This window comes from Cellulophaga baltica (genome assembly GCF_018861125.1).
In the GTDB taxonomy this organism is placed as follows: Bacteria; Bacteroidota; Bacteroidia; order Flavobacteriales; family Flavobacteriaceae; genus Cellulophaga; species Cellulophaga baltica_A.
The window spans coordinates 170,820-228,490 of the sequence record NZ_JAHKQN010000029.1 but is presented as its reverse complement, the minus strand read 5'-3'; the positions used below and the strand labels follow the sequence as shown (position 1 = coordinate 228,490).

The window sequence follows — 57,671 nt, the reverse complement described above, 5'->3', positions numbered from 1 at the left end:
CTCAGATGCTGTATATGAAGTAACACCTTTACCTACTAATGCTGGTAAATTAGGCATGGTTCTAACTATTTTTTTTACGCCCAATTTTTGCTGAATGGTATCAATCGTAACACCCGCCATTAAAGACACAAAAATTTGACTATCATTTACCATAGCCTTCATTTGCTCAAACAAATTATCGCTATGATAAGGTTTTACAGCAATAAATACGATATCTGCCTTAGGTAAGCAATCATCTAAAGTGTCAAAAACATTGAATCTTGAATCTGCACGAAGGGTTTCATTTTTTTTAGGATCGGTATCAAATATTCTTAATTTGTGTTTACTAAGAAGAGGAGATGTGGCCATACCTTCAGAATATGTTAAGCCCATATTACCTGCTCCAATAACTAATACTTTCATTTTTAATTTATTTTTCCCAATTAACCACAAGAACTGATCAGAAGAGGGTATAAAAATTAATAGTCTTGAAAGTTTATTACATCTTAACCATATCTGCCATATGATTTAAATATTCAAATTATTTAAAACTAATCGTTTAGAATCTAACAATTAGAAAAAAATATTCCCGACAATATGTCGGTGTCAAAATGTAATAATTAACACGAAAAATGCTTTAAAACGAAAATTTGAATCTCAAAAATTTCAACATTTTTACTATAAAAAATATATAAAATGAATAAAAATCTTTAAAAACATCACAAAACCCACCAAATTTTGAAATAAAACATCAAAGTAAAATATGTAAATTTGAGCTTATAAATTTCACTAAATATTATGCTTCTACAAAAACGTTTACTTTCTTTATTTTCCATCTTAGTTTTTATAGGAAGCATTCAGGCAAAAGACTATGAACCTCATAAAAAAGTATTATATAAAGTAATAAACGGAGATAGCCTTTACCTACATATATACCAACCTAAATTACAAACAAAGCCTACTGCAGCAATTGTTTTTTTCTTTGGTGGTGGCTGGGCAGTTGGTAATCCTAACCAATTTTACCAACAAAGTGAATATTTAGCCTCAAGAGGAATGCTAGCAATTAGTGCTGAATACCGAATTAAAAAGAAGCATGGCACTACTCCATTCGACTGTGTTGAAGATGGTAAATCCGCCATAAGATGGGTGCGCGAGCATGCTGACGAATTGAATGTTGACCCTGAAAAAATTGTAGCAAGTGGAGGTTCTGCAGGAGGACATATTGCTATTTGTACTGCTTTAATTGAGGGACATGAAAATAGCAATGAAAACTTAAAAATTAGCTCTAAACCCAATGCAGTAATTGGTTACAATCCTGTTTTTGATACTACTGAAAAAGGTTATGGAAGCAAAAAAGTAGCGGGTCGTGAAAAGGAAATTTCACCTTGTCACCAAATTAAAGCTAAGTTACCGCCAATGCTCAACTTTCATGGTGAAGCAGATAAAACGGTCCCTTTTGAAAATGCACAACGTTTTACCAGGTTAATGAACGAGGCTGATAATAAATGTGAATTGGTTTCGTTTAAAAATGTTGGTCATGGTTTTTTTAATGGTGATTATTTTACCGAAGGAAAAGGTGATAAATATTTTAACTTAACCATGTATGAAACCGATATCTTTTTATCAGAATTAGGATATTTAAAAGGAAAACCTACATTAGAAAAAAATATAGATTAAATATAAAAACATGCGAGTATTACATTTAGATGTAAATCATCCACTTATTATTGAACAATTTAATGAGTTAGGATATATAAATGATGAAGATTACACGTCATCAAAAGAAGAAATTGAAGCTAAAATTCATGAATACGATGGTATTATCATCAGAAGTAGATTTACGCTTGACGCTAGCTTTTTAAATAAAGCAACAAACCTTAAATTCATTGGGCGTTTAGGTGCAGGTTTAGAAAATATTGATACTGATTACGCTAAAGACAAAAATATATTTTTAGCAGCAGCACCTGAAGGAAATAGAAATGCTGTTGGTGAGCACGCATTAGGCATGTTACTATCGCTTTTTAATAAATTGAATAGTGCTGATCAAGAAGTACGAAATGGAAAATGGGATAGAGAAGGTAACAGAGGTATTGAGCTTGATGGTAGAACAGTGGGTATTGTTGGATATGGTAATATGGGAAAAGCTTTTGCTAAAAAACTTCGTGGTTTTGATGTTGAAGTAATATGTTATGATATACAAGGTGGTGTTGGTGATGAAAATGCACGCCAAGTTGGTATTATGGAATTCCAACAAAGATGCGACGTAATTAGTTTGCACGTACCACAAACAGAGTCTACTATTAAAATGATAAACAGTGAATTTATTGATGGTTTTCAAAAACCTTTCTGGATTATCAATACCGCTAGAGGTAAATGTATTATTACTGAAGATTTAGTTGAAGCTTTAAAATCAAAAAAAGTATTAGGTGCAGGACTTGATGTTCTTGAATATGAAAAATCATCATTTGAAAACATGTTTTCTGATAATGAGTTGCCTGAAGCTTTTAAATATTTAATTGAAGCTGAAAATGTTTTATTAACACCGCATGTTGGTGGTTGGACGGTAGAAAGTAAAATAAAACTAGCCCAAACAGTAGTTGATAAAGTAAAAGAAAAATTTATGTAAATTTTTAAACACAGGCATTATAAGTCTTAAATAAATTAGTATTTATAAAACCAATGCTTATGAAAAATAGAGTAACTGGCTTAGGTGGATTCTTTTTTAAAACTAAAGATCCTGAAACAACTAAAAATTGGTATAAAAATCATTTAGGTTTAAACACCGATAAATACGGTTCCACTGTTTAGTAAAAAAATAAAGAAGGGAGCGACTGTTCTACAAAATGGAGCCCTATGAAAGATGATACTATATATTTTTACAAAAAAAATCATCGTTTATAATGAGTTGCTAGGTAGAAAACCTTGTAGAGCTATTAGCCGTTTTAAAAGAAGAAGGTGTAACTATTGTAAGTGAAACTAAAGAATACGAATATGGAAAATTTGGCTGAGTTTTAGATCCTGATGGAAACAAAATTGATCTATGGAAGCCAATTGACAGTGCTTTTAAGTAGTATAAAAATAAATTATTACATTTATAGAATTAATAACAAAACAAACAACCTAATGTCAGAAGAAAGTAACAATTTTGAAAACAAAGCTGAGGAGTTCTCCAATGAAGCTAAAAAAACAGTAAATGAATTCGCAGATGGCTTAAACAAAAGTGTTTCTGGTGAAGAAAATAAAAAAGTAATTGCTGGTCTTTTAGGTATATTTTTCGGGTATTTAGGTATTCACAAATTTATTTTAGGATATACTAAAGAAGGAATTATTCAAATTATCGCTAGTATAGTAACTTGTGGAGGTGCTGGTATTATTGGATTTATTGAAGGAATTATTTACCTAACAAAATCTGACGAAGAATTTTACAATACGTACCAAGCAGGAAGAAAACCTTGGTTCTAAATACTAGAGTTTAAAATACTTAAAAAGCCAAATCTTTTCAGATTTGGCTTTTTATATTTATGAACTTTTTTAATTAATCTTTAATTAAATCGCTATTAGAACCGTTTGCTAATTTACGTTCTAATTCTTCTTGAAATTCTTCCATAACGGGCTTTACCGTACTTTCTGGCAAATCTGATATTTTAATATACATTAAACCATCAACTGAATTATTAAAAAGCGGATCTACATTAAAAGCCACCACTTTAGCATTTTGCTTTATGTACTTTTTTATTAAAACAGGCAAACGTAAACTACCTGGTTCAACCTCATCAATCAACCTATCAAACTTATTTAAATCTGCCTGAGTTTCATCAAAAACAAACTCTTTATCTGCATCTTTAAGTTTTACTTTAAACTCTTTTTTAGGGCGTATATACTGTGCTACATATGGATCCCAATAGTTAGATTTCATAAACTCAATCATTAATGATTTTGAAAAATTTGAAAACTGATTACTAATACTTACACCACCAATTAAATATTGATGCTCGGGGAAACGTAATGTAGTATGTACAATACCTTTCCATAACAAAAATAAAGGCATTGGTTTTTGCTGGTAAGCTTTTACTATATATGCCCTACCCATTTCAATAGAGTTTTGCATCATAGAATAAAGCTCAGGCTCCACCCTAAATAAATCGTGCACATAAAAACCATCAATACCATATTTTGCATAAATTTTTGAACCTAAACCCATTCTATATGCTCCAACAATAGTTTTTTCAGTGTCATCCCACAAAAACAAATGATGGTAATAACTATCAAACTGATCTAAATCTATCGCATTATTCGTTCCCTCACCAATAGCTCTAAAAGTTACTTCACGTTGCCTACCTATTTCTTGCAAAATCATAGGCATATCTTTTTCAGTAGCTAAAAACACTTCGTAATTTTTACTCTGCAATAATCTACAATCTTTCTGACGTAGTTTTACAACTTCTTCTTCTATTAATTCCGGACTTATAGCTGTAGCAATTTTACGTGGTGCTTTCGGTAGTTTTAATGAAGTTGGTATTTGTTCTCTAATACGCTCAGTTAATCGCTCTTTTTCGTAAGCATTAGAAAGCATGTACGTCTTTCTACGTAAAAAATCAGTATACTCTTCAAGAGTTTTATGTTCTTTTTGAACCTTTACCGAAATTGGTTGTCCTATTCTAATTTTAATTGGTCTGTGTTTTTGTGAAAATACTTCTGAAGGTATTTTTGCTGATCTAAAAACATCACTAAACTTGGCTAAACGATAAAACAATCGGCTATTTTTTGCGTGAAAATAGATAGGTACAACTGGTACTTCTGCTCTTTTAATTAATTTAATGGCAGCCTCTTCCCAAGGTTTATCAACTATTAATTTACCATCTTTAATTGTAGATACTTCACCTGCAGGAAATACACTTAATGGATTTCCGTTTCTTAAATGTAATAATGCGTTTTTAAAACCTCCTAAACTACTTTTAGCATCTTTATGATTTTCAAAAGGATTTACAGGAATTATAAATGGTTTTATAGGCTCCATTCTTTGTAATAAAAAATTAGCCATTATTTTAAAATCTGGTCTAGCTTTAGCCATCAGTTTGATTAAAATAATACCGTCTACACCACCTAGCGGATGGTTAGAAACAGTTACAAAAGCACCATCTTTAGGCAAGCGCTTTAGCTCTTCTGTAATTACTTGATAGTCAATTTCAAAATACTCAATAATTGCTTGGCTATAAGCATCAACGTCTAAATGGCTTATGGTATCGTAAAACTTATTTATACGAGATAATCTAGTCACTTTCATAAGCAACCAACTTATAAAAGTTCCTATAAAACCATACTTATCTAAATGAATAGCTTTTGATATTTCCTTTGCGGTTACTAAACCCATATTCTATAACACATTTTACTGTTGTGCTAATATAGCGAAATCGGAAGATGGCAAAAGCTATTTTTTAGTTTTTTCTATAAAATACAAGGGTAATTTTCTAAATTATTTTACTACAAGTTGCACAGTTTCTTTACCACGTTGCTCTAAAATAATTTCCTTCCCATTTTGTAATGATGAAATTGCTTCAGCATTAAAGTGTCTAATTGTGTATAATGACACACCTTCGTGATGCGAAACTTTAAATTTACTTTTCAAAGCATCTAAAAGTTGATTTAAACAATCAAATTTATTTTCAAAACATACTGAAAAGCTAATCGCAGAATTCTGAATTAAATCTACTTTCATTTTATAATCAGACAATAGTTTAAAAAGCTCGCTAATATTATCTTCAACAATAAAAGAAAAATCTAATGATGATAATTTCATCAACACTTGATTCTTTTTAACAATAAAGCAAGGTACTTTTGGCTCTATTCCATTCCCTTTACCTACAACAGTACCAGGGTTTTTAGGGTTTAAAAATGATTTAACATGCAACGGAATTTCTTTACGTTGTAAAGGTTGTAATGTTTTAGGGTGAATTACAGATGCACCGTAAAATGCCAACTCGATAGCTTCTTTATATGAAATTTTATTCAGCAACTCAGCATTTTCAAAATAACGCGGATCAGCATTTAAAACTCCAGGAACATCTTTCCAGATAGTAACATCTGTTGCATTCAAACAATAGGCTAAAATAGCTGCAGAATAATCAGACCCCTCACGACCAAGTGTAGTTGTAAAGTTATTATCATCACTCCCAATAAAACCTTGAGTAATATATAGCTTTGTTTTATCTATTGATTTTGTAACGTTGCTTTGTGTCTTTTCCCAATTGATAGCCGCGTCACGGTAATTCCCATCCGTTTTAATAACGTCTCTAACATCTAACCAATTACTAGTAATGCCAACTTCATTTAAGTAGGCATTAATTATAGTCGTTGAAACCAACTCACCATAACCAATAACTTGGTCGTAAACAAAACTATACTTTGGTGATTTGTTCCATGCTAAAAAGCCTTGAACCTCTTCAAATAATAATTTTACTTGTTTGAATATAGGATGCTTATCATTCTCAAAAAGATCCATTAAAATATCATTATGAAATTTTAAAACTTCTTGAATGGCGTAAGCAACTCTTGGTTTATCTTCAAAATAACTACTAATAACTGTTTCCATTGCATTGGTTGTTTTTCCCATTGCAGAAACAACAACTAATGTATTTTCATAACCAACTTTATTTAGTACACTAACTACATTTTTTACACCATCTGCATCTTTTACCGATGCTCCTCCGAACTTAAAAATTCTCATAAATTTGCTATATAATTTTTAATACCATTCTCATCTAGCTGAACAACATCCCAGTCGCGCATAACATTGGCACCTTTACTCTCATAAAATTTAATGGCAGGCTCATTCCAATCAATTACCTCCCAATTAATACGTTTAACACCTAATTTGTTTCCGTATTTAACTACTTCGTTTAATAATGCAGTACCCAAACCTGAACCACGCATGCTATCTGTAACTATTAAATCTTCAAGATGAATAATTGGCCCTTTCCAAGTAGAGTATCTATTATACACTAATGCCATACCCTTTATAACTCCATCAGATTCTGCTACAAAACAATGAAAACGAACATTTGCTCCAAAGCCATCTCTCTCTAAATCAGAAACAGTAACCTCAACAGCATCAGCCTCTTTCTCAAATACTGCCAACTCATTAATAAGCTGTAATACTTGTGGCATGTCTTCTTTTTTTGCATCACGAATTACATATTCCATACTACTATTATTATAAATTACTTAAAAACAAAGGGGTTATTTTCATTATATAATAACAAAAATATCCTTCATTTTAACTTTGTTACAAACATAACACTAAGTTATAAATTTAAAAAACATAAATACTACGAAAACGTTGTAGTTTCACAAAAAATACGATATTTGTAAGTATATAAACACTATTCAAATGACTAAACAGTATAAAACATTAGGCGAATTTATAATTGAAAATCAAGATTCTTTTAAATATTCATCAGGGGAGCTATCTCGTTTATTAAACGGATTAAGACTAGCAGCCAAAGTAGTTAACCATGAGGTTAATAAAGCTGGTTTAGTTGATATTTTAGGGGAGGCAGGAGACACTAATATACAAGGTGAAAACCAACAGAAATTAGATGTTCTAGCTAATGAAAAATTTATTCAAACACTTAGAAAACGTGAGATTGTTTGTGGTATCGCTTCTGAAGAAGAAGATGACTTTATAAGTATCAATAGTTTTGACAATAACAACCAAAACAAGTATGTTGTTTTGATTGATCCATTAGATGGCTCTTCAAATATTGATGTAAATGTATCTGTTGGCACTATATTTTCTATTTACAGACGTGTTACACCCGTTGGAAGTCCTGTTACTATGGACGATTTTTTACAGCCTGGAACAAAACAAATTGCTGCTGGTTATATTGTTTACGGTACTAGTACTATGCTCGTATATACTACAGGCGACGGAGTAAACGGCTTTACACTTAACCCAGCACTAGGTACATTTTATTTATCACACCCAGGCATGAAATTCCCTGAAACAGGAAATATATACTCCGTAAATGAAGGTAATTATGTTCATTTTCCACAAGGTGTAAAAGATTATATTAAGTATTGCCAAAAAGAAGAAGATGACAGACCGTATACGTCTCGTTATATTGGATCGTTAGTTTCTGATTTTCATAGAAACATGATCAAAGGTGGTATTTACATGTACCCAACAAGTAGTAAAGCACCTGAAGGAAAACTTAGATTATTATACGAATGTAACCCTATGGCGTTTATTGCAGAACAAGCGGATGGCTTAGCTAGTGATGGTAAACAACGTATTATGGAAATTGACCCTAAAGAGTTACACCAACGTGTTCCTTTTTTCTGTGGAAGTAAAAAAATGGTCGAAAAGGCTAAAGAATTTATGAAATAACCTTAAACCCTGTAATAAACCAAAAAAAGGGAGCAAATTGCTCCCTTTTTTTTATAATATAATGTTGAATTATTTATTCTTTACGAAATATAAATATTCATCAAAATCAAACTTACCACTAAATAATCGTATTGATCTACTAATAACTTCTTTAGCTTGTTCACTTGAAAAACCTAAACCCAAAGCATATTTTTTAATCAAAATCATTTCTTCATCATCAATTTCATGATCAGCAAATATTATTTTAAACAAATCAAATAAACGTTCTAATCTTTTCTCAGAATTGTTTGGTGGATCAATAGGGTATTGATTTTTTTGGTCCATTACTTCTGAGTATTCTTTATCCGTAATATCTAGTTTTCTAGCAAAACGATCTAACAACTCTTTTTCTTTAGGGTTTACTTCTCCATCAACACTTGCTAAAGTTGCAATTGATGCAAAATGTGCTAAATTTCTACTGTGCTCACCACTACTATATAAATCTACAAAAGACATAATTTAATTTTTATGGGGGCAAATATAATTTTTTTCGAGTTCATTACTTATCTTAAAATGGAATATTTTAGAACTTTAAAATTCCATTTTACAATTTGTAAATAGTTTTTTTATCAATTAAACAATTAACCTTGTTTAATTTACAAAAATCACAAAATGAATAACCCATTATTAGAATTTACCGAAAAAGGCATTTATTGTAGTGAAGCAAAAGTGTACTTAGACCCTTGGAAACCTGTTGAAAAGGCAATAATAACTCACGGCCATGCTGATCATAGCCGTTGGGGACATAAAAAATACATTACACACCACACCAACGTACCTATTATAAAACATAGATTAGGCGATATAAATGTAAGCGGTGTAAAATGGAATGAGACATTTACCATTAACAATGTAAAATTTAGTCTTCATCCTGCAGGACATATTATTGGATCGTCGCAAGTGCGAGTTGAACACAAAGGTGAAGTTTGGGTATTTACTGGTGATTATAAAACTGAAGATGACGGAATATCAACATCCTACGAAATTGTAAAATGTGATACCTTCATTACAGAATGTACATTTGGGTTGCCTGCATTTAAATGGACGCCTCAGCAAGAAGTAATGGACTCTATTAATAATTGGTGGTTAGAAAATCAAGCAGAAGGTAAAACTTCTATTCTCTTCGGATATAGTTTAGGCAAAGCACAACGACTTTTAAAATATTTAAACCCTGAAATTGGCAAAATTTATACTCACGGTGCTATTGAAAAAATGACCGAAGTATTGCGTCCTATCGTTGACTTCCCTGAAACTACACTAATAACTCGCGAAACACAAAAAAAAGAATTACTTGGGAATATTGTTTTAGCACCACCTAGTGCACATGGTAGTACTTGGATTCGTAAGATGGTCCCTTATGTTACGGGCTCAGCAAGTGGATGGATGACTTTTAGGGGTGCAAGAAGAAGACGCGCAATTGATAAAGGTTTTGTTTTAAGTGATCACTGTGATTGGACTGGCTTGTTAGATAGTATAAATGCTACTGGTGCTGAAAAAATAATTTGCACACATGGTTATACTGATATTTTCTCAAAATATTTAAGAGAACAAGGTTATGACGCTAGAACTGAAGAAACGCAATATGGGGAAGATGAAACAGCATCAGAAAATGAAGTGGAATTAGTTCAATCTAAACAATAGAAAATGAAAAAATTCGCATCCCTAATAAAAACACTAGACAGCACTACAAAAACAAATACGAAAGTTTCCGCATTAGCGGCTTATTTTGTTGATGCTAATGATGAAGATAAAGTCTGGACGATTGCAATTCTATCCCACCGAAGACCTCCACGACCCGTAAACACGACACTTTTAAGACAATGGGCTTCTGAACTATCAAAAATACCCATGTGGCTTTTTGAAGAAAGTTATCATATTGTTGGTGATTTAGCAGAAACCATAGCTCTTGTTATTCCTTTTGCTGCAAAAGAAACTGATAAAAGCTTAACTCAGTTTTTAAATGAAATGATTCTTTTAAAAAAGAAATCAGAAGAAGATAAAAAAGCATACCTATTTGAAAACTGGGAGTCACTAGATTATTATGAACGTTTTGTGTTCACAAAACTAATTACAGGTGGTTTTCGAATTGGTGTGAGTCAGAAATTAATGACTAAAGCATTATCAAAAGCTACTGGAATAAATGAAGATATTCTCGCTTATAAATTGATGGGTAATTGGGACCCGAGTGCTATTACTTTTCAAAAATTGGTTCTTGAAGAAAATAAAAGTGACTACCTATCAAAACCTTATCCTTTTTATTTAGCCTATGCCATAGAAAATGAAGTAGAAGATTTAGGAGATGTAAATGAATGGTCGGCCGAACATAAGTGGGATGGCATCCGGTCACAAACTATATTTAGAAATGATGAATTTTTTGTTTGGAGCCGTGGTGAAGAACTCGTTACCGATAAATATCCAGAGTTTGAAACATTGATTGGGATTATACCAAATGGAACTGTTATTGATGCAGAAATTTTGCCTTTCACTGAAAATACTATCGGAACTTTTAATGATTTACAATCGCGAATTGGGCGAAAAACAGTCACTAAATCACTTTTAAAAAAGGTGCCTGTAATTTTAAAAGCATATGACTTATTAGAGTGGGAAGGTAAAGATATTAGGCAATTGCCTTTTGTTGAACGGAGAAAATTACTTGAGAAATTATTCCGTAAAGTAACTTCAAATAATGAAAATTTACCGTTACATCTTTCTGAAACTATCAGTTTTGATAATTGGGAAGCAGTTGCTGAAGAAAGAGAGAAATCAAGAGAACTACATAGTGAGGGGTTAATGTTAAAGCGTAAAAATTCACCTTATCAAGTTGGTAGAAAAAAAGGCGATTGGTGGAAATGGAAGGTCGATCCTTTAACTATTGATGCCGTATTAACGTATGCAATGCGAGGGCATGGTAGAAGAAGTAATTTATTTACTGATTATACTTTTGCTTTATGGAATGAAAACGAAGATGGAAAAAAAGAATTGGTAACTTTTGCAAAAGCTTACTCCGGATTAACAGATGCTGAGTTTAGAAAAGTTGATGCTTGGATTAAGAAAAATACCTTAGAACGCTATGGTCCTGTTAGAAGTGTAACTCCTGAACATGTATTTGAAATTGCTTTTGAAGGTATCGCTTTGTCTAAAAGACATAAAAGTGGTATTGCTACTAGGTTCCCTAGGATTTTACGTTGGCGAAAGGACAAAAAAATTGATGAAGCCAATACTTTGGCTGATTTAAAAGCATTGATCCCTACCATAAAAAAAGTAGCTAATGAAAATGTGAAATCATAAGTCTTTTATGAATAGAGAAGAATTATATACCATTGCCGAAAATTGGTTTCAAGAAAACAACTGGACACCGTTCAAATTTCAAAAAGATACTTGGAAAGCTTTTCTACAGGGTAAAAACGGATTACTTAATGCACCAACGGGTAGCGGAAAAACATATGCACTTTGGTTTCCTATTATCTTAAACTACATTAAATCAAACTCTGAATATCAAACAAAACATAAGAAAGGTCTAAAAGCTATATGGATTACTCCATTGCGTGCATTATCTGATGAAATTCGGCAATCGGCAGATCGGGTTTCTCAAGATTTAGGAACACAAATGACTGTAGGTATACGTACTGGCGATACTTCAACAAAAGAAAGAGCTTCCCAGAAAAAGAATATGCCCGATTTATTAATTACAACTCCTGAAAGTTTGCAATTATTACTCGCAACAAAAGGATATGCTAAAATTTTTAAAGATTGTACTGCGATTGTAGTAGACGAATGGCACGAACTCTTAGGGACAAAAAGAGGTGTGCAAATGGAGTTAGCTTTATCTCGACTTAAAGCTACTTCTAAAAAATTACGCATTTGGGGAATTTCAGCAACCATTGGTAATTTGGATCAAGCTCGAGAAGTGTTATTGGGTACAGAATCTAAAGCTTTAGAAAATTCGGTATTAATTAAAGCTAAACTGAACAAAAAGATTACCGTAAAAAGTGTTATTCCTAAAAAAATGGAAACTTTTCCGTGGCGTGGTCATTTAGGATTGCATTTATTAGAAGATATAATTCCTATTATAAACACCAGTAAAACTACGCTTCTATTTACAAATACCAGAAGCCAATGTGAAATCTGGTTTCAAAAAATATTAGAAAGTCACCCTGAATTTGCTGGTGAAATAGCCATGCATCATGGTAGTATAAATAAAGAAACACGTTTATGGGTTGAACAAGCGATAAGAAACTCAAGTTTAAAAGCTGTTGTTTGTACTTCTAGTTTAGATTTAGGTGTTGATTTTGCACCAGTGGAAACCGTAATTCAAATTGGTGGTCCCAAAGGTGTCGCTCGTTTTTTACAGCGAGCAGGCCGTAGTGGTCACCGCCCAGGTAAAGAAAGTGTCATTTACTTTTTACCTACGCACGCTATAGAACTTATTGAAGCTTCGGCGCTACAACAAGCTGTTAAACATACTGTTGTTGAAGATCGAATGCCGTATTTAAGTAGTTATGATGTATTACTACAATACTTAACCACATTAGCTATTTCTGATGGATTTTACCCTAACGAGATTTATGATGAAGTGGTTAAAACGTTCTGCTATCAAGCTTTAACAAAAGAAGAGTGGCAATGGCTACTAAATTTTGTGGTAATGGGTAGCCAAAGTCTTCAAACTTATGATGAATATAAAAAAGTTGAGATTGAAGAAGATGGGAAATTTAAAGTGAACAACAGGGGAATAGCTATGCGACATCGATTTCAAATTGGGACAATTGTGGGTGATGCAAACTTGACTGTTAAATATCAAAAAGGAGGATACATTGGCTCTATTGAGGAGTTTTTTGTTTCTAAATTATCACCTGGTGACATTTTTACTTTCGCTGGGAGAAACCTAGAATTTATAAGAATTAAAGACATGCAAGTACATGTTAGAAATTCTAATAAAAAAACGAACAAGGTGCCAAGTTGGATGGGCGGTCGGTTAACTTTTTCAGCACAAATGTCAGATCTACTTCGTGAAGAATTGTATAAAGCTTCAGCTAACAAAAAATTGAGTCCTGAATTAAAAGCCTTAAAACCCATATTTGATAGGCAACAAAAAGAAAGTATTGTTCCAAAACCTAATGAATTTTTAATTGAGACATTTAAATCGCGTGATGGGTATCATCATATATTTTACCCTTTTGAAGGTCGATTTGTGCATGAAGCAATGGGCAGTTTATTAGGTTATAGAATTAGCTTACTTGCCCCTATAACATTTTCACTAGCTTTTAATGATTATGGTTTTGAGCTACTTTCTGACAAGGAAATCGACATGCAACAAGTATTAGACAATAATCTTTTTTCAACAGATTATATGCTCAGTGATTTACAGAAAAGCTTAAATGCTACTGAAATGGCACGTAGAAAATTTAGAGACATCGCCGTAATCAGCGGACTAGTATTCACAGGCTACCCAAATAAAAATATTAAAATGAAACATTTGCAAAGTAATTCACAACTACTATTTGATGTTTTTAGAGATTATGAAGCGGACAATTTATTATTTAAACAGGCATTTACTGAAACTTTTGAGCATCAATTGGAAGAAGGACGTTTGAGATTAGCATTAGAACGTATTGAAAAACAAGATATTATTTGGAAGTCTTGCAGTAAACCAACACCATTTTCATTCCCGATAATTACTGATAGATTGCGTGAAAAATTATCAAGTGAAAAATTAGCCGATAGAATAAAACGAATGACGGCAATACTCATGAAAAAGTAAATATGCTTTTGTATTCCGTATTTTTGTACCTGAATGACTGAAACAATACGTATAGAAAACAACACATTTATAATGCACTGCTATGGTGCATTATTTTGGAAAGAAAAGTCGTTTTTAATTATTAGCGACGTACATTTAGGTAAGGTTTCTCATTTTAGAAAACATGGTGCTGCAGTACCGCAAAGTGCAATCCATAAAAATTTTGAACTATTAAGTGACGTAATTGACTATTTTAAACCCGACCACGTTTGCTTTCTGGGTGATTTATTTCATTCGTCAATAAATAATGAATGGCAATTATTTGAAAACTGGGTAGCAACTATTAATTCGCAAATTTTATTAGTTATTGGTAATCACGATATTATTTCTCCCGTAAAATATGAAGCCTTACATATTAAATTAGCTTCTGAAATAATTATTGACAATTTCTTGTTCACACATCACCCTGAAGAAAGAGAAAAATTTTATAACTTTTCGGGTCATATTCATCCTGCTATAAAACTGAAAGGTTCTGGTAGGCAAATTTTAAAGCTGGCTTGCTTTTTTTGTAGCAAAACACAAATGATTTTACCTGCGTTTGGAGAATTTACAGGTACATATACATTACAACCTACTAAAGAGCATCAAGTTTTTGTAATTGCAAAAGATGAAATTTTTAAAGTTAATCTATCAGAATAATTATTATAGTCTATTTTATATTCGATTACATTAATAGTAATATTTAAAAGAAATTAATTTCACTGTATGAAAAAGAAACTAGCAATTTTAAATTCGGTATCAGTACTATTTGTAATATTGATTAATTACCTATCTCAAGCACTAGAATTTAACAACACTACAATTGGTGACATAAGTAACAAATACGATAACCTTTTTACACCTGAAGGTTATGCCTTTGCGATTTGGGGACCTATTTTTTTAGCATTAATAGGTTACGCAATTTTTCAAGTAAAACGTGCTTTTTTTAGTGATAAAAAATCTGACTTTATTATTCAAACAGGGTATTGGTTTGCTATCGCAAATTTCTTAAATGCATTTTGGGTATTGGCTTTTGTATACGATTATACTGGTTTATCTGTTTTAATCATGCTAGGTATACTTTTTTCATTAATAAAAATAATTTTGAATACAAACATGGAACGTTGGGACGCTCCAATTGAAGTTATTGCATTGGTATGGTGGCCAATTTGTGTTTATAGTGGATGGATTTCTGTTGCAACCATAGCAAATACAGCCGCTTACTTTTCAAAAATAGGTTGGCAAGGTGGTTTCTTGACTGAAATTCAATGGACAATTGCAATGATTATTATAGCGACAATCATCAATTTATTAATTACTTACAAGCGTAATATGCGTGAATTTGGTTTGGTAGGAATTTGGGCATTACTTGCCATATTTGTGCGACACAGTAAAGACCATACGGCAATTGCTTATACTGCATTAATTTGCGCAATACTTATATTTATCGTTACAATGTCGCATGCTTACATAAATAGAAAAAGTGGCCCTACTGTAAAATTAAAAGAACGATTAAACAAAGGCAAGTAAAATTAATTACTTGCCAGCAAATCATAATTATAACATTTTATTTAAATCGTACGACCAAGAAGGGTAAGTAAATACGACCTCTTTAACATCGTCAGTAGTCATTCCCATTTTTATTGCCATTGAAAATAAATTAATTGTTTCTCCGGCGTGCGGACCAACAATATGTGCACCAACAATTTCATTGGTACGTTCATTTATAATTATTTTAAATCCATAAAGTGGTGCATTAATTCTACCCGCATTAAACCAATCTGTTGCTATATCAAAATTTACAATGACATTTTTATATCTTTTCTTTGCTTCTTCTTCGCTATAACCAACTGATGCCATATTTGGCAATGTATATACAACTGATGGTATTACAGGTGTATCAATTTTAGTCTTGTTTCCATTTACAATATTAGCAATTACCGTTTTAGATTCAGGACCTGTCATCGAAGTCAACGGTAAGCCGTGATCAGAAACATCACCACAAATATAAACACTCTTGTTTGTCGTGCTTTGCAAATAATCGTTTACAGCTAATCCTTTTTTTCCTTCTGTAACATTACCATTCTCGACTGCTAAACTTTCAATATTTGGCACACGACCAGCGGTATTAAATACCATTTTTGCTTTTACGTGTTCGGCTTTACTATTATCAGTATTGAAGTGTACTTTAAACTTTTTCTTCCCTTTTACTACCTTGTCAACTTTTGCGTCAAGTATAAATTTAATTCCAAGTTCTTTGGAATACGCTATAAGTTTATCAACTAAATCAGGATCAAAACCATCTAATGGTTTTTCATGTGAATGAATTACAGTAACTTTTACGCCACAACGTGCCGCTATGTGAGCAAACTCCATCCCAATATAACCACCGCCAACAAAAACCATAGATTTAGGAAGCTTTTTTAAACTTAAAAAATCCTCACTCGTTTTCATATACTTAGCTCCATCAATTGGTAATTCTATAGGTTTTAAACCAGTCGCAATTACAATTTTAGAGGCTTCAATAATTTTATCACCAACACTTAACGTGTTTTCCGTTAAAAAAGAAGCATTCCCTTCATAAATATCTACCCCATTATCTTTTAAATTATCAATTGAACCACTAGGGATTGGTTTTGTAAATGATGTTTTAAATTTTTGCATTTGCTTCCAAGAAAATTCAGGTATATTTAAAACTCCTTTTCCTTTCATATCAGTTGCTAATTCTAAAACTTCGGTTGAAGCTAATAGTACTTTTTTTGGATCACAGCCTCTTAAAGGGCATGTGCCACCATATTCTCGTTTTTCTGTAATTGCTACTTTTAGTCCTTCATTTGCGCAAGAATTTGCAACTGCTTGCCCTGCACTGCCTCCACCGATAACAAAAACGTCGTATTTTTTATTTGCCATTGCCTAATCTTTTTTATAATTCACAATTTCTAGTTTTTATAAGACAATAATTGATTCATATTGATTAAAAATGAACGCAAAGCATTTAAGTTCTATGATTATATTTGTACAAAAGTTTAAAGTTGAGCCAAAACAATATTCAACAGCTATACGCACAGTCTCCGCAATTGCAGTTACTGCAAACTGCCATATCTAAATTTGAAGAAAATAAAACTTTAATTGTATTAAACGGACTGATAGGGTCATCCTTATCATATGTTTTATCAGATGCTTTTAAAACAGCTGACAAGCCTTTTTTATTAGTCTTTAATGATAAAGAACAAGCCGCTTACCATTTAAATGATTTAGAACAATTAGTGGGTGAAAAAGATGTGCTTTTTTATCCTGGAAGTTACCGAAGACCATATCAAATTGAAGAAACTGACAATGCGAATGTGTTGTTACGTGCTGAAGTTTTAAACCGCATAAATTCTCGTAAAAAACCAGCAATAATTGTTACGTATCCTGATGCTCTTTTTGAAAAAGTAGTTACAAGAAAAGAACTAGATAAAAACACTCTTAAAATTAAACTTGAGGATTCTTTATCACTTGACTTTTTAAATGAAGTGCTTTTTGAGTACAAATTTAAACGTGTTGATTTTGTTACGGAACCAGGTGAATTTTCTGTTCGTGGTGGTATTGTCGATGTCTTTTCATTTTCGAATGATGAACCTTACAGAATTGAATTTTTTGGTGATGAAGTAGATAGTATCCGAACTTTTGATGTAGAAACACAACTGTCAAAAGAAAAAGTAACTAAGATTACGATAATTCCAAATGTAGAAAACAAATTTGTTGATGAAACAAGACAGAGTTTTCTAAAATATATTACTTCTGAAACTATTATTTTTAGTAATGATATTGGTGTTCTTTTAGACCGTTTGGACAGTTTTTTTGAAAAAGCAAAAGATGCTTTTAGCAAACTATCTGAAGAAATAAAACACTCAAAACCAGAAACCCTTTTTGTAAATTCTGATTTATTAAAAAAAGAACTGCAAACCTTTGATTTACTAACTACTGCTAATACCGAACATTACCAAGTATCTCAAAAAATAGACTTTAATACAAAGCCGCAACCTTCATTTAATAAAAAATTCGATTTACTTATCGATACTTTAAATGAACAAGAAAAAGCAGGTTTTGAAAACTATATATTTTGTTCCACAGAACAACAAGCGCAACGTTTTCATGATATTTTTGATGAAGTTGGGCAAAAAGTACATTATAAAACAGTTGTTTTCTCTTTACACCAAGGTTTTATTGATGTTGACTTGAAAATAACTTGTTTCACTGATCACCAAATATTTGAGCGTTACCACAAATTCAACCTTAAAAATGGCTATTCAAAAAAACAAGCCATTACCCTTAAGGAGTTAAACAAATTAGAAATTGGTGATTATGTTACACACATGGATCACGGAATTGGAAAATTTGGTGGGCTTCAAAAAATAGATGTAGAAGGTAAAAAACAAGAAGCAATTAAATTAGTTTACGGTGAGCGTGATGTATTGTATGTAAGTATTCATTCACTACATAAAATATCTAAGTTCAATGGTAAAGATGGCGCTCCACCAAAAATATATAAACTAGGTTCTGGTGCTTGGAAAAAAGTAAAAGAGAAAGCAAAATCTAGAGTTAAAAAAATAGCCTTTAATCTTATTGAAGTATATGCAAAAAGGAGACTAGAGAAAGGTTTTCAATATGCACCTGACGGTTATTTGCAACATGAATTAGAGGCCTCATTTATTTATGAGGATACACCAGACCAAAGTAAAGCTACAGATGATATAAAACGGGACATGGAAAGTGAACGACCAATGGATCGTTTAATTTGTGGTGATGTTGGTTTTGGTAAAACGGAAGTTGCTATTCGTGCAGCATTTAAAGCTGTAGCAAATGGTAAACAAGTTGCCGTGTTAGTCCCAACTACTATTCTTGCTTTTCAACATAGCCGTACTTTTAGTGAACGATTAAAAGATTTACCTGTAACTGTTGACTATTTAAACCGTTTTAGAACTGCAAAACAGAAAAAAGAAACACTTGAAAAATTAGCTGAAGGTAAAGTTGATATTATAGTAGGTACGCACCAATTGGTGAATAAAAAAGTGCAATTTAAAGATCTTGGATTATTAATAGTTGATGAAGAGCAAAAGTTTGGAGTATCTGTAAAAGATAAACTAAAATCTATAAAAGAAAATGTAGATGTACTTACGCTTACAGCAACACCAATACCTCGTACATTACAATTCAGTTTAATGGCGGCTCGTGATTTATCAGTAATAAATACTGCTCCACCAAATAGATACCCAATACAAAGTGAAGTCATTCGTTTTTCAGAAGAAACCATTCGTGACGCCGTAAGTTATGAAGTACAACGTGGCGGACAAGTGTTTTTTATTCACAACCGAATTGAAAATATTAAAGAAGTTGCTGGTTTAATACAACGTTTGGTTCCTGATGCTAAAGTTGGTGTTGGTCATGGTCAAATGGAGGGTAAAAAACTGGAAGAATTAATGCTTTCATTTATTAATGGTGAATTTGATGTTCTAGTTTCTACAACAATTATTGAAAGTGGACTTGATGTATCTAATGCAAATACCATTTTTATTAATAATGCCAATAACTTTGGGTTAAGTGATTTACACCAAATGCGTGGACGTGTAGGTCGTAGTAATAAAAAAGCATTCTGTTATTTTATTACACCATCATTTCATAACATGACTAGCGATGCTCAAAAAAGAATACAAGCATTACAGCAGTTTTCTGAACTTGGGAGTGGTTTTAATATCGCAATGAAAGATTTAGAAATTCGTGGCGCGGGTGACTTATTAGGTGGTGAACAAAGTGGATTTATAAATGATATTGGTTTTGATGCTTATCAAAAAATATTAGTAGAAGCTGTTGATGAATTAAAAGAGAATGAGTTTAAAGATTTATACGAAGAAATTGAAGGTGAGCAAGAAAAAGTGTTTGTAAAAGAAACACAAATAGATGCTGATTTTGAAATTCTTTTTCCTGATGATTATGTAAACAACATAACGGAACGTTTAAATTTATACACGGAACTTAACCTTATAAAAGATGAAGAAGGTCTCAAAAATTTTGAAGCTCAATTAATAGATCGTTTTGGTGAGTTACCTATTGAAGTTGAAGATCTTTTAAATTCTGTTCGAATAAAATGGATTGCAAATTCAATTGGTTTAGAAAAAATAGTTATGAAAAAAGGTAAGATGATTGGGTATTTTATAAGCGACCAGCAATCAGAATTTTACCAAAGTAGCACCTTTACAAAGGTTTTGCAATTTGTACAAGCACATCCTAAACTTTGTAAAATAAAAGAAAAGCAAACGCGAAATGGCTTACGTTTGCTATTAGTTTTTGAAAACATTCGTTCTATTGATAAAGCATATTTATCATTACAACCATTAGAAATAAAAGAAAAAGAAGCATCAAAATAATTTGGAGCGGTTTTTGCAAAAAAAATATTATGAAGAAGATATTATTCGTACTTATTACATTAGTAACATTAAATATAAATGCACAACATACTATTTCCGGAACATTTTCACCTGCTGAAGATTTCACATGGTTAATTGCGTATCGTTTAAAAGAAGGAACTCAAGTTTATGTAGCGGATTCAAAGATTGATAAAGGTTCATTTTCATTAACAATACCAGAAAATAAAGAGCCTGGAACTTACAGAATTGTCTATGCCGTACCTCAGGAAGAATATAATTTTGACATTATCTACAATGGTAAAGAAGACATCGTTTTCAATTTTAATGTAGACAATGGTGCCTCTTTTAAAAAATCTGAAGAAAATATAGTTTTGAACACTTATTTGAGTGAACTAGCATCAACCGAAAAAGAAATTATTGATTTCTATAATTCGAACGATAGATTAAATAAATCAAAATTTAATAAAATAACTGCAAAGCTTACTGCTGTTCAAAAAAACTACGAAGAGAAATCGAAAGGTTTAATGGCTCATAATTTTATAACGTCAAACAAACCATACATCCCGACTCAATTAGAAACGGTTCAAGATTATGTAGCACATAAAAAAGAAAACTATTTTAATGCCTTAGATTTTAGTAATTCAGTATTAAAAAGTTCTAATTTTTTAACTGATAAATCTACTAATTATGTTTTTAGTGCCTTACCTTTAAAAGAAGTCACAAAAGGCGAAAAAGAGCAAATTATAATTGAAAATGTAAAGACTTTAGATAAATATGTTGATACTACCGCTGCTAATTTTAAATTTCAATTGTATAACAATTTATGGAATTATGCAGTAGCATATGGTTATAACGATGTTTCAGATTATATTTATAATGCTACTTTAAAAGATTTAGCAGTTAAAACAGAAAATATAGAAATTAAAGCTGCAATTGAAGCACACAACCGTCTTCGTTTAGGGGAAATTGCTCCTGAAATTACTTGGAAGAGTGATAAAATAGCAAAAAAATTAAGCACATTAGAAGGTGCTACAAACTACGTATTAATTTTTTGGAGCAGTACTTGTGGACATTGTTTAAAAGAATTACCAGCTTTACATAAAGAGCTTAAAGATAAAAGCGGAATTAAAGTTGTAGCTGTTGGTTTAGAAGATGGCACGGATACTTGGGATACAGCTATTGCAAAACTTACTGCTTTTGAACATGCTATTTCATTAGGTAAATGGGATAGTACATATGCTGCACTTTATGATATTCATGCTACTCCAACCTATTATGTTTTAGATAAAGACAAAAAGATTATTGCTAAACCAGAAGATGATAAAGCGGTAGTAGAATTTTTAGACAAAATCTACTAACCGCTTATATATTTTTATAAAGTTTTTAAATCTTTAATAGTTTTAAAAGCAATATCCACATGCTCATCATCAACTAAAATTGTAAACTCGTTTGTGGTTGATATTACTTCGTACAATACAATGCCTTCCCACGCTAAACGTTGGAAAATAAAGTAATAGATACCAGGTACTGTTACATTTTCAGAAGGTAACTTAACTGTAATTGAAGATAAATTTTCTGCTTTTTGGGTACATCGTTCTACTTGAAATAATTCTTCAACAGTTTTATCAAGACTATTACTAACTACAATGTTTAATTCATTTACCCCTCTTGAAGAAGTATAAAATACATCTTTGTCTTTGTTAATCTCTTTAAGTAGTAAACGTTGATTTTCTAAGATAGAATCAGATAATAAAAAAGTGAAATCAGTTAACGAGGAACGTACTGTAATTTCACCTATATTTTTAAGGACTTTAATGATTTTGTGAGTTGCTCTAAACTCTAAATCGTCAGAAAGTCTCTTTAAAGCCATGACAATGGCTCCGTTTCGAATGTCTTTTCCTAATTCTGACTCAATCTCTGGTTTGACAATTCGTGATAATGAAGTAAGGTTAATAATTCCTTGTGCTAAAGCACTCTGTAAAAATGGTTTTTTTTTGATGTAGTTCTCAACTACGGATGATATTGTTTTCATGGATGATTATTGTGTGATGCAAATATAACAAATTGTTATAAATAAAACAAATATTTAAAAATGATAAAATGCATCTTCAATATGCTCCACTTTAAAGTTGTTATTCTTCTTATATACTAAAATAACGTCAAACCTTATTTCCACATCTAAATTATTTGAAGTCACATAATGATCAGCTGCTGCAACCAATAATTTAATTTTCTTTTGAGGGATTAAATCTGCTACATTGTCAATAAAATTAGTGCTTCTGGCTTTAACTTCAATAATTGCCAATACATTTTCTTTTTGTGCAATTATATCCACCTCAGCTTTCAAATATCTATAGTTTCTATAGCTAATGTCGTACCCGTTTTTTTGTAAAAATTCAACAGCATATTGCTCACCTAGCTTTCCAAAATCATTATGTTCTGCCATAAATTTTTATTTTTTTTTCACTCAAAGTGCATTTCATCGAAAAAATAGGTGTTATAACGTCTTTAACACTACTTCCTACGTAATTTTATTGCGATTATTGAGTTATGAATTAAGGTTAATAACATTTAATAACAAAATTTTCGTCGAAGAAAGCTCTCAAATTCCCCAAATTTGAACTAAACCTTTATTAAAATATGGAATATTTCATGAATTGCAATAATGCATCACTGACCGCTTTTAGTGGAAATTTAGATGCAAACAAAGCACAACACCTTTATAGAAGGTTAGGCTTAAGTGCCTCTATTGAAACTATAAATGCAGCCGTTGGTCGAAGTGCTAGTGCAGTAATTGATGAATTAATTAACGAGGCTATTAATATGCCTACTACAACAGAACCAGAATGGGCTTATTGGGATAGAAGTAATTATCCTGAAGATAGTGACAGCAGAAATCCTATTGTAAATGCCGAACTTGAAGAATGGAGACTTACCTATACAACAGCAATACTTACTAACAATTTAAGAGATCGTTTAAGTTTTTTCTGGAGTAATCATTTTGTTACTGAGGTTAGAAATTATAATGCACCTACCTATTTGTTTGGTTATACAAATTGCTTACAACGCAATGCTATTGGTAATTTTAAAACATTTACAAGTGAAATTGGTTTAGATAATGCCATGCTTTATTATTTAGATGGAGCTTATAATAATTCGGGGAATCCTAATGAAAATTATGCTCGTGAGTTATATGAGCTATTTACCTTAGGAGAAGGTAACAATTATACTGAAGACGATATTATTGAAACCGCAAGAGCGTTAACAGGTTATGTTGAAAGAGGTGATATTCAATGGTCGCCAGTTCTTTTTGACGAATCTAAATTTGATGCTACTGATAAAACAATTTTCGGACAAACAGCAAACTTTGACTATGATGGTGTTATAGATAATTTATTTACCGAAAGAGGTGAAGAATCAAGCTGGTACATTTGCAAAAAATTATATGAATTTTTTGTTCACCCAGATTCTGATGATTTAGAAAACAATGGAAATGCAGCCGCTGTAATTGATGAATTAGCCGCAACTTTTAGAGCTAATGATTTTGAAATAGCACCAGTACTTTCACAACTATTTAAAAGTGAACACTTTTTTGATGATGAAGCTATAGGCGTAATCATTAAAAGCCCGTTTGACATGTTCTTAAATTTAATAAACGAAACTGGCTTTACTTACGACGACAGTATTCTTGCTAATGTTTACAGTACAAGTGAATTATTAGGGCAAGAAGTATTTAACCAACCAGGTGTTGAAGGTTGGTATAGAAATAGACAATGGATTAATAACAATTATATGATTGGCCGTTGGCTCTCATGTGAAATGTTTTTAGAAATTTTCTACGAAAATAATGACGAAGAGTTTTTTGATTTTGCAGTCGCATTAACTCCAAATGCATCAGGTGAAAATAATCCTGATGTGGTTGCCACAGCAATTTTAAATAAAATGTTACCAAAAGGTATCGCTGATGATCAGCTACAAATAGCTTTAGATGTTTTTAGAGATGATTCTTTAGCTAATTACTATTCTCCTGACGGAGATAGCAGTTGGACTTTGTATAATTATGCAGATTCATCAAAACAACAAATTTACAACTTACTACTTCACATCATAAGACAACCTGAATTCCAATTAAAATAAACCTACAACTATGTGCGATACTCATAATACATCTCCTCATAAAGGATTAGAACATGAAGGTCATGACCAAGAACATAAATTATGGAACAGACGTTCGTTCTTACAAGCTATGGGATTAGTAGGTTCTGGTTCAATGATGCTTGGCAGTAATTTTCTTAGTGCATCAACAGCCTCACCGTTAACTTCTGCTATTGCAGATTTAGAGACTGATAAAATTGTAATATTAATTCGTCTTTCTGGTGGTAATGATGGCTTAAGTACCGTTATTCCAGTAGAGCAATTTGATGCTTACGCCAATGCAAGACCAAATATTTATATTCCTGAAAGTAAAATATTAAAACTTACAGACACTTACGGCGTACCAAGCTACATGAAGTCTCTAGAAAGCATGTGGGGTGAAGGCCAATTTAAAGCTGTTCACGGAGTTGGGTATGAGAGTCAAAGTTTATCACACTTTACGGGTGATGATATTTTTTCGAATACCGATTTAACAACTACAGGTTTTTCTGGTGAAAACACGGGTTGGATGGGCCGTCATTTTGAAAATATTTATAGTGATTATTTAATTAATCCACCAGCCTCGCCTGCTGCAATACAAATTGGACAATATGGTAGTATGGTATTTCAAGGTAATGAAACTAATTATGCCTTTGTAACTAGTAATGTAGATCAACTTGAACAAATCGCAGAAACTGGAGATCAATATACCATTGCTGATCCTGACAATAGTCTATTTGGTGATTGTATGTATGGCGATCAATTAAAGTTTTTAAGAGGTGTTGCAAACACTACTTATGAATATTCAGGCACTATACATGATGCTTACGAAGCAGGACAAAATGATGTTGAGTATCAAGACAATAGTTTCTCAAAACAGTTAGCTATTTTAGCAAGACTGATAAAAGGTAATCTTGGCACAAAAGTTTATATGATTTCAATGAGTGGTTTTGATACACATAGCAATCAACCACTAATTCATGAGGAATTAATGACAAATCTATCATTAGCTATTAATAGTTTTTATGAAGATTTAGCTTTTACTAGTCAAGATGATAAAGTATTGAGCATGACGTATTCTGAATTTGGAAGACGTATTTACGAAAACGGTTCTAATGGAACTGACCACGGTAAAGCGGCTCCGACTTTATTTTTTGGTTCAGGATTAAATGGTAGTGCTTTTGTGGGGGAACATCCTTCATTAGACGACCCAAATGAAAGAGGAAATTTAGAGTACACTATGGATTTTAGAGATCTATACGGTACTGTTTTAGCAGAATGGCTTTGTGTTGATAGAACTTTAGTTGAACAACATCTTTTAGGTCACACCTACAAAGCAATTGATTTAGGTTTTAATTGCAGTGGCGAAACTTTTGAAGATATCGCCTATAGTGATGAAGAACCTATAATACCAACTTCTGACGAGGAAGCTGTAGTTGACGAAAATCCTTCGCAAGAATTATTAAACGCGATAACCCACGAACCTTATTACCCAACAAAACAAACACCATACATACATTTAGAAATGCCTTTTACAGCACACGTTGATATTAAATTGTATAATATAATGGGTCAAAATGTTGGTACGGTTTACAACCAAATAATGACATCAGATTCTGTTGAAATAAACATCAGAGAAAACCTCCCTAAATTCTTATCCACTGGTAAATACATATACCAAATTCAAGTTCAGGATAAAAAAATGAGTAAATCTATTATGGTCGCTTAATGCAACTATAAGCTTACTTATGCTTTGACTGGCCCTTTTAGTGTTGCTACTAAAAGGGTTTTTCATTTATGTTAGTTTTGGTTTATCTTTTGGTGTTTTAAAAGATAATTCTTTTTTTACTCTATGATTTTTGTCTTTGTATAAACGAGTGATATCCTCTTCCTTTTCTTCAGTTGGTAGTTTGAAATCTAAATTTTTTAATGGTTTTTTATTGCTCATAATATATATCTTATAAATTAAAAACGTAAGAAAAAACCTATAATTGTGTTCAAATCTAAAATTCAACACCTTAGAATTAAATTAAAAGGATACCTCTCAGTTAAAAATCTTTATTTTTGCAGGCAAATAGAATAAATATAATGTCAGAAAACACCAAAAAACCATCTAGATATACCATTACAGCAGCACTACCTTATACTAACGGACCAATTCACATTGGCCATTTAGCAGGTGTTTATGTTCCCGCAGATATTTACAGCAGATATTTACGCCTTACCGGTAACGATGTTGCCTTTGTTTGTGGTAGTGATGAGCACGGAGTTGCTATTTCTATGAAAGCAAAAAAAGAAGGTATAACTCCTAAAGAAGTGATTGATAAATACAATGCAATCATTAAAAAATCTTTCGTTGATTTTGGTATTACTTTTGATAATTATTCTAGAACCTCTGCACCTATTCATCACGAAACTGCATCTGAGTTTTTCAAGACAATGTATGAGCAAGGTGATTTTATTGAAGAAACTACAAAACAATTATACGATGCTGAAGCAAAACAATTTTTAGCAGATAGATTTGTAATAGGTACTTGCCCAAAATGTGGTAATGAAGAAGCATATGGTGATCAGTGTGAAAGCTGTGGGTCTACTTTAAATGCTACAGATTTAATTAACCCCAAATCTACTATTACTGGTGCAGTACCAACACTAAAAGAAACAAAGCACTGGTTTTTACCTTTAGACAGACACGAAGAGTTTTTAAAAAAATGGATACTTGAAGATCATAAAAACGATTGGAAACCTAATGTTTACGGACAATGTAAATCTTGGATTGATGACGGTTTAAAACCAAGAGCTGTAACTCGTGATTTAGATTGGGGTATTCCTGTTCCTGTTCCTGGTGGTGAAGGCAAAGTACTTTATGTTTGGTTTGATGCACCTATTGGCTACATATCATCAACAAAAGAATGGGCTGAGCGTGAAGGAAAAGATTGGGAGCCATATTGGAAAGACGAAAACACTAAACTAGTTCACTTTATTGGTAAGGATAATATTGTATTCCACTGTATTATTTTCCCAAGTATACTAAAAGCACATGGTGGTTATATATTGCCAGAAAATGTACCTGCAAATGAGTTTTTGAATTTAGAAGGTAACAAACTTTCTACTTCAAAAAATTGGGCTGTTTGGTTACATGAGTATTTAGAAGAGTTTCCTGACATGCAAGATGTTTTGCGTTATACTTTGACAGCAAATGCACCTGAAACAAAAGATAATGACTTTACTTGGAAGGATTTTCAAGCCAGAAACAATAATGAGTTAGTTGCTATTTTTGGTAACTTTATAAACCGTGTAGTTGTTTTAAGTAACAAATATTATCAAGGTGTTATTCCTACACCTAATGAGTTTTCTGAAATTGATTTAGAGACTTTGGCAACTTTAAAAAAATACCCTGAGATTATTTCAAGTTCAATAGAACGTTACCGTTTTAGAGAAGCAGGACAGGAATTAATGAATTTAGCGCGTTTAGGTAATAAATACTTAGCCGATGAAGAACCTTGGAAAGTAATTAAACAAGACGAAGAGCGTGTAAAAACAATTATGTTTGTGGCATTACAAATTGCAAGTGCTTTATCAGTTTTAAGTGAGCCATTTTTACCATTTACTGCATCTAAATTAAAAAACATATTAAATACAAATGATGAGAATAGCTGGAATGATGTTTCTGAAAAAGAAATATTACTTCCTGCAGGTCATCAAATTGGTAAGGCTGAGTTATTGTTTTCTAAAGTAGAAGATGAAACAATTCAAGCGCAATTAGATAAGTTAGAAGCTACTAAAAAAGCAAATGAAAACGCTAACAAAGAAGTGGTAGCACAAAAAGACACCATCACTTTTGATGATTTTTCTAAATTGGACATGCGTGTTGGGACTATCATTGAAGCTGTAAAGATGCCAAAAGCTAAAAAACTATTAGTTTTAAAAGTAGACACAGGTATTGATGTACGTACTATTGTTTCTGGAATAGCTGAAAGTTTTAAACCAGAAGATATTGTTGGTAAAAAAGTTACCGTTTTAGTAAATCTTGCACCAAGAGCATTACGTGGTGTTGAAAGTGAAGGAATGATTTTAATGACTGAAAATGCTAATGGAAAATTAGTTTTTGTCAACCCTGATGAAGATGGAGTTTCCAATGGCGAAACCATCAATTAATTTGTAACTTTATATAAATAAGAAAATTATGTTATTAAAAAATATAGAAAAAGCACTTAACGATCAAATTAGAATAGAAGCTGAGTCTTCTCAAATTTATTTAGCAATGGCTTGTTGGGCTGAAGTTAAAGGGTTGGAAGGGGTTGCTGGTTTTATGTACGATCAATCACAAGAAGAACGCGATCACATGCTTAAATTGGTAAAGTTTGTAAACGAACGTGGTGGTCATGCAAAGGTGTCTGAACTTTCTGAACCTAATGTTACCTTCAATTCATTTAAAGAAATGTTTGAAAAACTTTTTGAACACGAAGTTTTCGTTTCACAAAGTATTAATGAATTAGTGCATATTACATTACAAGAAAAAGATTATGCAACGCATAACTTTTTACAATGGTATGTATCTGAACAAATTGAAGAAGAGGCTATGGCTCGTACAATTTTAGATAAAATAAACCTTATTGGTGATGATAAAGGTGGACTTTATTTGTTTGATAGAGACATCCAACAACTTACAATTACCTCTGCTTCAATAGATACACCTCAATAATTTAACAATTAATCTTATTTAGATTTATTAAAAATAAATATATTTGACCTACATAACTTTTACTATAGGTTGTTTTGGGCAAGAAAAAGCAAAAGAAGAAAGAGCTAAAAGCTTTAAAAAAAGCACATAAAACAGTTACATTGCAAACTGATAATGTGAAAAGCAAATGCTGTAAGAAGTATAAAAAATCTGAAAAGAAGCGTTGTAAAAAATGCCCTTGTTTTGATTTAATGAAAAAAGTTGCTTAATCTATTTATAAAATTTGATTTAAAACCTGTACAGTTTTCTATATTGTACAGGTTTTAAATTTTATAATAGCATGCAACTAATTTCCTACATCGTTAAGCACACCCAACTTAACCAAAAAAATGTTCAAAATACGATTGAACTATTAGACCAAGATTGTACCATTCCATTTATCTCTCGTTATAGAAAAGAAAAAACTGGCAATTTAGATGAAGTTGAAATTGGAAGCATTGTTACCTATAAAGCCCAATTTGAAGTTCTTGAAAAACGTAAGCTAACTATTATTAAAGCAGTTGATGAACAAGGCTCTTTAACTCCTGAACTTCAAAAAAAGTTTGAACAAGCACCAGATTTAGTATCCCTTGAAGATTTATACCTTCCGTACAAGAAAAAAAGAAAAACAAAAGCTGAAACTGCTATAAAAAATGGTTTGGAGCCTTTGGCTAAAATAATCATGGCTCAAAATACTGATGAAGTAGATTATATTGCTTCACAGTATTTAAACGATACTATTGAAAATGAAGATGAGGCTTTAGAAGGCGCAAGACATATTATTGCAGAATGGATAAATGAACACACTGATATTCGTAATCAATTAAGAAATCAACTAGAACGTTTTGCACAAATTACAACCAAAGTAATTGGGACTAAAAAGGACGATGAAAAGGCTCAAAAGTTTCGTGATTATTTTGACTGGAGCGAATCTTTAAACCGTTGCCCTTCACATAGATTATTAGCTATACTACGTGCTGAAAATGAAAAGTTTATTCGTGTAAAAATTGAAATTGATGATGATAATGCTTTAGAAAAAATTGAAAGGCGCATTATAAAGTCGAGAAATGAATGTGCTCAACATATTCAATTGGCTATACAAGATGCTTACAAACGCCTACTCTACCCTTCATTATCAAATGAAACTCTAAAAAATGCTAAAGAAAAAGCCGACGCTAGCGCTATAGAAGTATTCTCAAAAAACTTAAAGCAATTATTATTAGGCGCACCTTTAGGCGAAAAAAGAATTTTAGCATTAGATCCAGGGTTTAGAACAGGCTGTAAATTAGTTTGTTTAAGTGCTCAAGGTGATTTATTACACAATGAAACTATTTACCCTCATGCACCACAAAATGATAGCGCTGGAGCTATAAAAAAAATAAGCTCACTTACTGATGCGTATAAAATTGAAGCTATTGCAATTGGAAATGGTACTGCATCACGAGAAACGGAACAGTTAATAAAACGAATTCATTTTAAAACTCCTGTAGAAGTTTATGTTGTTAACGAAGCTGGAGCATCAATTTATTCAGCCTCTAAAATTGCCCGTGATGAATTCCCTGATTTTGACGTTACAGTACGAGGCTCAGTTTCAATTGGTCGAAGACTTGCTGATCCTTTAGCTGAATTAGTAAAAATAGATCCAAAATCTATTGGTGTGGGGCAATACCAACATGATGTTGATCAATCTAAATTAAAAACATCGTTAGATACTGTTGTTGAAAGTTGTGTGAATTCGGTTGGTGTAAATATTAATACAGCAAGTGTTTCACTATTGAGTTATGTTTCTGGAATTGGCGCTAAACTAGCAGAAAATATCGTGAATTATAGAAATGATAATGGAGCTTTTACGAGTAGAAATGACATAAAAAAAGTTCCTCGTTTAGGAGGTAAAGCTTTTGAGCAAGGCGCCGCTTTTTTACGAATTAAAGATGCTAAAAATCCATTGGATGATTCTGCCGTTCATCCAGAGCGTTACTCATTGATAAAAACAATAGCAAAAGATAAAGGTATATCTCTAACTGATTTAATCGGAAATAAAACTACATTACAAAGTATTAATTTAAATACCTATTGTACTGATCATATTGGGTTACCTACTTTACAAGACATTATTAAAGAACTTGAGAAACCTGGGTTAGATACGCGTGAGAAAGCTAAAGTTTTCACTTTTGATCAAAATATAAAATCAATAACTGATCTACATGAAGGACAATTATTACCTGGTATTGTAAACAATATTACCAATTTTGGGTGCTTTGTTGATATAGGTATTAAAGAAAGTGGCTTAATACATGTTTCAAACTTATCAGACAGTTTTGTAAAAGACGTAAATGCTCATGTAACATTGCAACAACAAATAATAGTTAAGGTTATAAGTATTGATGTTGCCCGTAAACGTATTCAATTAAAATTGCATAAAAAGGATATCTAATTCACCATGTTAAAAATAGCTTATCATCCTATTTACAAACATCCGTTACCAGACGGTCATCGGTTCCCTATGGAAAAATATGATTTGCTACCTCAACAATTGTTGCATGAAGGTACATGCATTGAGGCTAATTTTTTTGAACCTGAAATACCAAATGATAAACATATTTTAGCCGTTCATGATCCTGAATATTTTTATGATTTATTAAATATAAAAATTAGTCAGAAAGCAGCACGTAAAATAGGGTTTCCGCTTTCTGAAGATTTGATTGAAAGAGAACGAATAATAGCAGATGGAACTATAAAAGGGTGTGGATTTGCAATTGAAAACGGTATTGCTATGAATATTGCTGGAGGAACACATCATGCATATTCCACACATGGCGAGGCATTTTGTATGTTGAATGACCAAGCAATTGGAGCACGATACCTACAATCATTAAAATTAGCTGAAAAAATTTTGATTGTAGATTTAGACGTACATCAAGGAAATGGAACTGCTGAAATTTTTAAGAATGACAATAGTATCTTTACATTTTCTATGCATGGAAAAAGTAATTACCCTTTTAAGAAAGAGGTTTCTGATTTAGATATTGAACTTGAAAAAGGAACAGAAGATTCTTTTTACTTAGAAACCTTATTCAAAACCTTACCTAAATTAATTAAAGAAGTAAATCCTAACTTTATATTCTATTTATCAGGTATAGATGTTTTAGCTAGTGATAAATTAGGAACTTTAGCCTTAACTATTGACGGTTGTAAAAAACGTGATGAATTTGTATTAAAAACTTGTCATGATTTAAAAATTCCTGTTCAATGTAGCATGGGCGGTGGCTATTCACCAGATATCAAAATAATAATTGATGCACATGCAAATACCTTTAGATTAGCACAAGAAATTTACTTTTAATTATCTATCAAATTGGTTTAAAATAATAACTATAAACAAATAGCTAAGTCTACAAGTTTAACAACTGGTTAGTAACGATAAATTGTAAGCTTTTCAATAAATATAACTTACAACACGAATTGTTTTTTTGTAATACTTTTCGTACATTTCGTAATATATTTTTTTCTGAAAAATAATTTTACAGTTATTTGATTACTCATAAATCGATTGTTATGAAAACGTACCCATTAATTTTAATATTATTTGCGTTTGCTTTTTCTGCCTATTCACAAGTAAAAATTGGTGATGATGTAAGTACTATTGATAGTGCATCATTATTAGAGTTAGAAAGTAAAACCATGGCCCTTGTTTTAACTAGAGTTAATGATTCTGAAATGTTACAAATTATCCCCTTAAATGGTGCGTTAGTATACAATACAGATTATGAATGCGTGTATGTTTATAGTGGGGGTGAATGGAAAAGTCTATGTGAAGGTGAAAATGCTACAACCGAGCAAGAACAAGTAGTTATCATAGCTACAAATGGGCAAGTACAATTTAATACTCCCTCACCGATTGTAGATAGTGATAAAATTGAAATCTATAGAAATGGAATAAGAATAGATTTTACTACAATAAATGAAAACACAATACAACTACAAAGTGACATTGTTTGTTACCAAAATGACAAAATACGTATCGTACAAATTCTATAACAATAAATATTCTTAACAATTTAAAATTCAAAAAAATGCTCACAAAAAAAAGATTTAAAAATTTCGCGCTTACACTTATCATGTTTACAGGTTTAGTTGTAAGTGCTCAACAGACAACAGGTGATGTAACTAAACAAGGTGATATTGATCCTGGTACTACAACAACTGCAGGTGCAGTACGTGTGATTGATAATAAGGGAACTATCAAATATTTACAATCACAAAATGGAATTACTATGTTATCAAATACGACTGATGATGTTACTACGACTACTTGGCAATTAGGTGGAGCTTTAACTAATGACACCTATATTGATGTTGATGGTAATATATTTGGCCTTAACGGAATAGAATTAATTGACGCCGCTACAGAACTAGCTTCTACCGATGCTACAACTGAATCTGATGCAGGAACAGGAACTGGCTATACAATTCTTGTAAGAGATGAGTCTACGGGTGCAACGAAAAAATTATTAGCTACAGATCTTATACAAAGTGGACAAGAAGCTTTTACTGCTATTGCCGACCAAACAGCATACCCACTAACTGGTTCTCCTATATTACCAACATTTAGTCAAGTTTGGGTATATAGAAATGGTGCCAAACTAATAGCTAATGTAGATTATACTGTAACAGCATCAACCGTAACATTAGTTGAAAATGATTATTCTGTTTATGCTGGTGACATTGTAGAAGTACAATACATAAAATAAAATCAATTAAACTAAATAATGCTTCTGTATGCTTTTCAATTTTAAAAGCTTAATCTTTTTTTTCGCAATAATGGCTAGCTATCATATTGTTGCGCAAAAAGTTGAAGCAATTAATAAAAAAGGTAGTGTTGTTACCGTAAATAATAACACTACCACTACTGCTATAGTTGCACCTACGAATCCTATTCAAAATGATATTTGGTTTGATGTATCTGATAGTGAAAATACACGACCAAAAATTTGGAATGGCATTACATGGTTAAGTCTAGATTATACAGGCATACCTGGTTCAATTTTTTTTTCAGACTCTGATAATTATCCTGATCAAGACAATGCTAATTTATTTTGGGATAACACTAACGCTCGTTTAGGTATTGGTACTAACTCCCCAAATGCTAAATTAGAGATTGACGGTGGCACCGTTCGTTTTTCTAATTATGGAACAGGCAGTATTTCTGGAACGGCAACTAACCTATTAGCTGTTGAAGCTAACGGTGATATTATTGAGATTGATATTTCAAACCTTACGTCTAGCAATCAAACACTCTCAACGACAGGTGATGCAGGTAATATATCGATAAGTTCAGGGAATACTATAAATTTAAATGTTGATGATGATGATGCTGACTCTTTAAACGAAATTCAAACAATTTCAAAAACTGGAAGTACAATTACACTTGATAAAAGTGGTGGTAGTATTACAGAAACTAATACTACTATATCTCAAAATTCGAGTACTGGCGTAATCACTCATAATAGTGAAAACGGCACCTCACAATCGGTAAATATTATTAGTGTCGATGCCAACAACAATATAACTGCAGGAACCGATGGTGGTGCGTATTACAATAGTCCATTAAAAGCATACGGAACAGTAGTTCCTGCAAATAATACAATTACTTCAAGAGGTATAAGCGCTGCTACTAAAACAAATACTGGCAGATATACGTTAACATTTACAACAACAAAATCAAATGCCAACTACCCAATACAATTAAGTGTTTTAGAAACAGGAACAAACAAAATAAATATATACGTTACAGCACAAACAACAACAACATTTAGTATAGCAATTTTACATGAGGAAGCTGGTATGCTTGGAGCTGACGTATATGCTGATAGAACGTTTTATTTTACCGTGTTAGACTTTTGATTCTATGAGAAAAATTATGCTCATATTCACAATTTACTTGCTTGTAACCCTAGTTGGAAAAGCACAAACGTTCCGAAACTTTGGTGATATAGAAATACATTCTAATGGTAGAATCGGTTTTTATTCCTCACTCGAAAATGATGGTTCTTTTGAAAATTTTGGCGGACTTGCAGGGTTTTATGGTGGCTCTTTAAATTCAGTATCAGGTACTTTCTCACCTAAATTTTATGATTTAGAAATTTATAATGAAGAAGGTGTATTACTTCAAATACCAATGGAAGTTAGTAATAATACGAATTTTATTTTTGGAGATTTTATAACCCCAAAATTAATGAACACTACTTCGCTGGAATTCATATCAGATTCATTTTATAATGGAGAATCCAACTTTTCAAAAGTAAATGGTTATATATCAATTACGAACAAACAAAGTTTTCTTTTCCCTATTGGTGATGAATCGTATTTAAGACCATTGAAAATTGATACCAAAAAAAGAACCTCTTTTTTTAAAACTGCATTTTTTTATGAAAATGGAAATCTAAATTTTTCAGACTCATTAGATAGCGAATCAGAATTACTTTTAATCAGCAATGCAGAATATTGGATTTTAGAAGGCAATGCGACCACGTTAATAACCATTGGTTGGGATGATCGAAGTTATTTAGAAGAATTAACAAACGATGAAAATAATATAACGGTTGTAGGTTTTAAAAAAGATACAAACCAATGGGTTGATCTTGGTGCTACCGAACGTATAGGAAATATTGAAGAAGGGTTTATTACTTCAGAATTATTTTTTCCTGATAAGTACAGTGCAATAACTTTTGGCATATTAGAAACTACAAAACCGGTTACAAATAAAGGATACCATTACATTGTAACTCCAAACGGTGATGGTATTAATGATTTTCTCTTGATACCCGAATTAGAAGATTATGACAGTAATCGTTTATTAATTTTTGATAGAAATGGACTGAAAGTTTTTGAACAAGAAAATTATTACGATGAATTTAATGGTAAAGTAAGTATACCTATATCAGCATTAAATAGAGATAAAGGTTTACCTGAAGGTGTCTATTTTTATCTTGTTTATGCAGGGGAAGAAAATTTTAGAATTCAAGGCTTTTTGTATCTAAAAAGATAAAAAGCGACCTGAATAGGTCGCTTTAAAATTTTATAAGTGTAACTTATTTGCCTAACATCAAAAGTTCATTACATCTAATTTCAGTAATATACCTTTTCTCTCCTTCTTTGGTTTCATAAGAACGATGCATTAGTTTACCCTCAACAGCTACTTGTTTCCCTTTTACTAAATAATTTTCAACAATATCAGCAGTCTTACCCCAAGCAACAATAGTATGCCATTGTGTATCGTCAACTTTTTCTCCTTTTGCATTTTTATAACTATCTGTTGTTGCAATTGAAAATTTTGCCAGTTTAGCTCCTCCTTCTAAATTTACAATTTCAGGATCATTTCCTAAATTACCAATCAACTGTACTCTGTTTTTAAGTGCGTTCATAATTTTAATTTTATTATTTAACAGTTAAGATTATCAGAAACACCATTGTTTCGGACACTGCAAAACTAAATCGCTAACCAAAAATCATTCGGTTAAGAAACAGTTACTTTCATTTACAAACGTTTGTTGTCGTTTGTTGGTTTTAATTTAACAGTGTTTTACCTACACAACACAAATCCAAATATTACATATAATTTAATAAGACTTAATTTTAAGTGCGAAAAATTTAAAAAAAGGATTCTTTTTAATCAAAAAATTGACAATATAATAAATAATAAAATTGAAAAAAGTATTCAAAAAAAAATTTAGACCACATAATATAGCCGTTATACCATCAGAAATCGAAGCTACATATCATTTATTAGCAACACTAAACGGATTAAAATATTTTTGATATGAATAATCATCAAAAATTTAAAATCAATTGACTTTTAAATAAAAAATTATGAAATCCAATAACATTGAATATTTCAAAATAAAAAATCTATTATTTGGTTTTGCTATTTTTCTAATTGGTGCTCAATTTACCTTTGCACAGTTGAGTGACTTACATTACTTACCACCATTAAAAATGTCTCAAAATACTGAGATATTTACTAGCCAAGCAATATACATTTCTACACCAGAAACTACTGCTTTTGATATAGAAATCTACCAAGGTACTAATACCACCCCAATTGCCACAGTAAGCGTATCGAATAGTGTACCATATATTTATAGCTTAGCTAACAATAATAATGATGTAACTATGGTCTCAGAAGAGAATACTGGAATTGTATTGCAAAATAGTGGACTTAAATTACAAGCTGTAGGCGGACAAGAGTTTTATGTTAGTTTTAGAGGAAGCTCTAATGCTCAAGGAGAATCTTTAACAAGTAAAGGGCGCACCGCTTTAGGAACAAATTTTAAATGGGGAAGTATACCCACGGTTGATACTAGTTCTAACAATTCAAACCATAATGTTACAATGGGTATTATGGCTACTGAAGATAATACAACAGTAGTAATTTCTGATTATGATCCAGATTGTACATTTAGACAAGGAACAGATATTGATGGTATTACAGATGATAGTATTACCATTCTGTTAAACGCAAATGAAACGTATGTTTTAGAAGCTTCAATGTCTGGCAACCCAAACAATAGATTTGGTACAATTGGAGCAAGTATAGTTTCTGACAAAGATATAGCTATAAGTAATGGTAACCTTATGGTAGGGCTAATACAGGGTGCCAATCAGCAAGATGCTGGTATGGATCAATCTGTACCTATAGAAAAATTAGGTAGAGAATATGTTTTTATGCGAGGGAATGGTAGAGATGCGTTAGAATTTCCTGTAATAATTGCAACAGAAAACTCAACAAGAGTTTTTGTTAATGATGCTACTACATCAATAGCAACTTTAAATGAAGGAGAGTATATTACCATTGATGGTTCAAATTATTCAGGTAGTACTGCTGGAGAAAACATGTATGTAAGAACCTCAAAAAATGTTTATGCATACCAATTAACAGCTGGTGATGATGCTTATCCTAATTTAGGAATGAATTTTATTTCGCCCGTAAATTGCTTAATGCCACAGATTGTTGACAATATTGCCAATATAAATCAATTACCCAGTACAACTGTTACAGGAGGAATTACACTTTTGGCCTCAACAACTACTCTTGATGCTAATATAGTAGTAAACGATAATAGTGGCGTAGTTACTTTACCTACTTCAAAAACAGTATCTGGTAGTACTGATTGGAAAACTTTTTATGTTCCTAATCTTACTGGTAATGTTAAAATTGAATCCTCAGGTCCAATTTCTGTGGGCTATATTGGTTTCAATGGAGCTATAGGTACTGCTTCATATTTTTCAGGATTTGATAATGTTCCTTCTGTAGGTATTGTGGAAAATACTGATGAAATATGTTTAGGTAGTACTATTACATTAGAATCTTCTTTTGACTCCTACCAATGGTATCAAAATGATGAAATTGTTGATGGCGCTACATCACAAAGTTTTACACCAACTGCTATTGGCGAAGTATATGTAGAAGTAACTTCTGGAGGTTGCGCATTTAATTCAAATTCATATAGTATTTATTATTGTGACCCAGAAGTTGTTATAAATAAAACTGTAGATCAAGAACAAGTTGATGTTGGCGATACGGTTACATTTACTATAAATGTGCAAAGTTTAGGCTTAGAAGATGTTACTAATCTTGTTATTGAAGACACTTTACCTGACGGTTTAACATTTGTAAGTGCCACTCCATCTACTGGAACTTGGAACAACCCAAATTGGGAAATTGGTACAATGTCAGCTGGAGAAATACAAACTATAACAATTATTGCTACTGTTGATGGCGTATCTGTTAATAGTGAATCAAACACAATTATAAATACAGCATACAATACACAAGATCAAACCGACAATAATATTGAAAGTGATAGTCCGTCTGCATCTATAACAGTTGGTAATGATACGGATAACGATGGAATTGATAATGATATAGATTTAGATGATGACAATGATGGAATTTTAGACGCAGATGAGACAACTGCTGATGATGATGGTGATGGAATTATTAATAGTATTGATCTAGATTCTGATAATGATGGAATTTCAGACATTATTGAAGCAGGAGGAACCGATACTAATGGTGACGGCCGTGTTGATTACCCTACCGAAGGAGATCCTTCAACAATGATAGATACAAACAATAATGGTGTTGATGATACTGTAGAGACTGATCCATATTCCGATCCTGATTCTGACGGAGATGGTGTAAAAGACAGATTAGATGTTGATAGTGATAACGATGGAATTACAGATACAAGAGAGGCTGGAGGTATTGACACCGATAATGATGGCACTATTGACGACATTGTAGACACTAATAATAATGGTTTATCTGATGATGTTGAAACTAATCCGCTTGAAAACCCAGATTCAGATGGTGATGGTGTTAATGATAGTTTAGACCTTGATTCTGACAATGATGGTATAACTGACATTATTGAAGCTGGTGGAGTTGATAATGATGCAAATGGTATGGTAGATTCTTTTACTGATACTGATTTAAACGGTATATCTGATGATATAGAAACTAATCCGCTTGAAAACCCAGATACTGATGGTGACGGAGTTAATGATAATTTAGACCTTGATTCTGACAATGATGGCATAACAGATGCAATTGAAAGTGAAGAAACGGATACTGATAGTAATGGTATAAAAGATAATTTTTATGATAGTAATTCTAATGGGTTCTCTGATGATTTAGAAGGAAATTCAAATGAAAATATTGATAGTGACCTTGATGGCATTATTAACCGTTTAGATTCTGATAGTGATAATGATGGAATTACGGATACCACTGAAGCTGGAGGTAATGATGAAAATGGAGATGGCTATATAGATAGTTTTATTGATAGCAACAATAATGGGTTATCAGATGATTTAGAAACTGAACCACTTTTGATACCGAATACAGATGAAAATGATGAACCTAATTATTTAGATAAAGATTCAGACGATGATGGTATTCCTGATAATATAGAAGCACAACCTACAGAAGGTTACATTGCACCAACAGGAGTATCAGCACTAAATGGTTTTGATACAGCATATAGCAATGGGCAAACTCCTCAAGATACTGATGAGGATGGCACCCCAGATTATTTAGATACAGATTCAGATAATGATGATATAGATGATACTATTGAAGCTAGTGTTGGTGAATTTATTGGTTCAGACTCCGATGGTGATGGGATAGATGATGGCTTTGAAGGTGATAATTTAAATGACCCTGAAGATGCAAACGATGAAATTGATGACCCTACGACATTACCTGATTTACAAAACCCAGGAGGTGATGTAGATTATAGAGATAATGAAGTTTCTGAACCAATCGTTATTGATGATGATTGTGACCCTGAAACAGGATTATTATCAGACAATTCCATTTGTGATGTTGTTATCGACAATGAAAGCGTAGGCCCTCAAATAGATGAAGGATATTTCAGAATTAAAAATATTGAAGCATTTCCAGATAATACATTAAAAGTTTTTAATAGATGGGGTGTATTAGTTTCTAGTATTAATACATATACAAATGGGTCAAATGATTTTAGAGGTATTTCTACAGCTCGAGCAACAATTAGCCAACAAGAATTACTTCCTTCAGGCGTATATTTTTACATACTTGATTATGTAAGTAATGGAGAAAACAAAACAAAATCAGGCTACTTATACATTGTAAGATAATTTAAAAAAGAAACAAAAAATTATGAAAACTATAAAGTTATTTATTTTGTTAGCTTTTACTGGTGTAACCAGTAGCCTATGGGCTCAACAAGATTCACAATATACTCAATATATGTACAACACTATAGCCGTAAACCCTGCTTATGCTGGTTCTAGAGGTGTAATGAGCATTAGCGCATTACATCGTTCTCAATGGGTCGGGTTAAATGGAGCTCCAACCACTCAAACTATAAATGTACATTCTCCAATAGGGAATAGAGTTGGAGCAGGTTTATCAATAGTAAATGATCAAATTGGTGACGGCGTAAATCAGCAGACTTATTTTGATGGTGTTTTTTCTTATACAATACCTACTTCTAAAAACGGACAATTATCATTTGGTCTTAAAGTTGGAGGGCAGAGCTTAAATATTGATTTAAATAAATTACAAGCCTATAGGTCTGATTTAAACTATTCTGATCAAGAAACAGTAAACGATTTTAATTTTAATTTTGGAGCTGGTGCTTACTACCATACAAATAAGTTTTATTTAGGAATTTCAGCCCCAAATTTTTTAAACTCTAAACATTTTGACGACAATGGTACTGATGAAACTTTCTTGGCCGAAGAAAGATTAAATATGTATTTAATTTCAGGGTATGTTTTCGATTTAAATACATTTTTAAAATTAAAACCAGCTACTTTAATAAAAGCTGTAAAAGGTGCACCATTACAAGTTGATCTTTCAGCCTCTTTACTATTTAATGACAAATTTAGTTTTGGAGTCGCGTATAGATGGGACGCTGCATTGAGTGGTCTTATTGGGTTTCAAGCTTCAGACCAATTATATTTAGGTATTGCTTACGATAAAGAAACCACAGAATTAGGCAATACATCATTTAACGATGGTTCGTTTGAGGTAATACTACGTTATGAATTTTTATCAAAATTCAAAAAAGTTAAATCATCAAGATTCTTTTAAAAATTTAGAAATGAAAACAAAATTTATATATCTATTTTTCTTTTTTACCGTAGCAAACATAAGTGTTCATGCTCAAAAAGTAACAAAAGCTGATAAAGAGTTTGCAAATTATTCATATGTTGATGCTGCTAAATTCTATAAATATTTAATTGATAAAGGGAATAAAAAAGAATCTAAATATGCTAAAATAGCAGATTCATACTATAATATTGGTAATTATAAAGAAGCCGCTAGTTGGTATACAAAAATGATGGAAGCTAGTGAAGCGAACAAAAATGCCAATTATCTTTATAAATATGCACAAAGCTTAAAGTCTATAGAAAACTATAAAGAATCTGACAATATAATGAATCAGTTAGGCTCTTTATTTCCTAATGATAAGCGTTATTTAGCCTACAGACAAAATAAGGATTACTTAACTAAAATTCAATATAATTCAAATCGTTATAAAATTAAAAACTTAGCTATAAATACTGAATACTCAGAATTTGCTACATCAAAAATTAACGATAGTTCTCTTGTTTTTTCATCAAATAGAGATACTGGATTATTAAAGAAAAAAATTCATTTATGGAAAAATCAATCTTTTAACAAGTTATTTAAAGCAAAAATTAATGAAAATGATGAAATTACTGACATTAAAGTGTTAAATAATAGTTCAATATATAACTTAACGATTACAACTACTGCCTTTAGTAATGATGGTACAACTGTTTATTTTACTAAAAATAATTTTAGTAACCGTAAATTTAAAAGAGACACTAAAAACGCTTCTAATTTAAAAATATATAAGGCTGATATTGTAAATGGTGATTGGACAAATATTACTGATTTACCATTTAATAATGATAGTTATTCAAATGCTCACCCTACTCTAAGTCCTGATAATAGTACATTATATTTCGCATCAGATATGCCAGGTAGTTTAGGGAAATCTGATATTTACAAAGTAAGTATTAATGATGATGGTACTTTTGGGACTCCTGAAAACCTAGGAAATAAAATAAACACTGAATCTAGAGAGAGTTTTCCATATATTACTGAGAATAATATTTTATACTACTCATCTGATGGTCAACCAGGCTTAGGTGGACTTGATATTTTTGTAGCAAAATTGGACAGTTCTGAACCTATTCAAAATGTAGGAAAACCAATTAATAGTACTGATGATGATTTTTCATTTTCATTAAATAGCGCTACTAAAAAAGGCTTTTTTACTTCAAAAAGGCAAAGCGGTAAAGGTGTAGATGATATTTATAGTATAACTGAACTTAAATCATTAAAATATTTAAAACAAATTGAAATAGAAGGATCAGTAGCTTCAAAAATTAACAATGAGCCTATAGTTAATACAACTATTATGCTTATTGATAAAAATGAACAACTAATTGCTGAAGCTTTAACTCAATCTAATGGTACATATAATTTCAAACAAGAATTAGAAGAAGGTAATTATTTTGTTGTGGCCTCTACTGATGATTACAAAGAAGAGACTAAAAATCTTAAGATTACAGACGCTACAAAAAAAGAGAAAATCAATTTTTTACTAGACAAAATTGCAGAGAAAATTGAAGTAGGAACAGATCTTAAAAAACATTTAAATCTTGATTTTGATAATATACATTTTGAATTTGACAAATCAGTTCTTCTAGAAGAAAGTAAACCAATTTTAGATAAAATAATAGCTTTAATGAAAGAAAATCCAAATTTAAAAATTGAGATTAGATCACATACTGATGCTATTGGAAAAGCCAGCTATAATAAAATTTTATCTAAAAGAAGAGCTAAAAGCACTTTAAAATATTTTGTTGATAAAGGCATTGACCCATCTAAATTAACTTCAGTTGGTATGGGGGAATCTGAATTGATAAATGATTGTGTTTATAGTATTGAATGTTCGGAAGATGAACACCAAGTAAATAGAAGGTCAGAATTTATAGTTATAGGAAAACAAATAAAATAGTACTTAGTTATATATAATTAAAGATAGCTTGATAAATTTAGATAAATTTAATTGTGTTATAACAGAAAAAAACATGTGCAAACAACATATTTTTTTTAAAGAAATACTATAAAACCCTTTATAAATAGCGGTGAAATAGTTATTTTTAATTAAGAAAAAAATATGTTGTTTGTTATAAAACTATAAATGTTTATGTAACAAACAGTTAAAAAATACATATAAAATTTCAGAAATGAACAACCTATTAATTTTTGACAATACTTATAAAAGTCAAAATTATACCAAAGAAGCTTTACCTAAAGCGTCATATGAAAATTGTGTTTTTGACAACTGTAATTTTGCTAACGCAAATCTTACAAATACGACTTTTACAGAATGCGAATTTATAGATTGCGATTTAAGTAATGCCAATGTAACACAAACAGTTTTTAAAGAAACTCTCTTTACAGGAAGTAAATTAATAGGAGTAAAATTTGAAACTTGTAATACCTTTTTATTATCATTTACATTTGAACGTAGTATATTAGATTATGCTTCGTTTTATAAGTTAAAAATGAAAAACACACTTTTTAATCATTGTAATATGATAGAGGTTGATTTTACTGAAGCAAACTTAAATACTTCTATTTTTTATGAATGTGATTTAAAAAATGCAACTTTCAACAATACAGAATTAGAAAAAGTTGATCTTATTACCGCTATTAATTTCTCAATAGATCCAAGTATAAATAATATTAAAAACGCGAAATTTTCAAAAGAAAATGTTATTGGATTATTAGCAAAATATAAAATAGAAATTAAAGACTGAAATTTAATTTATCAATAATTATTTAACAAATAATTGTATATTAGATTGACAATCAAACCAATCTAGTATGAAAACCTTATTTTTTTTATTACTTCTCTCTTCTTTTTGTTTCGCACAAAATACAATAACTCTAACAGAAGGTGCAATATCACCAAAAGCAGTTATTGCTGACGCTAGTTTTTTAGAAGGCCATTGGAAAGGAACACTGTTTGGTGGTAAAACTGAAGAAATATGGACAGCTCCTGAAGGAAACAGTATTTTATTTACTTTCAGACTTGTAATTGAAGGGCTTGTAGATTTTTACGAGATTGGTCATATTATAGAAAAAGACAATTCTTTAGTATTACAACTAAAACATTTTGATGCATCATTAAAAGGTTTAGAAGAAAAAGATGAAACTGAAAATTTTAAACTTGTAAAAAAAGACAAAAACAAACTCTTCTTTGAAGGACTAACCTATGAAAAAATTAGTGACACAGAACTTGTTGCACATGTAGTAGTAGAAAATGAAGATGGCACAACACAGGAATTAACGTTCAACTTTAAAAAACAATAATTTGGATAAAAAATGTCCCGAATGTGATGAGAAAATTATCGGTAGAATAGATAAAAAATTCTGTTCTGATTATTGCCGTAATTCTTATAATAATAAGATTAATAAAGACAGTAATAACCTCATCAGAAACATTAATAATCGACTTAGAAAAAACCATCGCATACTTAACAGTTTTCCTTTGACTGATGGTAAAACCAAAACTACACGTAATAAATTATTAGACAAAGGGTTTGATTTTGAAAACTTTACAAGTATCTACACTACTAAAAAAGGAACAATTTATTTTTTTGTTTATGATTTAGGTTATTTACCTCTAGATAACAACTATTATATGATTGTTAAACGAGAATAGTACAAATAAAAAACTTCACTAATAAAGTGAAGTTTTAAATAAATTATTAATTCGTCTGTATTAATCACCAATTATGACTACTTAATTTTAAAGCTGCTATTACGATGTCTTTTCTACTTATTTGACCAACTAAAATTCCGTTTTTCAACACTGGTAATCTTCTTCTATTATTTTTATGAAAAATGCCTGCAGCATCAAATATGCTAATGCCATTTGTAATGCTTTCAACATCTTTTGTCATGTAACTCGCTACACTTTTATCTAAAATGGGTTGATTAAAATACCTACTTTCAGAAATCGTTTTCATACAATCAGCTTCTGAAATAATACCCACAAGAAAGCCGTTGTTATCTAAAACAGGTCCACCAGAAATATTGTACTTTGTAAACAGTTCCATTACTTCTAAAATTGACTGTTCTGGTGAAAAGGTAACCAGTTTTTTTGTCATATAATCTTCGACCAAAATAGGAGCATTATATTCCTTTTTCACAACTTTTCTTGCCCCTTGAAAGCTTTTAATTCCCATAGTGATTGATTTTTAGGTTAAACATAAAGATAACTATTATTTTAATACAATGACAATTAAATCGTTAATTTAAAATCATAATCTTATTTAATGTTGTCATGTATAATCAAATTAATAACCATACTTGCTTATTATCAATAATATTATTTTACGTTTATATTTTATACTTTTATAAACGCATTTTTTTAATGCCTATGGCATTCTCATAAATCAACTACCCATGAAAAATAGTATTGCAACTCTAAGCTTGTTATTATTAATATTTGCCACCTATTGGGGTTTTAAACTTTCAATGCCAAGTTATTCTGCTGATGAAAATATCAATCAAACATCATTTTCAATTGAAAGAGCATTAAATCATGTAAAAAATATTTCTCAAGAACCACACGCAGTAGGCTTTTCTGCACATGTTGATGTTAGAAACTATATTATAGAAAATTTAGAGAAAATGGGTCTAGAGACTAGCTTACAGACAGGTTATACTGCTGGTGATTGGGCTAATTTAAGTCAAGCAACAAATATTATTGCTCGCATTAAGGGCTCTGGTAACGGTAAAGCACTTCTATTACTTTCTCATTATGATAGTCACCCGCATTCATCATTTGGCGCAAGTGATGCTGGTAGTGGTGTCGCTACAATACTTGAAGGCGTAAGAGCCTTTTTAAGTAAAAATAAAACTCCTAAAAATGATATTATTGTTATGTTTTCTGATGGGGAGGAATTAGGTTTAAATGGAGCATCACTTTTTGTTGAAGAGCACCCTTGGGTTAAAGATCTTGGTTTGGTTTTGAATTTTGAAGCACGTGGTAGTGGTGGACCATCATATATGCTTATAGAAACTAATAAAGGTAATGGAAACTTAATTAAAGAGTTTACGAAAGCTAAACCTGATTATCCGGTTGCAAATTCACTAGTGTATAGCATTTATAAAATGCTACCTAATGATACTGATTTAACTGTTTTTAGAGAAGGTGCTGATATTCAGGGATTTAATTTTGCTTTTATTGATGATCATTTCGATTATCATACTGCAAAAGATACTTATGACCGATTAGATAAGAAAACACTTGTCCATCAAGGAAGTTACTTAATGCCCTTATTAAATTATTTTAGTGATTCAAACTTAAACAATATTAAAAGCACTCGCGATTATAATTACTTTAATGTTCCTTTTTTTAGATTAGTTTCTTACCCTTTTGATTGGATTTGGCCTATGTTCGGGTTAGCCGTGCTTATGTTTATTCTTCTTATAATATATGGTTTTAAAAAAGAAGTATTAAAAGCTAAAGATATTTTCATAGGCTTTGCACCTCTATTAATCGCTTTAGTTATAAACGGTGTTATGGGTTATTTTAGTTTTACAATATTAAAAACAATATATCCTCAATATCAAGATATTTTACATGGGTTCACTTATAATGGTTATACCTATATAGCTGCTTTCGTTTTATTTTCATTTGCAGTTTGTTTTTATAGTTATCAAAAATTTAAAAAAATTAGCACTGTAAACCTTTTAGTTGCTCCTATTATTATTTGGTTACTTATTTGCGGTGGCCTAACTGCATTTCTACCAGGTGCAAACTTTTTTATTATACCGGTATATGCTTTATTAGGTTCATTTTTGGTATTAATTAATCAGAAAAACCCAAACGCATTTTTATTAGTCTTTTTAGCATTACCCGCAATTTGGATATTTACTCCATTTATAAAAATGTTCCCGGTAGGTTTAGGTTTAAAAATGATGGTTGCTTCAACAGCATTATCTACGTTAGTATTTTTTCTGTTACTTCCAATTTTTGGATTCTATAAACATAAAGGTCGATTAGCATTATTAAGTTTTATACTATTTATTGGATTTATGATTGGCGCCCACATACATTCAGGTTATGATGAAAATAGTGCACAACCAACGAGTTTACTATATGTGTATAATGAAGATACTAAAACAGCAAACTGGGCTACCTACGATCATGTTTTATCCAATTGGACCAAACAATATATTGGTAAGAATAAAAATGACGCTACAGAATTAAATGCACAAGTTATTAGTAGTAAATATAATTCTGGTTTTACTTACACTGCTCCTGCCCCAACTAAAAATATAATTGCACCTGAAATTAAAACTACAAGAGATACTATTATTGGTAGTGAGCGCTATTTACGACTTTGTGTGACACCAAAAAGAAATGTAAATAGGTTAGATGTTTTTACTAATAATGTTAAAATTACTAAGGCAAAAGTAAATACAATTCCTTTATCAAGTGAATTTTTAAACAGTAGAAAAAAAGGAAATCACAGACTAGTAACACATTATATTACTAATAATGCTTATACTGAAATTGATTTGGTTTTTCCGAAGGAAGAAAAATTAAGCTTAACTATTTACGAAGCTTCAAATGATTTACTCACAAATGAACAATTTACAGTACCTGCAAGACCAAAAGATAATATACCAACACCTTTTGTTTTAAATGATGCTATACTTGTAACTAAAACAATATCTTTTGAATAAAACTATCGGAATTATGGGTTGTGGATGGTTAGGATTACCATTAGCAAAATCTTTCATTAAAAAAGAATATACCGTAAAAGGTACTACAACGTCAAAAAATAAAATAGAAAGTTTAAAAAAAGAGGGGGTTAATGCTTTTGTCATTTCACTTTCTGAAAGTGGAATAACTGGTAATATCAACGATTTTTTGAATGATATACAGACACTTGTAATTAATGTACCACCAAAATTACGTGGAGCCAACAAAGAAAATTATATTTCTAAAATGGAGTTATTGCTCTCCGTAATTAAAAAATCTAAAGTCAAAAAAATAATTTTTGCAAGTAGTACAGCTGTTTATGGTAATTTTGAAGGTGATGTAACTGAAGCTACCACACCAGAACCCGTAACAGAATCTGGCAAACAACTATTAATATCTGAACAATTATTTAGTAATGAAACCTCACTACAAACCACAATTATTAGGTTCGGAGGATTGATTAGTGAAGATAGGCACCCAGTAACTATGCTTTCAAAAAAAGAAAAAATAGAAAATGGTAATATGCCTGTAAACCTAATCCACAGAAATGATTGTATTCGCATCATTTTTGAGGTCATAAAAAATAATTGGTGGCAACAAACTATAAATGCTGTTTACCCCCATCACCCTTCAAAAAAAGAGTACTATACACAAGAAGCTAGCAAAAAAGGGCTAAACAGCCCCGATTATTTGTTAAACAATAACAGAAAAGGTAAAAAAGTGAACCCATTTTTTCTTACAAACGTTAAAGATTTTGAATTTCAAACTTCAATTATAAGTTAGTTCACCACACAAACAATTCTTTTCACAACAATTAAACTGTAAGAAAGTTAATTGGGAATTACTTTAGTCGTAATAATAATACCTTTAATCTAAATTAAAAGTCGGTTATTATGGGACAAATAAGTTTAAAAACAAGAGTACTTTCTGATATAGAAAGTTTAATTGCGCAGAGCTATCCAAATCGAAAAATAACTTTAAAAAATGAAACCCTACACATAGCAATTATCAAAAAATGCTATAACGCCACTAATGTGTCAATTGATTATCATCGCAAGAGAATTGAAATGGATATAGTACTAGATGATACCATATACAACCCTAACCAGGTAAACATGCACATACCAACAGTACGTGCCAATTTCTATTTTATGAATTTAATTGAATTTTTAAAAGGCTGTATCGTAAATGACAATAAGAGTATTGCATTTTATGCAAGTTTAATACATTCTTATCCGCTAATGAATACAAACAAAGTGGCTATTTAAGACCTAATACCAACTAATCGAGAAGAAAAGAGATGTTTTTTGATAAAAGACATCTCTTTTTGCTTTTATACTTTTTCATATAGTTTTCTTTAACAGCGTACTATAAATAATTTTTATAGCTTAGCAATCCAATTTTTAGAACAATTATGAAAAAAATAGTGTTTGCTTTACTAATGTGTATGGGATTATTAGCCTCTGCACAAACCAAAACTGAACTACAAAAACATTACGAGGCATTTTATAAAGAAATGAGAAACCAAGGCGATGTGAGTGGCGTAATAAATGCTTTAACACATTTAAATGTAATATCACCTTCAGAACAACGTAAAGATACCTTAGCTTACATTTATGCAAATGATGGGCAGCATATGCAAGCATTAAATACAATCGGTATTGATAAAAAAGACAGCGATTCTGATTTAGCTGTACAAGTAAAAGCAATATCACTAAAAGCACTCAACCAACCAAAAAGAGCCATTGAGCAATTTCAGGTGCTTTATAATAGAAATCAAAACCCATATTTAGCTTATGAATTAGCTGATTTAAAAATACAAACTGAGGATTCAAATGGAGCTATGACATATATTGAATATGGTTTAGCAAATGCTAAAGATGACATGAAACATGCATTTTATGAGCGCCAACAACCGTATGAAGTTTCATTAAAAGCAGCTTTTTATAATTTAAAAGGTTTAGTACAATTTAACCTTGATAAAAATAATATAGATGATGCTTTAACTTCAATAAATAAAGCATTAGAAATAGCACCTAATTTTAATTTAGCTAGCTTAACAAAACAAGCATTAGAATCAAGAAAAGAACCTATTGACCCCGTAAAAACGGAAAAATAAAACACAATAAAAAAGCGAGCTATTTGCTCGCTTTTTTATTTGAATCATTAGCTATTACTGCTTCATTGTTTCTTTAAACAAACTGTCTGAAGTATTTTTTAATTTAATAGCTTCTTCAACCTTTTCATTTGGTATAGTTATAGATAAAACATAATGAGCAATTTTCCACTCACCTTCTACTTTTTGTAGAACACCTGAACCTCTGCAAATTTTCATTTGCGTATCAAGTAATTCATCAAACCAAGCAAAATCATTTGTTTCATTAATATAAATGTTACGATCTATTGATTTAAAACTCCAAGCTTTACCTTTATCAAAATGTGGTTTTGAATATGTTTTAAATTCTTCATTCTGCCAATTTTCTTTATTATCTGTTCCAATAAAAACACTATTACTAGTCATGTAACTAAAGTAGTTATCAAACTCAGCATCAGCCGCTGCTTTATGCCAATTATTTAATACACTTCTAATCTCTTTTTTTTCTTTACTATTGTCTTTATTACTAATAGCAATTTTAATTTCATCATCCTTTTGTTGCCCAAAGCTTAATAATGAAACAAAAAGTACTAAGGTTAGAAATAATTTACTCATCAAATAAAATTTTAGTGTCTAATTTGCTAGTCATTACTATTGAAAACTGATTGTTATATGCGTTAAATGCATTAACCATTTCAATCACAGCTTCTCTAGGGTTAATGTTGAAAGTTTTATTCATCTTAATTTTTAGCACATACGTTCTAAAAACTTTTTGTCTGCTTTTAATATCTTCTCTATCAAAAATTTCTGGATAATCAGATTCTATTAAAAGTTTTTCTTTCTCAATTAAATCTTCTACTATAATAGTAAGGTCATCATCAGTTTCACAATCATAAATTCCTTCAAAAGATCTTTGCAACGCATTAAATTCTGGCCAATCAGTAAAAGCTTCTATTGCCGCAGCACTTGGTTCAACTTTTTTAGGTATTTTCTTTAAATCTAATAATACACTTGCCTCTTCAACTTTTTCTTCAGTTGTTTTTCCCTCTTTACAAGATAATAATCCTGTAATACATAGAAATAAAACCAATAATTTTTTCATAATGCTAAAGTACAAATTTTTAGTTCCGTTTGTAATCATCAACCAATATGTTAAAACCATTTTACAAACTAAAAAATCCCTTCGCTAATTTAGCAAAGGGATTCATTTCATTATTTTTTACTTAAAGTTTAAACTTCAATTTTGCTTCAATAGCCATAATCATACTATTCGCAATATCTTTTCCTGTAGCATTTTCAATACCCTCTAAGCCTGGAGAAGAATTTACCTCTAACAGCAATGGCCCTTTATTAGAACGAATAATATCTACACCTGCAACTGCAAGGTTTAGTACTTTAGCTGCTTTAATAGCTAACTTCTTTTCTTCTTGAGTAATTTTAATTACAGATGCTTTTCCACCTTGGTGAATATTAGCTCTAAACTCACCCTTAGCAGCTTGTCTCTGCATCGATGCGATTACTTTACCATTTACTACAAAACAACGAATATCTTGTCCGTTTGCTTCTTTAATAAACTCTTGCACTAATATATTTGTTTGCACACTTTTAAAAGCATTTATAACACTTTCAGCTGCTTTATTTGTTTCTGCTAAAACAACACCTTTACCTTGTGTACTTTCCAACAGCTTAATTATTAAAGGTGCACCGTTTACCATTCTAATCAAATCTTTTGTATCTAATGGTGATTTTGCAAAACCTGTAATAGGAATATGAATATCATTTTTAGAAAACAATTGCGACGCAAACAACTTATCACGAGATTGCGTTATAGATTCTGCCGTGTTTAAACAATACACACCTAAATTATCAAACTGACGAATTAAAGCACAACCATAAAATGTAACTGCAGGTTTAATACGAGGAATAATAGCATCAAATTCATTTAAAATATTACCACCACGGTATCTAATTTCAGGAGAATTTGCATCTAATTTCATGTATGAATGTTCTACATTTAAAAACACCATTTCATGACCGCGAGCTTGTCCTGCTTCCATTAACCTTTTATTACTATACAGGTTAGGGTTACTAGCTAATACGGCAATTTTAAGACCTGTTTTCTCTTTAAAATAGTTAGAATATTTACCAATAATTTCTGCTGACGTAAAATCTTGAATTAGAAAATTCTCAGCAGAATTTACAACGAATCTATTATTTAAAGCTTCTCTACCCAATAGCATACGAAACTCCATCGTATCTCTATTTGCTAAAGTTAACTCTATCTCAAAAGTATCATCACCTAAAGTAATTGGCGTACGTACAACAAAACGTTCTTCAGCAATACCAGAAGAACTTTTTACTGTTCTTCTGTCTATTAATTTTGCTTCCGTTTTAATTGTTATACTTCGGTTATCTTGAATGGGGTTTACTTCAAATTTCACCCACTCTTGAGCACCTTTTGTAAAAACTTTAGTGTTAGCAGCTTGTATTGATGATGTTTTTGCCCCAGAATCAACTCTTGCCTTTATGGCAGGAATACCTAAATCACCAAAAACACACCACTCTTCACTACCTACTACTTTTAAATTTTCCAATATTCTATTTTTTTTAATTGAAAGTCTCTTAATTGACCTTACTATTTTTATTAATCTTCTAAATCTTCACCTAATTCTTCAGGGTCAACTACTGCTGCAGGATCATCATCTTCAAAATCTTCATAATCATCCTCATCATAATTTGCCATTGTAGTTTCAAGCTTGGCACTAATTTTTACCAAATACTTAGTATCTTCAGTAGTTACCTCAACAGCTTCTATTCGCTCATTATGAGCATTTTTGAATGAAATAATATTTAAATCATCATAACCATCAGGATATTTTTCTACCAAAAGCTTTAAAACCTCAGGTGTCAACTTTTTAAAATCTACGATAACTCTTTTTAAATTGTCCATAATATTACATGTCTAATAAATAAGCAAATACTAATGGTGCAACTATTGTAGCATCACTTTCAATGATGAATTTTGGGGTGTTAATATCTAATTTTCCCCAAGTTATTTTTTCATTTGGCACTGCGCCAGAGTACGAACCATAACTTGTGGTTGAATCGCTTATTTGACAGAAATAGCTCCAAAAAGGAGTTTCTGTTCGTTCCATATCTTGATATAACATAGGTACAACACAAATAGGGAAATCACCAGCAATACCTCCTCCAATTTGGAAAAATCCAATTCCGTTTTCAGAATTATCAGTATACCAATCTGCCAAAAAAGTCATATACTCAATACCAGACTTCATAGTACTAGCCTTCAATTCTCCTTTTAGTACATATGATGCAAAAATGTTACCCATTGTACTATCTTCCCAACCTGGACAAATAATAGGTAAGTTTTTTTCTGCAGCAGCATACATCCAAGAATCTTTTAAATCTATCTCATAATGTTCTTCAAGCACACCTGATAAAAGCATTTTATACATAAATTCATGTGGCAAATAACGCTCACCAGCATCTTCAGCATCTTTCCAAATTTTAAAAATATGTTCTTGCAATCTTCTAAAAGCCTCTTCTTCAGGAATACAAGTATCTGTAACTCTGTTTAACCCTTTTTCTAAAAGGTCCCACTCATCTTGTGGTGTTAAATCACGGTAATTAGGCACACGTTTATAGTGCGAATGAGCTACCAAGTTCATGATATCTTCTTCAAGATTTGCACCTGTACAAGAAATAATTTGCACTTTATCTTGACGAATAACCTCTGCAAATATTTTACCTAATTCTGCCGTACTCATAGCCCCAGCTAATGATACTAACATTTTAGCACCATTATTTAATTGCTCTTCATACCCCATTGCAGCATCAACTAAAGCTGCCGCATTAAAGTGTAAATAATATTTTTCTATAAAATTAGAAATTGCTCCTTTATTCGTCGTCATTGTCAAATTTTGAATTGTTTGTTACTCCATTTTTATACCCCAAATCATATGAGTTATCGTATACATCGTCAACGGCTTCACCCATAAATTTATAACTTAACATTTTGTAATATAATTTTGCTGCAAGAAAATCTGATGACTTATCTACTTCATTTGGGCAAAGCTCAACAATATCAAAACCTACAACATTTTTCTCTTTAAATACTTCTTTTAAAAATTCTAAAGTTTCATACCATAACAAACCTCCTGGTTCAGGTGTTCCTGTTGATGGTATAATACTTGGGTCTAACGCATCTAAATCAAAAGTAATTAATACATTTTCAGTCATAAGATCGATAACCTTATCCATCCAATATTCATCACTAACCATATCATGAGCAAAGAAGGTTTTTTCTTCATCCATAAACGTTTTTTCAATAGCATCCATAGAACGAATACCAACTTGAATTAGGTTTGTTGTTTGACTCGCTTCATGAACCGCACAGGCATGATTATATTTTGTACCATCGTATGATTCACGTAAATCAGCATGTGCGTCAATATGTAAAACCGTTAAGTTATCAAAACACTCATTGAAGGCTCTAATAGTACCTATTGAAATTGAATGCTCACCACCAAAAAGAGTAACAAACTTGTTTCTCTTGATAAAATCTTTAGTGGTTTTATGCACTGCTTCAACCATGGCTTCAGGAGAACTGTTTTCTAAAACAGCATCAGCTAAATAGATACCTTGTTGGTACACTTCAGTTTCTGTTTCAATGTCATACAATTCCATATTTTCAGATGCTTTTAAAAAAGCATCTGGTCCCTTATCGGCACCTTTTCCCCATGTGCTTGTTCCGTCATAAGGCACTGGTATTAAAACTACCTTAGACGTTTCCAATTGCGCAAATTTATCTTCTATTCCCGCGTAATTGCTAGTTGTTATCATAACCTAAAATTTTTAGCAGATCTGCTGCCTTTTGTTGTTCGTTAAATAATTTGGTTGTTATATTCCCTTGTAAATCTTTATCAATAAGTATATGCTTTGGCTGCGGAATTAAACAGTGCTGCAAACCACCGTAACCACCTATACTTTCTTGGTATGCTCCTGTGTTGAAAAAACCGATATATAATGGTTTATCTCTTTTATATTTTGGCAAATAAATAGCATTCATATTCTGTTCGCTATTGTAATAATCATCACTATCACAAGTTAAACCACCTAATAATACACGCTCATATTCATCTTGCCAACGGTTAATTGGTAGCATTACAAAACGTTTGTTTATCGCCCATGTATCTGGTAATGTTGTTATGAAAGAAGAATCTATCATATTCCATTTTTCACGATCGTTTTGTTGTTTTTGATACAAAATTTCATAAATAGCACCACCGCTTTCACCTACTGTAAAACTTCCGAACTCTGTAAAAATATGTGGCACAGGCACCTCAGCTTCTTTACATGCTATGTTTATTTGATTGATAATCTCATCAATCATATATTGATAGTCATACTCAAATGCTAATGAGTTTTTAATAGGGAAACCTCCACCAATATTTAAACTATCTAAAGACGGACAAACTTTTTTAAGGCGAATATATACTTTTAAACATTTCACCAACTCGTTCCAGTAATACGCATTATCACGAATACCTGTATTTATAAAAAAGTGAAGCATTTTAAGCTCAACCTTATCATTATCTTTTATCTGGTTCTCATAAAAAGGGACAATATTTTTATACCCTATTCCTAAACGAGAAGTATAAAACTCAAATTTTGGTTCTTCTTCAGATGCTATTCTAATGCCTACTTTAAAAGTGTCATCAATTACATCAGAAAGTAAATCAATCTCTTCGTAATTATCAATTATAGGAATACAGTTTCTATGTCCTTCATTAATTAAGCGACCAATATTGTCAATATACTCATCTCTTTTAAAGCCGTTGCATATTACGTAAGTATCGTCTTTTATTTTTCCTTTTTTCTTTAAATTCTCAACAATATTAATATCGTAGGCTGATGACGTTTCTATGTGAACATCATTATTTAACACCTCATTTAATACCGGTTGAAAATGTGAACTTTTAGTACAGTAACAATAGTGGTATTTACCTTTGTAATTGTTTTTTTCAATAGAATTTTTAAACCAACCTTTTGCTCTATTGATATTATCAGAGATTTTTGGTAGGTATGTAAATTTCAACGGACTACCGTATTTTTCAACCAAATCCATTAAAGGGATGCCATGAAAAGTTAAATTCTCTTCATTAATTAACTTAAACTCTTCTTGTGGAAAGTAATAAGTTTGATCAATTAGATCGATATATTTTGTGTTCATTTTTAATTATTATCAATTATTTTGGTCACATAACACCCTCATCACAAACAAATTAACTCACTATGAAGTTAACTCATTTTAGAATACAAGATCATGTAATTTTAAATTAAGTATGTTAAACTAATATTATGACTTTTAAAAAATTGCCGTAATTAGTAAATAAAGTATAACTAAACCTAGATAATAATTTGACGCTGTGTCGTTGGAATGAAAAAATAATCGTGCTGACTACTAACGATATTAGAATCGAATGAAGAAACTCCTGAGTTTCGGTTACCCATTTTATAGGCTGACATTGGATTGGTCTTCATAGAACCCAATGTCCCGAACATAAATACAATGTTCATTATATTTCGCAAAAAGCTATAGTTCCAAATATTTTATGTGATACCCTTATTTGGAATGACAAATGAAATCAAAAAAAATGAAAAATCAAGCTTTTTTTAAAAATTTAGATAAAAAAAACATTTTAATAACATTAAATTTATATGTGATTCCTA

The 57,671-nt window shown here is 31.2% G+C and carries 50 protein-coding genes and 1 pseudogene (1 of these 51 only partly in view); 32 read left to right on the top strand and 19 right to left on the bottom strand.

Annotation, left to right across the window (positions count from 1 at the left end):
• Positions 1–402: the beginning of a pyrroline-5-carboxylate reductase gene (gene proC / locus KO500_RS15155; protein WP_215957406.1), read on the bottom strand. It extends 405 nt beyond the left edge of the window; 402 of the gene's 807 nt are visible here — the first part of the coding sequence; its start codon is at positions 400–402; its stop codon lies off the left edge, out of view.
• Between the two features lie 375 nt (positions 403–777).
• Here proC and KO500_RS15150 point away from each other — a divergent pair, with 375 nt between their 5' ends.
• The 4 genes and pseudogenes from KO500_RS15150 to KO500_RS15135 all read left to right on the top strand — a co-directional run bounded on the left by KO500_RS15150 (position 778) and on the right by KO500_RS15135 (position 3,441).
• The gene (locus tag KO500_RS15150; protein ID WP_215957405.1) at positions 778–1,656 is read left to right on the top strand and encodes an alpha/beta hydrolase; all 879 of its coding nucleotides are present in this window, start codon (positions 778–780) and stop codon (positions 1,654–1,656) included.
• 10 nt (positions 1,657–1,666) lie between these two features.
• Positions 1,667–2,605 (top strand): 2-hydroxyacid dehydrogenase, encoded by a 939-nt coding sequence (locus KO500_RS15145; protein WP_215957404.1) that lies wholly within the window; start codon positions 1,667–1,669, stop codon positions 2,603–2,605.
• A gap of 59 nt (positions 2,606–2,664) precedes the next feature.
• Positions 2,665–3,050, top strand: a pseudogene (locus KO500_RS17620) (VOC family protein).
• 52 nt (positions 3,051–3,102) lie between these two features.
• Positions 3,103–3,441 (top strand): TM2 domain-containing protein, encoded by a 339-nt coding sequence (locus KO500_RS15135; protein WP_215957403.1) that lies wholly within the window; start codon positions 3,103–3,105, stop codon positions 3,439–3,441.
• A gap of 73 nt (positions 3,442–3,514) precedes the next feature.
• Here KO500_RS15135 and KO500_RS15130 read toward each other — a convergent pair whose 3' ends face one another.
• From KO500_RS15130 to KO500_RS15120, 3 genes are all read right to left on the bottom strand, one after another.
• The gene (locus KO500_RS15130; RefSeq protein ID WP_215957402.1) at positions 3,515–5,350 is read right to left on the bottom strand and encodes a GNAT family N-acyltransferase; all 1,836 of its coding nucleotides are present in this window, start codon (positions 5,348–5,350) and stop codon (positions 3,515–3,517) included.
• Between the two features lie 102 nt (positions 5,351–5,452).
• Positions 5,453–6,703, bottom strand: coding sequence for an aspartate kinase (locus KO500_RS15125; RefSeq protein ID WP_215957401.1), 1,251 nt, complete (start codon positions 6,701–6,703; stop codon positions 5,453–5,455).
• Entirely contained in the window at positions 6,700–7,179 is a 480-nt protein-coding gene (locus tag KO500_RS15120; protein ID WP_215957400.1) for a GNAT family N-acetyltransferase, read from the bottom strand. Before KO500_RS15120 ends, KO500_RS15125 begins: the two co-directional genes overlap by 4 nt.
• 187 nt (positions 7,180–7,366) lie before the next feature.
• On the opposite strand from KO500_RS15120, the gene fbp reads away from it, so the two are divergent.
• Positions 7,367–8,365, top strand: coding sequence for a class 1 fructose-bisphosphatase (fbp, locus tag KO500_RS15115; RefSeq protein ID WP_215957399.1), 999 nt, complete (start codon positions 7,367–7,369; stop codon positions 8,363–8,365).
• Positions 8,366–8,434: 69 nt separating this feature from the next.
• Here fbp and KO500_RS15110 read toward each other — a convergent pair whose 3' ends face one another.
• The gene (locus tag KO500_RS15110) at positions 8,435–8,860 is read right to left on the bottom strand and encodes a TerB family tellurite resistance protein (RefSeq protein ID WP_215957398.1); all 426 of its coding nucleotides are present in this window, start codon (positions 8,858–8,860) and stop codon (positions 8,435–8,437) included.
• Between the two features lie 156 nt (positions 8,861–9,016).
• Here KO500_RS15110 and KO500_RS15105 point away from each other — a divergent pair, with 156 nt between their 5' ends.
• The 5 genes from KO500_RS15105 (at position 9,017) to KO500_RS15085 (ending at position 15,710) form a co-directional block, all read left to right on the top strand.
• The gene (locus KO500_RS15105) at positions 9,017–10,045 is read left to right on the top strand and encodes a ligase-associated DNA damage response exonuclease (protein WP_215957397.1); all 1,029 of its coding nucleotides are present in this window, start codon (positions 9,017–9,019) and stop codon (positions 10,043–10,045) included.
• Positions 10,046–10,048: 3 nt separating this feature from the next.
• Positions 10,049–11,692 carry an ATP-dependent DNA ligase gene (locus KO500_RS15100; protein WP_215957396.1) on the top strand — a complete coding sequence of 548 codons (1,644 nt, stop codon included), beginning with the start codon at positions 10,049–10,051 and terminating at the stop codon, positions 11,690–11,692.
• A gap of 7 nt (positions 11,693–11,699) precedes the next feature.
• On the top strand, positions 11,700–14,162 hold the full coding sequence (locus KO500_RS15095; protein WP_215957395.1) for a ligase-associated DNA damage response DEXH box helicase: 2,463 nt from the start codon (positions 11,700–11,702) through the stop codon (positions 14,160–14,162).
• A gap of 33 nt (positions 14,163–14,195) precedes the next feature.
• Entirely contained in the window at positions 14,196–14,840 is a 645-nt protein-coding gene (pdeM, locus tag KO500_RS15090; RefSeq protein WP_215957394.1) for a ligase-associated DNA damage response endonuclease PdeM, read from the top strand.
• Positions 14,841–14,906: 66 nt separating this feature from the next.
• On the top strand, positions 14,907–15,710 hold the full coding sequence (locus KO500_RS15085) for a tryptophan-rich sensory protein (protein ID WP_215957393.1): 804 nt from the start codon (positions 14,907–14,909) through the stop codon (positions 15,708–15,710).
• Between the two features lie 27 nt (positions 15,711–15,737).
• On the opposite strand, the gene KO500_RS15080 is transcribed toward KO500_RS15085, so the two are convergent.
• A complete protein-coding gene (locus KO500_RS15080; RefSeq protein ID WP_215957392.1) occupies positions 15,738–17,090 on the bottom strand; it encodes a dihydrolipoyl dehydrogenase family protein in 1,353 nt (450 codons plus the stop codon).
• A 122-nt stretch (positions 17,091–17,212) separates the two neighbouring features.
• Between KO500_RS15080 and mfd the strand changes: the two genes are divergently transcribed.
• Both mfd and KO500_RS15070 read left to right on the top strand, forming a co-directional pair.
• Entirely contained in the window at positions 17,213–20,587 is a 3,375-nt protein-coding gene (gene mfd / locus KO500_RS15075; protein WP_215957391.1) for a transcription-repair coupling factor, read from the top strand.
• 29 nt (positions 20,588–20,616) lie between these two features.
• Positions 20,617–21,945, top strand: a complete 1,329-nt coding sequence (locus KO500_RS15070; RefSeq protein WP_215957390.1) for a TlpA family protein disulfide reductase — start codon at positions 20,617–20,619, stop codon at positions 21,943–21,945.
• Between the two features lie 14 nt (positions 21,946–21,959).
• On the opposite strand, the gene KO500_RS15065 is transcribed toward KO500_RS15070, so the two are convergent.
• Together KO500_RS15065 and KO500_RS15060 are read right to left on the bottom strand one after the other, a co-directional pair.
• Positions 21,960–22,619 carry an aspartate kinase gene (locus KO500_RS15065; protein WP_215957389.1) on the bottom strand — a complete coding sequence of 220 codons (660 nt, stop codon included), beginning with the start codon at positions 22,617–22,619 and terminating at the stop codon, positions 21,960–21,962.
• A 54-nt stretch (positions 22,620–22,673) separates the two neighbouring features.
• Entirely contained in the window at positions 22,674–23,033 is a 360-nt protein-coding gene (locus KO500_RS15060; protein WP_215957388.1) for a YraN family protein, read from the bottom strand.
• 206 nt (positions 23,034–23,239) lie between these two features.
• On the opposite strand from KO500_RS15060, the gene KO500_RS15055 reads away from it, so the two are divergent.
• Positions 23,240–24,724, top strand: a complete 1,485-nt coding sequence (locus KO500_RS15055) for a DUF1800 domain-containing protein (protein ID WP_354668443.1) — start codon at positions 23,240–23,242, stop codon at positions 24,722–24,724.
• Between the two features lie 10 nt (positions 24,725–24,734).
• Entirely contained in the window at positions 24,735–26,450 is a 1,716-nt protein-coding gene (locus tag KO500_RS15050; RefSeq protein WP_215957386.1) for a DUF1501 domain-containing protein, read from the top strand.
• Between the two features lie 66 nt (positions 26,451–26,516).
• Here the strand turns inward: KO500_RS15050 and KO500_RS15045 are convergent, their stop codons facing one another.
• A complete protein-coding gene (locus tag KO500_RS15045; protein WP_215957385.1) occupies positions 26,517–26,669 on the bottom strand; it encodes a hypothetical protein in 153 nt (50 codons plus the stop codon).
• 140 nt (positions 26,670–26,809) lie between these two features.
• On the opposite strand from KO500_RS15045, the gene metG reads away from it, so the two are divergent.
• The 8 genes from metG (at position 26,810) to KO500_RS15005 (ending at position 36,492) form a co-directional block, all read left to right on the top strand.
• The gene (gene metG / locus KO500_RS15040; RefSeq protein ID WP_215957384.1) at positions 26,810–28,879 is read left to right on the top strand and encodes a methionine--tRNA ligase; all 2,070 of its coding nucleotides are present in this window, start codon (positions 26,810–26,812) and stop codon (positions 28,877–28,879) included.
• A gap of 28 nt (positions 28,880–28,907) precedes the next feature.
• Complete coding sequence (locus KO500_RS15035) at positions 28,908–29,426, top strand: ferritin (RefSeq protein WP_215957383.1); 519 nt, start codon at positions 28,908–28,910, stop codon at positions 29,424–29,426.
• 319 nt (positions 29,427–29,745) lie between these two features.
• Entirely contained in the window at positions 29,746–31,878 is a 2,133-nt protein-coding gene (locus KO500_RS15030) for a Tex family protein (protein WP_215957382.1), read from the top strand.
• Positions 31,879–31,884: 6 nt separating this feature from the next.
• Positions 31,885–32,787, top strand: coding sequence for a histone deacetylase family protein (locus KO500_RS15025; RefSeq protein ID WP_215957381.1), 903 nt, complete (start codon positions 31,885–31,887; stop codon positions 32,785–32,787).
• Positions 32,788–32,999: 212 nt separating this feature from the next.
• Complete coding sequence (locus KO500_RS15020; RefSeq protein WP_215957380.1) at positions 33,000–33,482, top strand: hypothetical protein; 483 nt, start codon at positions 33,000–33,002, stop codon at positions 33,480–33,482.
• A gap of 35 nt (positions 33,483–33,517) precedes the next feature.
• A complete protein-coding gene (locus KO500_RS15015; protein WP_215957379.1) occupies positions 33,518–34,195 on the top strand; it encodes a hypothetical protein in 678 nt (225 codons plus the stop codon).
• A 70-nt stretch (positions 34,196–34,265) separates the two neighbouring features.
• Entirely contained in the window at positions 34,266–35,348 is a 1,083-nt protein-coding gene (locus KO500_RS15010) for a hypothetical protein (RefSeq protein ID WP_215957378.1), read from the top strand.
• Positions 35,349–35,352: 4 nt separating this feature from the next.
• Positions 35,353–36,492, top strand: coding sequence for a gliding motility-associated C-terminal domain-containing protein (locus tag KO500_RS15005; protein WP_215957377.1), 1,140 nt, complete (start codon positions 35,353–35,355; stop codon positions 36,490–36,492).
• A gap of 43 nt (positions 36,493–36,535) precedes the next feature.
• Here the strand turns inward: KO500_RS15005 and KO500_RS15000 are convergent, their stop codons facing one another.
• Entirely contained in the window at positions 36,536–36,868 is a 333-nt protein-coding gene (locus KO500_RS15000; RefSeq protein WP_215957376.1) for a single-stranded DNA-binding protein, read from the bottom strand.
• 445 nt (positions 36,869–37,313) lie between these two features.
• On the opposite strand from KO500_RS15000, the gene KO500_RS14995 reads away from it, so the two are divergent.
• The 6 genes from KO500_RS14995 to KO500_RS14970 all read left to right on the top strand — a co-directional run bounded on the left by KO500_RS14995 (position 37,314) and on the right by KO500_RS14970 (position 45,766).
• Positions 37,314–41,126 carry a gliding motility-associated C-terminal domain-containing protein gene (locus KO500_RS14995; RefSeq protein ID WP_215957375.1) on the top strand — a complete coding sequence of 1,271 codons (3,813 nt, stop codon included), beginning with the start codon at positions 37,314–37,316 and terminating at the stop codon, positions 41,124–41,126.
• Between the two features lie 22 nt (positions 41,127–41,148).
• Positions 41,149–42,087 carry a PorP/SprF family type IX secretion system membrane protein gene (locus KO500_RS14990; RefSeq protein WP_215957374.1) on the top strand — a complete coding sequence of 313 codons (939 nt, stop codon included), beginning with the start codon at positions 41,149–41,151 and terminating at the stop codon, positions 42,085–42,087.
• A 10-nt stretch (positions 42,088–42,097) separates the two neighbouring features.
• Positions 42,098–44,050 (top strand): OmpA family protein, encoded by a 1,953-nt coding sequence (locus KO500_RS14985; protein ID WP_215957373.1) that lies wholly within the window; start codon positions 42,098–42,100, stop codon positions 44,048–44,050.
• A 232-nt stretch (positions 44,051–44,282) separates the two neighbouring features.
• The gene (locus tag KO500_RS14980; RefSeq protein WP_215957372.1) at positions 44,283–44,858 is read left to right on the top strand and encodes a pentapeptide repeat-containing protein; all 576 of its coding nucleotides are present in this window, start codon (positions 44,283–44,285) and stop codon (positions 44,856–44,858) included.
• Between the two features lie 67 nt (positions 44,859–44,925).
• Complete coding sequence (locus KO500_RS14975) at positions 44,926–45,414, top strand: DUF6265 family protein (protein WP_215957371.1); 489 nt, start codon at positions 44,926–44,928, stop codon at positions 45,412–45,414.
• Position 45,415: 1 nt separating this feature from the next.
• The gene (locus KO500_RS14970) at positions 45,416–45,766 is read left to right on the top strand and encodes a hypothetical protein (protein ID WP_215957370.1); all 351 of its coding nucleotides are present in this window, start codon (positions 45,416–45,418) and stop codon (positions 45,764–45,766) included.
• Positions 45,767–45,830: 64 nt separating this feature from the next.
• Here the strand turns inward: KO500_RS14970 and KO500_RS14965 are convergent, their stop codons facing one another.
• On the bottom strand, positions 45,831–46,292 hold the full coding sequence (locus KO500_RS14965; protein ID WP_215957369.1) for a CBS domain-containing protein: 462 nt from the start codon (positions 46,290–46,292) through the stop codon (positions 45,831–45,833).
• Between the two features lie 220 nt (positions 46,293–46,512).
• Here KO500_RS14965 and KO500_RS14960 point away from each other — a divergent pair, with 220 nt between their 5' ends.
• The 4 genes from KO500_RS14960 to KO500_RS14945 all read left to right on the top strand — a co-directional run bounded on the left by KO500_RS14960 (position 46,513) and on the right by KO500_RS14945 (position 50,942).
• Positions 46,513–48,804 carry a M28 family peptidase gene (locus KO500_RS14960; RefSeq protein ID WP_215957368.1) on the top strand — a complete coding sequence of 764 codons (2,292 nt, stop codon included), beginning with the start codon at positions 46,513–46,515 and terminating at the stop codon, positions 48,802–48,804.
• Complete coding sequence (locus KO500_RS14955; protein WP_215957367.1) at positions 48,797–49,606, top strand: NAD(P)H-binding protein; 810 nt, start codon at positions 48,797–48,799, stop codon at positions 49,604–49,606. The genes KO500_RS14960 and KO500_RS14955 overlap by 8 nt, the downstream gene beginning before the upstream one ends.
• A 110-nt stretch (positions 49,607–49,716) precedes the next feature.
• The gene (locus KO500_RS14950; RefSeq protein ID WP_215957366.1) at positions 49,717–50,091 is read left to right on the top strand and encodes a hypothetical protein; all 375 of its coding nucleotides are present in this window, start codon (positions 49,717–49,719) and stop codon (positions 50,089–50,091) included.
• 146 nt (positions 50,092–50,237) lie between these two features.
• Positions 50,238–50,942, top strand: a complete 705-nt coding sequence (locus tag KO500_RS14945) for a hypothetical protein (RefSeq protein ID WP_215957365.1) — start codon at positions 50,238–50,240, stop codon at positions 50,940–50,942.
• 54 nt (positions 50,943–50,996) lie between these two features.
• On the opposite strand, the gene KO500_RS14940 is transcribed toward KO500_RS14945, so the two are convergent.
• The 8 genes from KO500_RS14940 to KO500_RS14905 all read right to left on the bottom strand — a co-directional run bounded on the left by KO500_RS14940 (position 50,997) and on the right by KO500_RS14905 (position 57,503).
• Positions 50,997–51,533 (bottom strand): nuclear transport factor 2 family protein, encoded by a 537-nt coding sequence (locus KO500_RS14940; protein ID WP_215957364.1) that lies wholly within the window; start codon positions 51,531–51,533, stop codon positions 50,997–50,999.
• A complete protein-coding gene (locus KO500_RS14935) occupies positions 51,526–52,020 on the bottom strand; it encodes a hypothetical protein (protein WP_215957363.1) in 495 nt (164 codons plus the stop codon). Before KO500_RS14935 ends, KO500_RS14940 begins: the two co-directional genes overlap by 8 nt.
• Before the next feature lie 121 nt (positions 52,021–52,141).
• Positions 52,142–53,515 carry a 30S ribosomal protein S6--L-glutamate ligase gene (gene rimK, locus KO500_RS14930; protein WP_215957452.1) on the bottom strand — a complete coding sequence of 458 codons (1,374 nt, stop codon included), beginning with the start codon at positions 53,513–53,515 and terminating at the stop codon, positions 52,142–52,144.
• 47 nt (positions 53,516–53,562) lie between these two features.
• On the bottom strand, positions 53,563–53,868 hold the full coding sequence (locus KO500_RS14925) for a hypothetical protein (protein WP_215957362.1): 306 nt from the start codon (positions 53,866–53,868) through the stop codon (positions 53,563–53,565).
• A 4-nt stretch (positions 53,869–53,872) separates the two neighbouring features.
• Complete coding sequence (locus tag KO500_RS14920) at positions 53,873–54,850, bottom strand: deoxyhypusine synthase family protein (protein WP_215957361.1); 978 nt, start codon at positions 54,848–54,850, stop codon at positions 53,873–53,875.
• On the bottom strand, positions 54,837–55,781 hold the full coding sequence (speB, locus tag KO500_RS14915; protein ID WP_215957360.1) for an agmatinase: 945 nt from the start codon (positions 55,779–55,781) through the stop codon (positions 54,837–54,839). Before speB ends, KO500_RS14920 begins: the two co-directional genes overlap by 14 nt.
• Positions 55,768–57,171, bottom strand: a complete 1,404-nt coding sequence (locus KO500_RS14910) for an arginine decarboxylase (protein WP_215957359.1) — start codon at positions 57,169–57,171, stop codon at positions 55,768–55,770. Before KO500_RS14910 ends, speB begins: the two co-directional genes overlap by 14 nt.
• Positions 57,172–57,347: 176 nt before the next feature.
• On the bottom strand, positions 57,348–57,503 hold the full coding sequence (locus KO500_RS14905; RefSeq protein ID WP_215957358.1) for a hypothetical protein: 156 nt from the start codon (positions 57,501–57,503) through the stop codon (positions 57,348–57,350).
• Positions 57,504–57,671 lie beyond the last annotated feature (168 nt).

What these genes read in the sequence shown, in the direction of transcription:
- KO500_RS15150 (WP_215957405.1), top strand. Translation starts at nt 778, where the DNA reads ATGCTTCTACAAAAACGTTTACTTTCTTTATTTTCCATCTTAGTTTTT.
- KO500_RS15145 (WP_215957404.1), top strand. Translation starts at nt 1,667, where the DNA reads ATGCGAGTATTACATTTAGATGTAAATCATCCACTTATTATTGAACAA.
- KO500_RS15135 (WP_215957403.1), top strand. Translation starts at nt 3,103, where the DNA reads ATGTCAGAAGAAAGTAACAATTTTGAAAACAAAGCTGAGGAGTTCTCC.
- KO500_RS15130 (WP_215957402.1), bottom strand. Translation starts at nt 5,350, where the DNA reads ATGGGTTTAGTAACCGCAAAGGAAATATCAAAAGCTATTCATTTAGAT.
- KO500_RS15125 (WP_215957401.1), bottom strand. Translation starts at nt 6,703, where the DNA reads ATGAGAATTTTTAAGTTCGGAGGAGCATCGGTAAAAGATGCAGATGGT.
- KO500_RS15120 (WP_215957400.1), bottom strand. Translation starts at nt 7,179, where the DNA reads ATGGAATATGTAATTCGTGATGCAAAAAAAGAAGACATGCCACAAGTA.
- fbp (WP_215957399.1), top strand. Translation starts at nt 7,367, where the DNA reads ATGACTAAACAGTATAAAACATTAGGCGAATTTATAATTGAAAATCAA.
- KO500_RS15110 (WP_215957398.1), bottom strand. Translation starts at nt 8,860, where the DNA reads ATGTCTTTTGTAGATTTATATAGTAGTGGTGAGCACAGTAGAAATTTA.
- KO500_RS15105 (WP_215957397.1), top strand. Translation starts at nt 9,017, where the DNA reads ATGAATAACCCATTATTAGAATTTACCGAAAAAGGCATTTATTGTAGT.
- KO500_RS15100 (WP_215957396.1), top strand. Translation starts at nt 10,049, where the DNA reads ATGAAAAAATTCGCATCCCTAATAAAAACACTAGACAGCACTACAAAA.
- KO500_RS15095 (WP_215957395.1), top strand. Translation starts at nt 11,700, where the DNA reads ATGAATAGAGAAGAATTATATACCATTGCCGAAAATTGGTTTCAAGAA.
- pdeM (WP_215957394.1), top strand. Translation starts at nt 14,196, where the DNA reads ATGACTGAAACAATACGTATAGAAAACAACACATTTATAATGCACTGC.
- KO500_RS15085 (WP_215957393.1), top strand. Translation starts at nt 14,907, where the DNA reads ATGAAAAAGAAACTAGCAATTTTAAATTCGGTATCAGTACTATTTGTA.
- KO500_RS15080 (WP_215957392.1), bottom strand. Translation starts at nt 17,090, where the DNA reads ATGGCAAATAAAAAATACGACGTTTTTGTTATCGGTGGAGGCAGTGCA.
- KO500_RS15070 (WP_215957390.1), top strand. Translation starts at nt 20,617, where the DNA reads ATGAAGAAGATATTATTCGTACTTATTACATTAGTAACATTAAATATA.
- KO500_RS15065 (WP_215957389.1), bottom strand. Translation starts at nt 22,619, where the DNA reads ATGAAAACAATATCATCCGTAGTTGAGAACTACATCAAAAAAAAACCA.
- KO500_RS15060 (WP_215957388.1), bottom strand. Translation starts at nt 23,033, where the DNA reads ATGGCAGAACATAATGATTTTGGAAAGCTAGGTGAGCAATATGCTGTT.
- KO500_RS15055 (WP_354668443.1), top strand. Translation starts at nt 23,240, where the DNA reads ATGAATTGCAATAATGCATCACTGACCGCTTTTAGTGGAAATTTAGAT.
- KO500_RS15050 (WP_215957386.1), top strand. Translation starts at nt 24,735, where the DNA reads ATGTGCGATACTCATAATACATCTCCTCATAAAGGATTAGAACATGAA.
- KO500_RS15045 (WP_215957385.1), bottom strand. Translation starts at nt 26,669, where the DNA reads ATGAGCAATAAAAAACCATTAAAAAATTTAGATTTCAAACTACCAACT.
- metG (WP_215957384.1), top strand. Translation starts at nt 26,810, where the DNA reads ATGTCAGAAAACACCAAAAAACCATCTAGATATACCATTACAGCAGCA.
- KO500_RS15035 (WP_215957383.1), top strand. Translation starts at nt 28,908, where the DNA reads ATGTTATTAAAAAATATAGAAAAAGCACTTAACGATCAAATTAGAATA.
- KO500_RS15030 (WP_215957382.1), top strand. Translation starts at nt 29,746, where the DNA reads ATGCAACTAATTTCCTACATCGTTAAGCACACCCAACTTAACCAAAAA.
- KO500_RS15025 (WP_215957381.1), top strand. Translation starts at nt 31,885, where the DNA reads ATGTTAAAAATAGCTTATCATCCTATTTACAAACATCCGTTACCAGAC.
- KO500_RS15020 (WP_215957380.1), top strand. Translation starts at nt 33,000, where the DNA reads ATGAAAACGTACCCATTAATTTTAATATTATTTGCGTTTGCTTTTTCT.
- KO500_RS15015 (WP_215957379.1), top strand. Translation starts at nt 33,518, where the DNA reads ATGCTCACAAAAAAAAGATTTAAAAATTTCGCGCTTACACTTATCATG.
- KO500_RS15010 (WP_215957378.1), top strand. Translation starts at nt 34,266, where the DNA reads ATGGCTAGCTATCATATTGTTGCGCAAAAAGTTGAAGCAATTAATAAA.
- KO500_RS15005 (WP_215957377.1), top strand. Translation starts at nt 35,353, where the DNA reads ATGAGAAAAATTATGCTCATATTCACAATTTACTTGCTTGTAACCCTA.
- KO500_RS15000 (WP_215957376.1), bottom strand. Translation starts at nt 36,868, where the DNA reads ATGAACGCACTTAAAAACAGAGTACAGTTGATTGGTAATTTAGGAAAT.
- KO500_RS14995 (WP_215957375.1), top strand. Translation starts at nt 37,314, where the DNA reads ATGAAATCCAATAACATTGAATATTTCAAAATAAAAAATCTATTATTT.
- KO500_RS14990 (WP_215957374.1), top strand. Translation starts at nt 41,149, where the DNA reads ATGAAAACTATAAAGTTATTTATTTTGTTAGCTTTTACTGGTGTAACC.
- KO500_RS14985 (WP_215957373.1), top strand. Translation starts at nt 42,098, where the DNA reads ATGAAAACAAAATTTATATATCTATTTTTCTTTTTTACCGTAGCAAAC.
- KO500_RS14980 (WP_215957372.1), top strand. Translation starts at nt 44,283, where the DNA reads ATGAACAACCTATTAATTTTTGACAATACTTATAAAAGTCAAAATTAT.
- KO500_RS14975 (WP_215957371.1), top strand. Translation starts at nt 44,926, where the DNA reads ATGAAAACCTTATTTTTTTTATTACTTCTCTCTTCTTTTTGTTTCGCA.
- KO500_RS14965 (WP_215957369.1), bottom strand. Translation starts at nt 46,292, where the DNA reads ATGGGAATTAAAAGCTTTCAAGGGGCAAGAAAAGTTGTGAAAAAGGAA.
- KO500_RS14960 (WP_215957368.1), top strand. Translation starts at nt 46,513, where the DNA reads ATGAAAAATAGTATTGCAACTCTAAGCTTGTTATTATTAATATTTGCC.
- KO500_RS14950 (WP_215957366.1), top strand. Translation starts at nt 49,717, where the DNA reads ATGGGACAAATAAGTTTAAAAACAAGAGTACTTTCTGATATAGAAAGT.
- KO500_RS14945 (WP_215957365.1), top strand. Translation starts at nt 50,238, where the DNA reads ATGAAAAAAATAGTGTTTGCTTTACTAATGTGTATGGGATTATTAGCC.
- KO500_RS14940 (WP_215957364.1), bottom strand. Translation starts at nt 51,533, where the DNA reads ATGAGTAAATTATTTCTAACCTTAGTACTTTTTGTTTCATTATTAAGC.
- KO500_RS14935 (WP_215957363.1), bottom strand. Translation starts at nt 52,020, where the DNA reads ATGAAAAAATTATTGGTTTTATTTCTATGTATTACAGGATTATTATCT.
- KO500_RS14925 (WP_215957362.1), bottom strand. Translation starts at nt 53,868, where the DNA reads ATGGACAATTTAAAAAGAGTTATCGTAGATTTTAAAAAGTTGACACCT.
- KO500_RS14920 (WP_215957361.1), bottom strand. Translation starts at nt 54,850, where the DNA reads ATGACGACGAATAAAGGAGCAATTTCTAATTTTATAGAAAAATATTAT.
- speB (WP_215957360.1), bottom strand. Translation starts at nt 55,781, where the DNA reads ATGATAACAACTAGCAATTACGCGGGAATAGAAGATAAATTTGCGCAA.
- KO500_RS14910 (WP_215957359.1), bottom strand. Translation starts at nt 57,171, where the DNA reads ATGAACACAAAATATATCGATCTAATTGATCAAACTTATTACTTTCCA.
- KO500_RS14905 (WP_215957358.1), bottom strand. Translation starts at nt 57,503, where the DNA reads ATGTTCGGGACATTGGGTTCTATGAAGACCAATCCAATGTCAGCCTAT.